This is a genomic window from Pontibacter mucosus, from assembly GCF_003054055.1.
Classification (GTDB): Bacteria; Bacteroidota; Bacteroidia; order Cytophagales; family Hymenobacteraceae; genus Pontibacter; species Pontibacter mucosus.
In genome coordinates, this window is sequence record NZ_QBKI01000014.1 from 55,878 (window position 1) to 113,044 (window position 57,167).

General features: G+C 53.9%; 49 protein-coding genes (1 of these 49 only partly in view). 28 read left to right on the forward strand and 21 right to left on the reverse strand.

The genetic code is table 11. The features are described 5' to 3' along the window. Positions 1-90, forward strand: the 3' portion of a protein-coding gene (locus C8N40_RS20885; RefSeq protein WP_108213754.1) for an alpha/beta fold hydrolase. 723 nt of this gene lie to the left of the window's left edge; only the last 90 of its 813 coding nucleotides appear in the window; the start codon falls outside the window, past its left edge; it ends in the stop codon at positions 88-90. Between the two features lie 96 nt (positions 91-186). Here the strand turns inward: C8N40_RS20885 and C8N40_RS20890 are convergent, their stop codons facing one another. Further along, positions 187-726 carry a hypothetical protein gene (locus C8N40_RS20890; RefSeq protein ID WP_108213755.1) on the reverse strand — a complete coding sequence of 180 codons (540 nt, stop codon included), beginning with the start codon at positions 724-726 and terminating at the stop codon, positions 187-189. A 104-nt stretch (positions 727-830) separates the two neighbouring features. On the opposite strand from C8N40_RS20890, the gene C8N40_RS20895 reads away from it, so the two are divergent. The 4 genes from C8N40_RS20895 (at position 831) to C8N40_RS20910 (ending at position 5,086) form a co-directional block, all read left to right on the forward strand. Then, positions 831-2,036 (forward strand): PQQ-dependent sugar dehydrogenase, encoded by a 1,206-nt coding sequence (locus tag C8N40_RS20895; protein WP_245905211.1) that lies wholly within the window; start codon positions 831-833, stop codon positions 2,034-2,036. 712 nt (positions 2,037-2,748) lie between these two features. Next, the gene (locus C8N40_RS20900; RefSeq protein WP_108213756.1) at positions 2,749-3,231 is read left to right on the forward strand and encodes an ATP-dependent zinc protease family protein; all 483 of its coding nucleotides are present in this window, start codon (positions 2,749-2,751) and stop codon (positions 3,229-3,231) included. A 9-nt stretch (positions 3,232-3,240) separates the two neighbouring features. Next, on the forward strand, positions 3,241-4,143 hold the full coding sequence (gene rimK, locus C8N40_RS20905; protein ID WP_092100000.1) for a 30S ribosomal protein S6--L-glutamate ligase: 903 nt from the start codon (positions 3,241-3,243) through the stop codon (positions 4,141-4,143). Between the two features lies 1 nt (position 4,144). Beyond that, positions 4,145-5,086, forward strand: a complete 942-nt coding sequence (locus tag C8N40_RS20910; protein ID WP_108213757.1) for a succinylglutamate desuccinylase/aspartoacylase family protein — start codon at positions 4,145-4,147, stop codon at positions 5,084-5,086. Between the two features lie 90 nt (positions 5,087-5,176). On the opposite strand, the gene C8N40_RS20915 is transcribed toward C8N40_RS20910, so the two are convergent. The 4 genes from C8N40_RS20915 to C8N40_RS20930 all read right to left on the reverse strand — a co-directional run bounded on the left by C8N40_RS20915 (position 5,177) and on the right by C8N40_RS20930 (position 7,432). Further along, positions 5,177-5,413 (reverse strand): hypothetical protein, encoded by a 237-nt coding sequence (locus C8N40_RS20915; protein WP_108213758.1) that lies wholly within the window; start codon positions 5,411-5,413, stop codon positions 5,177-5,179. Between the two features lie 174 nt (positions 5,414-5,587). Then, positions 5,588-6,382 (reverse strand): IS3 family transposase, encoded by a 795-nt coding sequence (locus tag C8N40_RS20920; RefSeq protein WP_108213759.1) that lies wholly within the window; start codon positions 6,380-6,382, stop codon positions 5,588-5,590. Between the two features lie 40 nt (positions 6,383-6,422). Then, positions 6,423-6,830: a hypothetical protein gene (locus C8N40_RS20925; protein ID WP_108213760.1), complete on the reverse strand. Its 408-nt coding sequence runs from the start codon at positions 6,828-6,830 to the stop codon at positions 6,423-6,425. A 113-nt stretch (positions 6,831-6,943) separates the two neighbouring features. Beyond that, positions 6,944-7,432, reverse strand: coding sequence for a hypothetical protein (locus C8N40_RS20930; protein WP_108213761.1), 489 nt, complete (start codon positions 7,430-7,432; stop codon positions 6,944-6,946). A 254-nt stretch (positions 7,433-7,686) separates the two neighbouring features. Here C8N40_RS20930 and C8N40_RS20935 point away from each other — a divergent pair, with 254 nt between their 5' ends. Continuing rightward, entirely contained in the window at positions 7,687-8,361 is a 675-nt protein-coding gene (locus C8N40_RS20935; RefSeq protein ID WP_108213762.1) for a hypothetical protein, read from the forward strand. 16 nt (positions 8,362-8,377) lie between these two features. On the opposite strand, the gene C8N40_RS20940 is transcribed toward C8N40_RS20935, so the two are convergent. From C8N40_RS20940 to C8N40_RS20965, 6 genes are all read right to left on the reverse strand, one after another. Beyond that, entirely contained in the window at positions 8,378-9,163 is a 786-nt protein-coding gene (locus C8N40_RS20940; RefSeq protein ID WP_108213763.1) for an SAM-dependent methyltransferase, read from the reverse strand. A 47-nt stretch (positions 9,164-9,210) separates the two neighbouring features. Further along, complete coding sequence (locus C8N40_RS20945; RefSeq protein WP_108213764.1) at positions 9,211-9,882, reverse strand: oxidoreductase; 672 nt, start codon at positions 9,880-9,882, stop codon at positions 9,211-9,213. A gap of 12 nt (positions 9,883-9,894) precedes the next feature. Next, on the reverse strand, positions 9,895-12,408 hold the full coding sequence (locus C8N40_RS20950; RefSeq protein ID WP_108213765.1) for a DUF5916 domain-containing protein: 2,514 nt from the start codon (positions 12,406-12,408) through the stop codon (positions 9,895-9,897). A gap of 101 nt (positions 12,409-12,509) precedes the next feature. Next, the gene (locus C8N40_RS20955) at positions 12,510-13,352 is read right to left on the reverse strand and encodes a CvfB family protein (protein WP_108213766.1); all 843 of its coding nucleotides are present in this window, start codon (positions 13,350-13,352) and stop codon (positions 12,510-12,512) included. Positions 13,353-14,205: 853 nt separating this feature from the next. Beyond that, on the reverse strand, positions 14,206-14,805 hold the full coding sequence (locus tag C8N40_RS20960; RefSeq protein WP_108213767.1) for a Dps family protein: 600 nt from the start codon (positions 14,803-14,805) through the stop codon (positions 14,206-14,208). 74 nt (positions 14,806-14,879) lie between these two features. Further along, the gene (locus C8N40_RS20965; protein WP_108213768.1) at positions 14,880-16,775 is read right to left on the reverse strand and encodes a hypothetical protein; all 1,896 of its coding nucleotides are present in this window, start codon (positions 16,773-16,775) and stop codon (positions 14,880-14,882) included. 254 nt (positions 16,776-17,029) lie between these two features. Here C8N40_RS20965 and C8N40_RS20970 point away from each other — a divergent pair, with 254 nt between their 5' ends. The 4 genes from C8N40_RS20970 to C8N40_RS20980 all read left to right on the forward strand — a co-directional run bounded on the left by C8N40_RS20970 (position 17,030) and on the right by C8N40_RS20980 (position 19,867). Continuing rightward, positions 17,030-18,295 (forward strand): putative DNA modification/repair radical SAM protein, encoded by a 1,266-nt coding sequence (locus tag C8N40_RS20970; RefSeq protein WP_108213769.1) that lies wholly within the window; start codon positions 17,030-17,032, stop codon positions 18,293-18,295. 90 nt (positions 18,296-18,385) lie between these two features. Further along, complete coding sequence (locus C8N40_RS23355) at positions 18,386-18,517, forward strand: hypothetical protein (protein WP_262502447.1); 132 nt, start codon at positions 18,386-18,388, stop codon at positions 18,515-18,517. Positions 18,518-18,544: 27 nt separating this feature from the next. After that, complete coding sequence (locus C8N40_RS20975) at positions 18,545-19,321, forward strand: TIGR03915 family putative DNA repair protein (protein WP_108213770.1); 777 nt, start codon at positions 18,545-18,547, stop codon at positions 19,319-19,321. Between the two features lie 177 nt (positions 19,322-19,498). After that, a complete protein-coding gene (locus tag C8N40_RS20980) occupies positions 19,499-19,867 on the forward strand; it encodes a hypothetical protein (protein WP_245756139.1) in 369 nt (122 codons plus the stop codon). Between the two features lie 66 nt (positions 19,868-19,933). On the opposite strand, the gene C8N40_RS20985 is transcribed toward C8N40_RS20980, so the two are convergent. After that, on the reverse strand, positions 19,934-20,629 hold the full coding sequence (locus C8N40_RS20985; RefSeq protein ID WP_146173617.1) for a hypothetical protein: 696 nt from the start codon (positions 20,627-20,629) through the stop codon (positions 19,934-19,936). Positions 20,630-20,901: 272 nt separating this feature from the next. Here C8N40_RS20985 and C8N40_RS20990 point away from each other — a divergent pair, with 272 nt between their 5' ends. The 7 genes from C8N40_RS20990 to sigZ all read left to right on the forward strand — a co-directional run bounded on the left by C8N40_RS20990 (position 20,902) and on the right by sigZ (position 27,984). Then, the gene (locus tag C8N40_RS20990; RefSeq protein WP_108213772.1) at positions 20,902-22,884 is read left to right on the forward strand and encodes a DUF3857 domain-containing protein; all 1,983 of its coding nucleotides are present in this window, start codon (positions 20,902-20,904) and stop codon (positions 22,882-22,884) included. A gap of 84 nt (positions 22,885-22,968) precedes the next feature. Continuing rightward, positions 22,969-24,885: a DUF3857 domain-containing protein gene (locus tag C8N40_RS20995; protein ID WP_108213773.1), complete on the forward strand. Its 1,917-nt coding sequence runs from the start codon at positions 22,969-22,971 to the stop codon at positions 24,883-24,885. A gap of 21 nt (positions 24,886-24,906) precedes the next feature. Then, positions 24,907-25,500: a hypothetical protein gene (locus C8N40_RS21000; protein WP_108213774.1), complete on the forward strand. Its 594-nt coding sequence runs from the start codon at positions 24,907-24,909 to the stop codon at positions 25,498-25,500. Between the two features lie 132 nt (positions 25,501-25,632). Next, complete coding sequence (locus C8N40_RS21005) at positions 25,633-26,127, forward strand: hypothetical protein (protein WP_146173618.1); 495 nt, start codon at positions 25,633-25,635, stop codon at positions 26,125-26,127. Positions 26,128-26,335: 208 nt separating this feature from the next. Further along, complete coding sequence (locus C8N40_RS21010) at positions 26,336-26,752, forward strand: ArsI/CadI family heavy metal resistance metalloenzyme (protein ID WP_108213803.1); 417 nt, start codon at positions 26,336-26,338, stop codon at positions 26,750-26,752. Positions 26,753-26,838: 86 nt separating this feature from the next. Further along, on the forward strand, positions 26,839-27,354 hold the full coding sequence (locus tag C8N40_RS21015) for a GNAT family N-acetyltransferase (protein WP_281259545.1): 516 nt from the start codon (positions 26,839-26,841) through the stop codon (positions 27,352-27,354). Positions 27,355-27,360: 6 nt separating this feature from the next. Continuing rightward, positions 27,361-27,984: an RNA polymerase sigma factor SigZ gene (gene sigZ / locus C8N40_RS21020; RefSeq protein WP_108213776.1), complete on the forward strand. Its 624-nt coding sequence runs from the start codon at positions 27,361-27,363 to the stop codon at positions 27,982-27,984. A gap of 742 nt (positions 27,985-28,726) precedes the next feature. Here sigZ and C8N40_RS21030 read toward each other — a convergent pair. Together C8N40_RS21030 and C8N40_RS21035 are read right to left on the reverse strand one after the other, a co-directional pair. Continuing rightward, positions 28,727-30,817, reverse strand: a complete 2,091-nt coding sequence (locus tag C8N40_RS21030) for a ComEA family DNA-binding protein (protein ID WP_108213778.1) — start codon at positions 30,815-30,817, stop codon at positions 28,727-28,729. 168 nt (positions 30,818-30,985) lie between these two features. Continuing rightward, complete coding sequence (locus tag C8N40_RS21035) at positions 30,986-31,816, reverse strand: PorV/PorQ family protein (RefSeq protein WP_108213779.1); 831 nt, start codon at positions 31,814-31,816, stop codon at positions 30,986-30,988. 304 nt (positions 31,817-32,120) lie between these two features. Here C8N40_RS21035 and C8N40_RS21040 point away from each other — a divergent pair, with 304 nt between their 5' ends. The 6 genes from C8N40_RS21040 to C8N40_RS21065 all read left to right on the forward strand — a co-directional run bounded on the left by C8N40_RS21040 (position 32,121) and on the right by C8N40_RS21065 (position 41,513). After that, on the forward strand, positions 32,121-35,261 hold the full coding sequence (locus C8N40_RS21040) for a SusC/RagA family TonB-linked outer membrane protein (protein ID WP_108213780.1): 3,141 nt from the start codon (positions 32,121-32,123) through the stop codon (positions 35,259-35,261). Between the two features lie 21 nt (positions 35,262-35,282). After that, entirely contained in the window at positions 35,283-36,764 is a 1,482-nt protein-coding gene (locus C8N40_RS21045; protein WP_108213781.1) for a SusD/RagB family nutrient-binding outer membrane lipoprotein, read from the forward strand. Between the two features lie 24 nt (positions 36,765-36,788). Then, positions 36,789-37,433: an immunoglobulin-like domain-containing protein gene (locus C8N40_RS21050; protein ID WP_245905212.1), complete on the forward strand. Its 645-nt coding sequence runs from the start codon at positions 36,789-36,791 to the stop codon at positions 37,431-37,433. A gap of 12 nt (positions 37,434-37,445) precedes the next feature. Further along, positions 37,446-37,958 (forward strand): lipid-binding protein, encoded by a 513-nt coding sequence (locus tag C8N40_RS21055; protein WP_108213782.1) that lies wholly within the window; start codon positions 37,446-37,448, stop codon positions 37,956-37,958. Positions 37,959-38,075: 117 nt separating this feature from the next. Beyond that, positions 38,076-40,460 carry a TonB-dependent receptor gene (locus C8N40_RS21060; protein ID WP_108213783.1) on the forward strand — a complete coding sequence of 795 codons (2,385 nt, stop codon included), beginning with the start codon at positions 38,076-38,078 and terminating at the stop codon, positions 40,458-40,460. A gap of 6 nt (positions 40,461-40,466) precedes the next feature. Next, positions 40,467-41,513: a DUF4249 domain-containing protein gene (locus C8N40_RS21065; RefSeq protein ID WP_108213784.1), complete on the forward strand. Its 1,047-nt coding sequence runs from the start codon at positions 40,467-40,469 to the stop codon at positions 41,511-41,513. Positions 41,514-41,602: 89 nt separating this feature from the next. Here C8N40_RS21065 and C8N40_RS21070 read toward each other — a convergent pair whose 3' ends face one another. The 3 genes from C8N40_RS21070 to C8N40_RS21080 form a co-directional block, all read right to left on the reverse strand. Further along, positions 41,603-43,939, reverse strand: a complete 2,337-nt coding sequence (locus C8N40_RS21070; protein WP_108213785.1) for a glycoside hydrolase family 20 protein — start codon at positions 43,937-43,939, stop codon at positions 41,603-41,605. A gap of 777 nt (positions 43,940-44,716) precedes the next feature. Continuing rightward, positions 44,717-44,851 carry a hypothetical protein gene (locus C8N40_RS23360; protein WP_281259548.1) on the reverse strand — a complete coding sequence of 45 codons (135 nt, stop codon included), beginning with the start codon at positions 44,849-44,851 and terminating at the stop codon, positions 44,717-44,719. A 101-nt stretch (positions 44,852-44,952) separates the two neighbouring features. Further along, entirely contained in the window at positions 44,953-47,286 is a 2,334-nt protein-coding gene (locus tag C8N40_RS21080; RefSeq protein ID WP_245905213.1) for a S46 family peptidase, read from the reverse strand. A gap of 94 nt (positions 47,287-47,380) precedes the next feature. On the opposite strand from C8N40_RS21080, the gene yidD reads away from it, so the two are divergent. The 3 genes from yidD to C8N40_RS21095 all read left to right on the forward strand — a co-directional run bounded on the left by yidD (position 47,381) and on the right by C8N40_RS21095 (position 50,571). Then, positions 47,381-47,602, forward strand: a complete 222-nt coding sequence (gene yidD, locus C8N40_RS21085; RefSeq protein ID WP_108213788.1) for a membrane protein insertion efficiency factor YidD — start codon at positions 47,381-47,383, stop codon at positions 47,600-47,602. 776 nt (positions 47,603-48,378) lie between these two features. Beyond that, positions 48,379-49,854 carry a DUF5687 family protein gene (locus C8N40_RS21090; RefSeq protein WP_108213789.1) on the forward strand — a complete coding sequence of 492 codons (1,476 nt, stop codon included), beginning with the start codon at positions 48,379-48,381 and terminating at the stop codon, positions 49,852-49,854. Between the two features lie 21 nt (positions 49,855-49,875). Beyond that, entirely contained in the window at positions 49,876-50,571 is a 696-nt protein-coding gene (locus C8N40_RS21095) for an ABC transporter ATP-binding protein (protein WP_108213790.1), read from the forward strand. A gap of 506 nt (positions 50,572-51,077) precedes the next feature. Here C8N40_RS21095 and C8N40_RS21100 read toward each other — a convergent pair. The 4 genes from C8N40_RS21100 to C8N40_RS21115 form a co-directional block, all read right to left on the reverse strand. After that, positions 51,078-51,641, reverse strand: a complete 564-nt coding sequence (locus C8N40_RS21100; protein WP_108213791.1) for a sugar O-acetyltransferase — start codon at positions 51,639-51,641, stop codon at positions 51,078-51,080. 133 nt (positions 51,642-51,774) lie between these two features. Then, positions 51,775-52,392, reverse strand: coding sequence for a hypothetical protein (locus C8N40_RS21105; protein WP_146173619.1), 618 nt, complete (start codon positions 52,390-52,392; stop codon positions 51,775-51,777). An 11-nt stretch (positions 52,393-52,403) separates the two neighbouring features. After that, positions 52,404-53,810 carry an alpha/beta hydrolase family protein gene (locus C8N40_RS21110; RefSeq protein WP_108213793.1) on the reverse strand — a complete coding sequence of 469 codons (1,407 nt, stop codon included), beginning with the start codon at positions 53,808-53,810 and terminating at the stop codon, positions 52,404-52,406. Positions 53,811-53,822: 12 nt separating this feature from the next. Further along, positions 53,823-54,209: a DUF6334 family protein gene (locus C8N40_RS21115; RefSeq protein WP_146173620.1), complete on the reverse strand. Its 387-nt coding sequence runs from the start codon at positions 54,207-54,209 to the stop codon at positions 53,823-53,825. A gap of 91 nt (positions 54,210-54,300) precedes the next feature. On the opposite strand from C8N40_RS21115, the gene C8N40_RS21120 reads away from it, so the two are divergent. Continuing rightward, positions 54,301-55,323: an AraC family transcriptional regulator gene (locus C8N40_RS21120; protein WP_108213795.1), complete on the forward strand. Its 1,023-nt coding sequence runs from the start codon at positions 54,301-54,303 to the stop codon at positions 55,321-55,323. Positions 55,324-55,940: 617 nt separating this feature from the next. Then, positions 55,941-56,879, forward strand: coding sequence for a DUF1684 domain-containing protein (locus tag C8N40_RS21125; protein WP_108213796.1), 939 nt, complete (start codon positions 55,941-55,943; stop codon positions 56,877-56,879). Positions 56,880-57,167 lie beyond the last annotated feature (288 nt).

Sequence of the window (57,167 nt, forward strand, 5' to 3'; positions counted from 1 at the left end):
GAGCTGGTTATACTTAAAACCGGCCACTCGCACCTGCTGCAGGAAGTAGCCGAATTGCTGCACCGCAAGCGCAGCTCCGAGAGAGACTGATGTATACTTTTATACTTCTGCCTATGGAATCAAGACGCAACGTATTGTGCCTCTACAACTCTTCACTTTTAACTCTCAACTCTCAACTCTTAGCTTTTAATACTGTTCTGTCAGGCGCAGGGGCGGCAGAAAATAGTAACGGCTATCGAGGCGGGCAACATTCACCTGCACCTGAAAAGACAAGCCTGAAGCAGAGCTTAGCTGCAGTTGTACCGGAAAAATAATGGCGTTTTCAGTAGGAGAGATGTCAGCAGTAAGCGACTCCTGGATGAAGGTGGTGGGCCAATCTACCTCCAGTGTTACCCCATCCTGAATCACCCGCCCAAAATCCCGCTGAAAGTCCTGCAGCATGTCGGTAGGGGAGTAGAGCAGGAGCGTTTCGCGCACAGAGGCCGTGCCGAGCTGCAGCATTTTATCATACACTTGCTTGTTTACCAGGTGCTGCCGAATGCTATCGAAATTGTTGTGTTGCAGCGCCTGGTGTAGCAGCAATGCCAGCGATTCCACGTTTTCCATACCTGGCTGCTGGTTAAGCGCCTGCCGCTGCACCGCCAGTGAATCCGGGTCCTGCGCCGCGGCGGGTGCAGCAGCGAGCGTCGCCAGCGTTATTACCCATATTACTTTATACTTTGCCATTTGCCAGCTGCTTAAACATTGTGCCCTCGCTTCAGTATACGTACCGTGAAAGCAGCATGGCTTGCCTACCAATAGCTTTATCATCCAAACTAAACCTACTATACATGAAAAAAACACTACGCTTACTTTGCCTGGCTTTTGCCGTCAGCGCCCTAAGTATGAGTTGCGACTCCGAGAGCGAGAACAAAGACACCGCCAAAACAGGACCTACCGAGAACGAACAGGCCGAAGATGAAGGGGGCGGCATTGGTTTGCCCACCGGACCGATAGACAAGGACTTGGAGCGGATAAAATTGCCCGAGGGCTTCCGGATAGACTTCTATGCCGAGGACGTGGAAAACGCCCGTTCCATGGCCATCAGCGAAACAGGTGTCTTGTTTGTGGGCACGCGCAGCAACGACAGAGTATACGCGGTGGTGGATACCAACAAAGATGGCAAAGCCGATGAGGTGGTGGAAGTGGCCTCAGGACTAAACTCTCCGAATGGGGTGGCGATGCACAACGGCGACCTTTACGTGGCCGAAATCAGCCGCATCCTCAAATTTCCCAACATCGAGCAGACATTCCGCAACAAACCCAAGTATGAGGTGGTGTACGACAAGTATCCTACCGAAACCCACCACGGCTGGAAGTACATTGCCTTTGGCCCGGACGGGAAACTGTATGTGCCGGTGGGAGCACCCTGTAACATCTGTAAAGAAAAAGACCCGGTTTATGCCAGCATCACGCGCCTGAACCCCGACGGTACCGGCATGGAAGTATACGCCGAGGGTGTGCGCAACACCGTGGGCTTCGACTGGCACCCGGAAACCAAGAATTTATACTTTACCGACAACGGCCGCGACATGATGGGCGATAACCTGCCACCCGACGAACTGAACCGCGCCACCGAGAAGGGCCAGCATTTCGGCTATCCCTACTGCCACGCAGGCACCATCTCCGACCCCGAGTTCGGTAATAAAGGTAACTGCCAGGATTTTGTGGCCCCCGTGCAGAACCTGACCCCGCATGGAGCGGCACTGGGCATGAAGTTCTATACCGGCAAGATGTTTCCGCAGGAGTATAAAAACCGCATTTTTATTGCCGAGCACGGCTCCTGGAACCGCTCCAAGAAAAGCGGTTATCGTCTAATGCAAGCCATTACCGACGGCAGCGGCAACATCACCAGCTACGAGCCTTTCGCCGAAGGCTGGCTGGAAGGCGAAAAAGACTGGGGACGCCCGGTGGATGTGCTGGTGATGAAAGACGGCTCCCTGCTCGTGTCGGACGACAAGAACAACGCTATTTACCGCATTACTTATGCGAAGTAACCCCACCCCAGCCCTCCCCTAAAAACAGGGGAGGGTGTTATACTCTGCCGGGTCCAACCACCCCTGGCCTTCAGAGGATGTTAAGTTCTACAGAAAACTGTCCCCTTGAGGGGACCATAGGGGTGTTCACTTTTGGCGAAGACTTTTACCTCTGGCTTTACACCCCTATTGAGCTTTGCTCGCAAGTTTCGAACTCCCGTTCTCACTTGTCCTCAGGGGACAGTCTATACTTGCTGCAAAGCAAAAGCTGTAGCTATCGAACTGATTCCCAGCCTTTGGGTTGAGCGCCTTGTAGATTTCTGGTGCCGCTGTGGCGGCATTGCGACCGAAGGGTAGCAAAAGAAATGTACACCGCGCGATGCCCTAAGGCGAGGCCTCCCGGCCTAGGAGGGAGCCAAAGCCAGAGATGAAACGATAGGTTGGTTAGGCTGGAGGATGAACTGAAGTTTGGCAAGTATAGCTTGTTTCAACTTGAAGGAAGCGGAGGCTTGGAAAGTATAAACCGGCAAGTATAAGAGTATGGCTCTGCTAGCCAGTTGAGTTGCAAACCCAAAATCATAAAAGGCACGAGTTACAAACTCGCGCCAGGAAAGTGGAAGTATAAAGTATAAAACACAAATATCCGTGAACCAAAAGCCCCATTTTATACTTTGATTAAATTCATAAACAGGTAGTGCATAATTCCTGATTATCGCCTTATCTTTAGCCGCTGATGAAGGAGAAAAAACTACACCAACCCAAGCCAGAGAAAAAGCTGATAGGGCGGCGCGAGCTGGTCTCTTTCCCGCTGCTCGACATTGAGGAAATAGAAGCCAAGGTGGACACCGGTGCGTTTACATCAGCCATCCACTGTTCCGACATACACGAGGAGGTGCGCCCGGACGGTACCAGGGTCATTGCCCTGGACCTGCTGGACCCTTCCCATCCGCAGTATAACCACAAAAAGCTGGAGTTCACCTCCTACGAGCTGCGCGAAATAAAAAGCTCCATCGGGGAGAAGCAGGAGCGCTACGTTATCCGTACAACCATCAAACTCTTCGACGAGGAGATAGAGGCCGAGTTCTCGCTCTCAGACCGCAGCGACATGAAGTACCCCGTCCTCATCGGGCGAAAGCTGCTCCGGGGCCGCTTTATAGTGGATGTGGCCAAAAAGAACCTGGCCCACAAGTATAAAATCAAACACCAACAGAAATAAAGGCATTTTATGAAGATTGCTATTCTCTCCCGCAACCCCAAGCTGTACTCTACCCGTCGGCTGGTGGAGGCGGCAGAGCAGCGGGGGCACGAGGCCGTTGTTCTTGACCACCTGCGCTGCGACCTCGTGATTGAGCAGGGCGACCCGCACATCCTCTACAAAGGCGAACGCCTGACCGACGTGGATGCGATTATCCCGCGTATCGGGGCATCGGTTACGTTTTACGGCACGGCCGTGGTACGCCAATTTGAGATGATGAAAGTGAAAAGCGCTGTAGACTCGCAGGCCATCGTGCGCTCGCGCGACAAGCTGCGCTCCATGCAGATACTCGGCCGCGCCGGGCTGGGGCTGCCCAAGACAGCTTTCACCAACTACTCCAAAGAAACCTCGGAACTGGTGAAGGAGGTAGGCGGTGCGCCGCTCGTGATAAAGCTTTTGGAAGGCACGCAAGGCCTGGGCGTGGTATTGGCCGAAACCCGCAAGGCGGCTGAGTCGGTAATCGAGGCGTTTCATAACCTGAAGGCGCGCATCATTGTGCAGGAGTTTATCTCCGAGGCCGGCGGCGCCGACATCCGGGCTTTTGTGGTGAACGGCGAGGTGGTGGGGGCCATGAAACGCCAGGGCAAGGAAGGGGAGTTCCGCTCTAACCTGCACCGCGGCGGCAAAGCGCAGCTCATCAAGCTGAGCCGTCAGGAAAAAGCTGCAGCGCTACTAGCCGCCAAATCGCTAGGGCTGGGTATTGCCGGCGTGGACCTGCTGCAATCCAAGCGCGGGCCGCTGATTTTAGAGGTGAATTCCTCGCCGGGGCTGGAGGGTATTGAGAAAGCCACTCAGAAGGATATCGCCGGAAAAATAATAGAGTACGTGGAAGGGCTAACCAAGAAAAAGCCCAAGAAGAAAGTAAACGAGTAGCATGCCCGAAACAATCGTTATCAACGGCCGGAGTATAGACCGTGGTGAAAAAGTACTGACCAAGCTGGTTATCAGCAAGCTGCCGAGCGGCACTGTTATCGAGATTCCTGTTTACGTTTTCCGCTCGGTGCACGACGGGCCGGTGGTGCTCCTGATGGCCGGCATGCACGGTGACGAGGTAAACGGCACGGAGATTATCCGGCGCATGATTTCCCGCAAAATGCTGTACCCGCTCAAAGGGACTATCATCGCCGTGCCCATTCTGAACATCTACGGCTTCCTCAACTTCTCCAGGGAGGTGCCCGACGGCAAGGACGTGAACCGCAGCTTCCCGGGTAACCGCGATGGCTCGCTGGCCAGCCGGGTGGCGCACCGCTTTATGAAGGAAGTTATGCCCTACATTGACTATGGGCTCGATTTCCATACCGGGGGCCGCAGCCGCGCCAACTACCCGCAGATCCGCTGCGTGCTCAGCGACTACCGGAACGCCGAGTTGGCTAATGCTTTTGCTCCGCCCTTTGTGATGAATGCATCTTACCGGCAGGGCTCGCTACGGAAAGAGGCGAGCAAACTGGGCAAATCTATACTTGTGTACGAGACAGGCGAGAGCCTGCGCTTCGATGAAAAAGGCATCAACATGGGGATTGAGGGCACTTGCCGCCTGCTGCACCATTTAGGTATGATGGCCAGCTGCGTGGAGCCCTCCGAGACGACCAAAGTCTGTATGAAGGATATGTGGCTACGGGCCAAGAACGCCGGCCTCTGGCGCACTTTCATCAGCATCGGCGACTATGTCAGGAAAGGCCAGCACATCGGCAGCATCACCGACCCTTACGGCGAAATGGAAGTGCGCCTGAACGCCCCGGCCAGCGGGCACGTGGTAGGACTCAACAACATGCCCGTGGTAAACCAGGGCGACGCGCTGCTGCATATTGCTTACTAGGGTAGCATTTATACTTTGAATAGCTGGTAAATCACAAAGGCCCTGCTATACTTTAGCAGGGCCTTTCTGTTTATACTTTATAAGCTAGGTTTATACCCATCGCTTTCGCTCGCTGAAGTGGTTGCAGCCAAACTGGGCACCGGTTATCATTTCGAATTGCTTAGGTTTGAGGTCGTTTGAGGCCTCGTGTACCAGTGGCAGTACATACGACGGCTCCAGTGCGTGCTGGCCAGTCAGTTCATCGCATACTCCAAAGTCCTTGCTCTGGAGCTGTACTTTATTTTGGTCCTGCTCCCAGTGGGTGCAGTTATTGCATATTGCTTCCATAGATTCGTCGTGTTGGTTTATAGTATAACTATACTTAGTAGGCGTGTGGGTGGTTTGCCCTTTGCCATAGTTTGTGAGAAATTTAGAATAAGACTAAACAAGCAAAGGGATAAGACTTTATAGGTCTACAGTAGGGGAGGCAGGTATGAATCGTCCTGAACTAAGTTGACAGATTTAACAATATCCCGGTTTGTTTAGGCAGGCCGGGATTTTTTCTTGATGTACCTGCTGCGGTGTTTTCATGTTGAGGGCTAAATGCGGCCTGTGGTTGTTATAAAGTTCTACGGCTTGGGCTAGTAAAAGCTTTACCTGCCCCAGGTTCTCAAGCGTGCCTCCCAGCCCGAACTCTTCTTTAAGCGTGCAGTTCATGCGCTCGGCCAGCGCGTTCTCGTACGGATCCGAGCTCTGGGTCATGCTCATGCGCAGACCTCTTTCTATAGCCAGGCCCACGTAGAGCCGGGAGCAGTACTGCAGTCCCCGGTCCGAGTGGTGGATCGTGCCGGCCGCGGTCTGTTTGGCGCTCAGGGCCATCACAAGGGCACGGCCCATGCTCACTGCCTCCATGTCTGCCGCTGCCGTGTAGCCCACGATCCGGCGGCTGAAGGCATCGGTGACCAGGTTCACATAGCAGGTGCCCTGCCGGGTTTTGACGTAGGTGATGTCGCTTGCCCACACTTGCTCGGGATGCGTCAGGGGCAGCCCCTTGACCGGGTTGGGGTATTTACGCAGGTGATGTCTGGAGAAGGTGGTCTGCACGTAGCGTTTTTTAGGGCCAATGAGCAGCCCAAACTCCTTCATCCAGGCAAAGAGTTTGTCTCTGCCCAGCTTGAGGCCCAGGTGTGTGAAGGTAGACCGCAGTCTAAAGTAGAGCTTTCTGGTGCCCAGGCGCGGCAGGAGCCTGCGCTGCTCACAGACTAGCTGCCTAACCTGCTGCTTGAGGGCCGTAGCCCTGCTCTCCTCTTTCCGCAGTTTGTAGAACCACCCGAAAGCAACTAGCCCAGAGCCTGGGCTAGTTGCTTTCGGGTGGTTCTACCTGCCCCTTTGGCCTGAAAGCTGCCTGCGAGAGGGGCAAATACTTTTTTCGGATGTTGGTGCCGAACTGCTCATCGGCAATGTCGATGGCCCGGTTGAGAATCATCTTCTCCTGCTCCAAACGCTTGATCCTGGCTTCCAGTTCCTGGAACTTGCTGCGGGGCGGCTGCTTGTCTTTCATGGCTTGCTTGCTTTTCCAGTCTAACTGCCCGTGTTTACGCAGCCATACCAAAACAGTCGAGCGCCCCTGGATGCCATACTTTACCTGGGCCTGCTTGTAGGTAAGCCGCCCTTTTTCTACCTGGTCTACAACTGACAGCTTGAAAGCCAGACTGTAGTCCTTTTGGCTCTTCCTTAAAAAGCCACCCTTACTCGTTCCTTGCATACAAGTCAACTTTGGTGTCAACTTATTTCAGGACGGTACATATGATAAAAAGCAAAAGGCCCCGCTATAGTGTAGCGAGGCCTTTTTTATACTTTGTAAGTATGGCTCAGCAATTAAAACACGTAACGCACGTGCAGGGCCGTATCCCAGAAGCCGCCGCCGCTCGGGATGTTGATGTACGGTTTGATGTCGGCGCCGATGGTGAACGGAATGTCGCGGATGTAATACTCCAGACCCAGGACACCGTCAATACCTACGCCCACTACGTCGTCGTGGTAGTGCTTGTGGTGACGGTCATAGTAGTGGCGGCCTTCCCAGAAGCCGATGTGGCCACCGATACCGTAGTACCACTGCAGGCCGGCAGCGTTAAAGGCCGGAGCATGCTTCTCGTACAACACGGTCAGCACGGTGCCTCTATACTTAAAGCTGGTGCTCAGGATACCCTCAATGGCGGCATCGCTCTTGATAAAGTGTTTTACGGTAAGGCCGGAAGCGGCGCCTCCTCTCAGGCCGATGCCTGTGGAGTAACTCTGTGCCTGTGCGCCGATAACAGCAAATAGCACAAACGCCAGAGCGAACGTTAGTTTCGTAATGGTTCTCATTTGCTAAAAGTTGAATGATTTTCGCGTAGCAGGGGGTACACACCTCCTGTCTGCCGCGAAATTACAACTTCTAACGAGTATAAAAACTGTTTTTGTATGCGGGGATTACTTTTTGCCTTTATGCAATTTGTTAAGTCAGCGGAAATTGATGCGCTTCTTAAGATTGGTATAGTAATATACTTCTAAAGCAGTATATTACTATACCAATCCAAATAGAGGGATACTCTCTTGCCTGGTTCTGTTTATATACCCTGATGAAAACAAACATTCAATTCTTTCTACAGCTGATAAAGATGTCCTGTGGCCTTATCTTCCTATTAAACAGCTGCATCCCATCTACAAATTATACTTCCTCTGTCGGAGGTTGTCCTAAGGTTTTCAGGTCAGGGGAGAAGATACTAATGGGAGAAATGACAGGCGTATCTCCTAACCAATCCTACGAATTTTACGAGCAGTTTGCTGAGCGGGTAAGTAAATCAGGCCTGAGGCCATACTATGCTGTGGAGCAGGAGATGGACCTACGGGTGCATGGCATCAAGCCTAACGAGGCTATAGACTTAAGTAGCCTTGTCATATTGCAGCGTTTGGGTTACGACTACTATATCAAAGTAAACATTGGAAGCACAAGCTCAGGAACAGGTTATTCTAGTGTAAGTGCTGCCGAGCAAAGGGAATTGCAGTCTGGTTATGGGACAAAGGAAGAAAACAACACCAAAGCCTCAGTGGTTTTCGAACTCTATTCCACGAGTAAAAAACAACTTATCTATACTTTGGCAGCCACAACTGCAATGGAGGCGGTAACAATTCCAAGCAAAGAAACGGAAAACGGTTATCGGGGCAGTAAAAGTATAAACCTATCCACTACCCCAATAGCAGTCAAGAAAGCATTCAATAAAGGTGTAGAAAGGCTTCTGCAAGCGTGTCAGTAATCTGTTATAGGAACCGCTACTTTTTGCCCTCTGATTTGTAATCCTGCAGGTAGGCGGTTTGCTTGGTGCGGCGCCCAATCAGTTTAAAGAAGGAGATAAAACCTTGCTGGTCAAGCTGGATGGCTCTGGCAAAAGCGTCCTCCTCATCAGAGCCTTCAAAGTCCTTAATATAATGCTCCCGCACCAGCGCCGCCTCGTCCAGTTCCTGGGCCGCTTCGATTTGTACCAGGCCCGTCTTTTCCCAGAGCTTGCGCCACCAGCCGATGGTATGGATAAAGTACCAGTAGCGCTGGTAGTCTTGGCGCAGGAAATCCGGTACCTGTTCCAGCGACTCCACCTCCCGGGTAAAGCACACGTCCACGATGGCGATGTAGCCGCCGGGCTTTACGAAGCGGGCAATGTAGGGCAGGTACTTCTCGTCGGTGCCAAAGTAAGTATAGGAGTCCACCACAATCACCGCGTCGAAATATTCCTCAGCAAAGGGCAAGGCGCGGGCGTCGGCCTCCATCGGAATCACCCGGTCCTGGCACTTCTCGTGGCAGATGCGCTGGTAGTTGTCGCTGGCCGATACGGCCTCATCCACGGCATACACCGTGACGCCAAATTCCCGGGCCAGAAAAATGGAGCTGATGGCCTTGCCGCAGCCCAGGTCCAGCACGCGCATACCCGGCTCCAGGTGCAGTGACTTGGTAAGGCTTTCGAGATTAAAAAGCACGTTCTCGCCCATGGAGTGGCGGCGCACCCAATCCGGGTCATAGCGCATTGCCTTCGGGAACACGTGTTGCAGTTTTTTATCGGCCATAGAAACTTAGAGAGTTTAGGAATTAGAGAGTGGAGAGAACCCACTAACTAACGCTCCCCAACCATACGGGAGATTTCGTCGGAGGGGTGGATATACTTGCCCGTTTTCTCGGTTTTGGCGGCGGCCAGCATGGCGCGTGCCACAGTCTCTCCCTCTATGGGTTTATACTTTTGTAGCGGGCCAATCATCAGGCCGCTCAGCGGTTTCATCACCTTGCTGGCCAGCTCCTCACCCGAGCGCTTTTCCTCGCGCTCGCCCAGCAATAAGGCAGGCCGGAAGATGTGGATACTGTCGAATGGCTGCTGCTGTACATCGCGCTCCATCTCGCCTTTTACCTTGTTGTAAAAGAACATCGAGCCCGCATCTGCCCCCATCGCCGACACCACCAGAAATTGCCTGGCGCCTTTTCGGGCTGTTATCTCGGCCAGTTGGGTAACATAGGTATGGTCTACTTTATAGAAATTCTCCTTGGAACCTGCCTTTTTAATGGTGGTGCCAAGGGTGCAAAAGATATCATCGGCCACCAGGTCGGCGGCATAGTCCTTCATCCGGTCAAAGTTGATTACCTGCTGGTCCAGTTTGGGGTGGATAAGGGGGAGTTCATGGCGTCCAACAGAAATTACCTGGCTGTAGCGATCGGATTTGAGCAGCAGGGAGAGCAGGTGCCCGCCCACCAAACCGCTGCCTCCGGCTATCAGTGCAGTTCTTACTTTTTGCATAAGGTTTCTGGCTTATGCAGAGAGTACGTTCCGGAGGGAAACATAGTCTATAAAGTATAGAAGTTTAACCGAGAAATTGTTGTGCTGCGGCACGGCAAAGGTGTTGGAGAGATTGTCGAAGTAGCGTTTCTCCACCTTATGACTCTGATCCTCCACAAAGTTTTTCCATACCACCCGCAGCTCGCTGCCCGGGGCAAAGCGCCAGCTGTACACCAGGTCCAGGGTAAAGGTGTTGTAGTTGATGTCGTCGATGCGGGAAGTATACACCTCCTGATCGGCGGTGGTTGGCTGCAGCAGGCCCTGTTTTGTCAGTTCGAAAAATTCCTTGTAGGCGGCCCTGGACCAATAGTGGCGCATGTTCAGGGTCAGGCCCGAACGCTCGTTAAAAATATAGGCGCTGGTGATGGTGGTGTTCAGGGTAGTGCGGGTGCGATCACCGAACAGGATGTGGGTTTGCTGCTGGGCATCCTCATACTTGCTGGCATAGCCGATGTTGCGCTTGTCTATACTATAGCTGTTGCCGTTGATGATGGAGAACTTGTCATTTACGCGGAAGCGCGGCGAGAAGGAGAGCGACCAGCTGTTCTGGTCGTAGCGGCGCGAGGCCCAGTAGTTGGCGGTGGCATCATAGGCAAAACGCTTGCGGTAGTCGGTGCTGTAGCCGATGTTGGCGTTGAAAGCCGGCGGCTGCACAAACACCTGCGGGAAAGCGCGCGCCTCGAAGTAGTCGTAGCGCTCGCCGGGGCGCACCGTTACGCCGCCCCACAGGCTGTTAAAATTGCGGAAGCGCACACTGGAGCTGGCGCTCATATCCAGCGCAATGAATTTACCCGGGTCGTAGAGCCTGCTGTGGGCCACGCTGATGCTGTTGTTCCACGACAAAAACTTCCAGACAGGCTGGTAGAAATTGTAGCTCACGCTGGCGCTGGTGCTAATCTCGTTGTTGTTGCTCAGAAAGCCCAAGTCGTTGATGTCGTAGGTGTCGGACTCCACGTTGTGGTTGATGCCGTAGCGCAGGTTGCCGCTGATCTTGCTCAGGTTCAGGGAGTACTGGTGGCCCAGGTCTACCCCGTTATTGTTGTCTTTGCCATATAACTGACTCAGGTTTCCGCCGGTGGTCAGGGCATACATGTTGCGCTTATCGGCAAAGCGCATGCTCAGGCCGGTCACGTTGGCGTCGTAGAAGCCGCTGGCGCGGGTAACGTTGGTGTTGGTGAAGGTAATATAGGAGTTGCGCGGCAGGGTCTGGTCCAGCACAAACACGTTGTAGTTGGTAAAGGGATTGGTCAGCACCTGGCGTGTGTTGCCCAGCGAGTCCTGCACGGTGGCGTGGGTGTTGCCGGTAATGGCGTTAAACAGGCCGATGCCCAGCCCGCGGCGCGTCCTGCCCGATACCTTGGCGGCGTTGAGGAGTTGTGTTTCGCCCGGGTTGCGGGTTATCTCCTCGCCCTCCTGCAGCTGATCTTGTACCCGGCCATGCCCCACCGGGCGGGAGCCGATGCGGCGGGAGTAGAAGAGGCCTGCTTTGTTAAAGAGTTCCGTGCCCTCGGTAAAGAACTGGCGGTTCTCGTTATACTTCACCTCGAAAGGGCCCAGGTTGAGTACCTGATCATCCGAGCGTGTCTGGCCAAAGTCGGGGATCAGGGTTACGTCCAGGGTAAAGGCGTCGTTGATGCCATACTTCACGTCCATGCCTCCGTTCACGGAGTGGGTAAAGTCTTTGGCTTTGCGCTCGCTGTCGGGGCTGGCGTAGTGGTTTACGTAACCGGAAATGTAGGGCATAAACTGCAGTCGCACCGGCGACTTCACCCCCTCAATGCCAATCACGCGTCCCGCCTGGTTAATCAGGCCGCTCACCGAGTTGTCCACGTGGCTCCAGTAAGATTTCTCGCGGTTGCGGCGGATAACGCGCATGTAGTTCACGCCCCAGGTCTGCACCTCGGCCTCCGGAAAGCGGATGGCTCCGTATGGAATGCGCATCTCCACCGTCCAGCCCTGCTCGTGGGTGCGCACGCTGCTTTCCCACACGGCATCCCAGTTCCAGTCCTCACGCCCCTGCGAGTGTTTGATGTCGGTTTGCACCCCGGCCGCTGATACCAGGAAGGCAAAGGCATTCTGTTTATCGTTGTAGGTATCCAGGTACACGCCAAACATATCGGCGTTGTTCTCGCCGGAGTCGCGCTGGCCCAGTTGGGTAAGTATAGAGTCGGGGGCGGTATCGTACAGCATGGCCCCGATGTAAATGGCCTCATCGTCATAGAGCATGTACACCTCCGTTTTTTGGGAGGAGGGCATGCCATTGAGCGGGTCGTAGCGGTAGAAGTCCCGGGCCGGGTTTACCTGCTGCCATACTTCGGGCTCCAGGTGGCCGTCCAGCACGGGAGCTGCCTGGGTGCGAATTACTTTAGAGGTCTTGCTGGTTTTGGTTCTTTCTGTTTCTGTGTCGTCGTATTTGCCGCTGTGCGCCTGTGCTCCTCCTACGCACAAGCCCATTACAAGCGTGAGAGGTATAAGTTTAGTAAGCATACGTCATGGCCGCCCCCCGTCAGGGTGCGGTAGGTTTTAAAGTGAGATCGTCAGGTAAAGTAAGTCGTATTGTAAACGTATGCGGGTAGCGGAGATGGGGCTTAGCCCTTTCGCAGCCGTATACTGTCTGGTTCTATGGTAATCTGGCCGGCTTTGTAGAGGCCACCGATGGCGCGCTTAAAGGTTTTCTTGCTCATGCCCAGCGTCTGGTAAATGTCTTCCGGCGTGCTGTTGTCGGAAATTGGTAGCCAGCCGCTGCCTTGCTGCAGCAGGCGCAGAATCTTGTCGGCGGCCTCGTCTTTCTCCTCTTTCTGGTTCACGCCCGGCTTGCGCAGCGTCACGTCAATCTTGTTGTCAGGGCGGATGAGCTTGATGTAGCCGGTGGTTTTATCGCCGATACGCAGGTCCTGGAATACTTCATTTTTGTAAAGGATGCCCATGTACTCGCTGTTGATGAGGACCTTGAGGCCGATGTCGGTGAGCCCGGCTACCAACAGTTGCACCTCCTCGCCTTCGCTTAACCGGATGTCTTCGTTGTGCAGGTATTTGCCCAGTTTAGAGGTGGCCACCACGCGGTCGGAGGTCTCGTCCAGGTAAATGTAGACGCAGTACTTGCGGCCCACCTGCATCTTGTTTTTCTGGTTATGCAGCGGCACGAGCAGGTCCTTCTCCAGTCCCCAATCCAGAAACGCGCCGAAAGGAGTCACGTCGGTGCAGGTAAGGCAGGCGAACTCGCCAACGGTAGCGTGCGGCTGCAGGGTAGTGGCAATCATGCGGTCCTCGGAGTCGCGGTACACAAACACGCGCAGCTTGTCGCCTACTTTAGCGCCTTCCGGCACATACTTGCCCGGCAGCAGGATGTCGCCATCCTCCGAGGTAAGGTACACGCCAAAATCTACTTCACGCGCTATTACGAGTTCATTATAATTACCAAGGTCTACCATGTTTCCTGCTTACGGGGTTTATAGTGCAGGGGCTGCACTCTTTTCACAAATCTACTAAAAAGCGGGCGCGGCTGAAAGTTGTAACAATAGATAATTAGGTATAAAGTATAGAGGTGCATAAAAGTATAAGTAGGAGGTACTGGGGTTGCAACCTGACTGGCCTGAAAAGTCATACTTATACTTTGGTTATACTTTCTAGCTCTGGTCTATACTTACCAATTTATACTTGAGCTATACTTTCACTGCAACTGCCTCCTGCAACCTGAACTAAGCAATCCTTGCTAGCTGCCGTTCACCCTCCAGGCTTAAATAAGCTACTGTTGCATTTCATACTTTGGTGCCCTCCCAGGCCGGGAGGCCTCGCCTTGGGGGTAGGGGCCCTCGATAAGGGCATCGCGCGGTGTGCCTGAAGCTGCCTCCGCGCTGCTCCGGCTGCCTCACTTCGTTCGGCACCGCAACATGCACAAGGCGCTCAACCCAAAGGCTGGGATAAGGTCGATAGCCGCCGCTGACGGAGCCCCAACCAAAGTCCCCCTTTGAAGGGGGTAGGGGGATGTAATCGCCTGCTGATAATTCCCCTCCACGGAGGGGCTAGGGGTGGGTTTATACTTTGTAGGGACAGTAGCTATGAAACTTATACTTCAACCCAAGTAACTACAGACTCCCCGCCTTAGACAAGGAGGGGCCAGGGGTGGTTGGATTCGGCACAGCTAAAAATATTCCTCCTGTTTAGATCAGGAAGCTCGGTAAAAGGAGAGGGCAGGAGGAGAGGTGAATGAAGCTACAAGTATAAAGTATAAACCCCGGCAGCCTACGCCACCGGGGTTTATACTTTATACTTTCTCCGACCGTATTAAGCCTTTACTTTCTTCTTGGCTTTTGATTTCGATTCCGCCTCGCCGTCTTCCATGATATCCTCTGGTCTGGCAATGAGGCCGATGGATAGACCGTCTTCACCCAGGAAGTGCTCGATGTGATGGCAGCGGTCCTCGGTCTTCAGCAGGATGCCCTCTAGCAATGACTTGGTGGCAAAATCCTCCAGCTCAAACGCCTTTTTGATAGACTTGCGCAGCTCTATGGCTATCGTCTTCTCGTCATCCATGTCCTTGTTGAGCATCTCACGGATACGGAACTCGCCTTCCTCCTCGTGCTCCAGGTAGGCAATCTTTAGCTGGTTGGCCGGGTGACAGGTAGGGCAGTAGCCCATCACGGTCAGGCGTTCGGCAATAGCGTCGTACTGCTCGTGTATCTCGTTGTAGTGCTCCTCAAAAAACAGGTGCAGGTCGCGGAACTGCGGGCCCTCCACCAGCCAGTGGTGCTTGTGGTATTGGTGGTATAGCACGATAAAGGAAGCCAGGTGACGGTCCAGTTCTTTGGCTATGGCCGTTGCCGTCTCTTTCGACAATCCTACCGGATTTCCTTCATACTCATTCTTCTCTCTTACCTTTTTCATAGTATCTTATGTGTATCTCAGTTTAAGGGTACCTGCCTATAAACAGGTAAAAGCGAGAAAAGGATACAGTCAGGTTAATGGAAATCGGCCACGCCGGGGCGGTCGAACTGGAAGTTTCGGAAGTCGTAGAAGGGTGCCGAGGACTCGTAAAGCCTTACCCCGCGCATGCTGGTGTTGGGGGGAAGTTGCGGGTAATAACTCAGCGTAACCTGTATAGTGCTGAACGACATAAACTCGTTGCGGAGCCTGAAGCCCAGCCCGAAACTGCTGTAAGGCTTCTCCTTGAAAGGGGAGCTTTGGTTGCCAAACGAAAGCCAGGCCAGGTCGGCATAAACAAAGGTAGCCAGGCGGAAGCCAACCAGGGAAAGCGGGGTATATAGGTTAGCCTCATAGTTGAAGGATGCCCGCCGCGTGCCCCGCACCATATCGGATCGGAAGCCGCGCACGCCGCTCTCGTTGTTGATAGAGAGCAGTTCTTCCGGATACCGGTTTATGCCGAAGGTGCCCCGGCCAAGCAGGTAGTGGCGCAGTTTCCAGTTGCCCCACTCGGCCAGCCGCGTAATATACATCGCCTCCACATCCAGCACCCCTTGTTCCCACTGGTCGTCGCGCAGAAAAGAGCCGTAGCCCACCCGGCTGTAGAGGTAGCCAAAGCTGGGAGCGTACCTGGCAAAGGAGAGGGAAGAGCCAAGGTAATGCCTGTCCCAGATGGCGCCGTCCTGGTAGCCGCCCGTCACGGAGAACAGGGTGCCCACCGGTATGTCCTCTGTCCTGCCAAAACCGAAGATGAAGCGATCCTTGTAATACTTCCGGATGCTGTAGCCCACGCTGCCCAGCATCAGTACGTTATCCTGAAAATTCTCGGTGGGGATGGTGTTATACTTGGTGTTGATGACGCGGGCGCCAAGAATGAACCTGCCGCGCGGCTCATACCCCAGGATGTAGGTCTTGGGTTTCAGCGTCCGGCCCAGCCACACGTCCTGCTGCGCGTAGCCCACATTCCCGTAACGGGCGGCCGTGTCCTCGGGGGCGGCAGGAAGTATGATGCGCTCGTCTATCCGGCTGATGCCTACAGCACCCGCATACTTGGTGTTCAGTGTATAAAAGTCGCGGTACAGGTAAAAGCTCTTCTCTTTGTAGTAGTTCTCGTCCACGTAGGCCAGGTCCGCGGAGATGTAGGTTCTGCCGATGTTTTCGATGGAGTAGAAGGCGGCGGCCTCCCAGGGGCGCGGGCGGTTGAGGTTGAACTTATAGGTGCCTTCTATCTGGTGGCCCTGGCCCAGAAAGTTAAGCTCGCGCAGCGTAATGCGCCCCCTGCCCGAGGAAGGGGAGTAGGAGCCGGAACCACCCAAACTGAAAATGTCGCGGGTGATGACAAACACATCCACGCTGTCGTTGGTAGTGGTCTCCTCGTTCACGATGATGCGGGCGTCGAGAATGTGGCGCGTCTGGCGCAGCAAACGCTCCGACTCCACCAGCGCCAGCGGCTCCAGCGGCTCCATCTTCCGGAAAAGCAGTTTGTTGCGCACTTCGCCGCGGCCGGTCTTTACGTGGAGCGAGTTTCCGGCCTTCTCAAAGAAGTTGCGCGGCGCCCGCGAGGTGTCGCTAATAGAGTAGCCGAACGGATCCAGGGACAGGATGTCGATATGGCGCACGATTTTATAGTTATGCAGCTCATACTCCTTCTGTATCAGCTCGGCATCCAGGCCGTATACTTCCTCCTCGTCGCGCTCAAAGTCCAGCAGCGCCTTCAGCAGCTTGCCCATAATTGTCTTCCGCTCCGACATCTGCTTCAGATTCTGAATCATGCGCTCGTTGAAAGTCTGGCGGATGGTATCCTGTGGGAGGGTGTCTTGCCGGGTAGTATCCTGCGGCTGCACCTGCGCCTGGCATACCCCACTACACAGCAACAGCATGCACAGCAGGCACACCAGCGGCAGCGGTTTACATATAGGGTGCAGGTAAGGCATAAAACGGTTCGTGCGAAGGGGCAAGGAACATTAACCTTCTAATATAACGGTTTATATGGGTATTAGTAGTTGCCGAAAGTATAAAATAGCTGCTGATAGGGGCAGAAACGCGTTTCTGAACATGAGGTTTGCTAATAAATTTAGTTTATCAACAGGTGTAGATAAGCTTGTGGATAAGTATTTGCTAATTATTTTGGTTTTATAAGTTTGGTGGGGCTATCTTTAACCCGTAGAAAGTACAGAAGCAGAGCCGGATGGAAAGCAGATTGATTGAAAAGCTAAGTATTTTAGCAGATGCTGCCAAGTATGATGTTTCCTGCTCCTCGAGCGGCGGTAAGCGCAGGAACGAGAACAAGGGACTGGGCAACGCCGAGGGAATGGGCATCTGCCACAGCTACACCGAAGACGGCCGCTGTGTGTCGCTGCTGAAGATACTGCTTACCAACCATTGCATCTACGACTGCGCCTACTGCGTGACCCGAAAGAGCAACGATGTGAAGCGCGCCGCTTTTACGGTGCAGGAGGTGGTGGACCTGACGATTAACTTCTACCGCCGCAACTACATCGAGGGGTTGTTTCTGAGCTCGGGCATTTTTAAGAATGCGGATTATACGATGGAGCGGCTGGTGCGGGTGGCCAAAAAGCTGCGGCAGGAGCACAAGTTCAACGGCTACATCCACCTGAAAACGATACCGGGCGCCAGCGAGGAGCTGATAAAAGAGGCGGGGCTGTATGCCGACAGGTTGAGCGTGAACATAGAGCTGCCTTCGGAAATGAGTCTGCAGCAACTGGCGCCGGAGAAAAGCTATAAAGAGGTGCTCGAGCCGATGGGCAGTATCAGGCAGCAACTGGCGCAGGCCAGCGAGGAGAAGAAGCTGTTTAAGTCGGCGCCAAGCTTTGCGCCGGCCGGGCAGAGCACGCAGCTGATTGTGGGGGCCTCGGCCGAGAACGACCACCAGATCCTGCAGCTATCGAGCCAGCTGTACAAAGACTACAGCCTGAAGCGCGTGTACTACTCCGGCTACGTGCCCATCAGCAGCGACAGCCGCCTGCCGATAATGGCCGATCCGCCCATCATCCGGGAGAACCGCATTTACCAGGCCGATTGGCTCATGCGCTTCTACGGGTTCGAGGCGAAGGAGATTGTGGATGAGCAGCATCCGCACCTGGACCTGGACATTGACCCGAAGCTGGGTTGGGCCTTGCGCCACCGGCACGTGTTTCCGGTGGAGGTGAACACGGCCGACTACGAGCTGCTGCTGCGGGTGCCAGGCATCGGTATCAAGAGTGCGCAGAAGATTGTGTCGGCCAGAAGGTTTGCTCAGCTCAACTTTGAGCACCTGCGGCAGATGGGCGTGGTACTGAAGCGGGCCAAGTACTTTATCACCTGCCAGACCAAAAGCCTGCAGCGCCAGGATGTGGAGTCGGAGCTGATAAGGCGGAAAATCCTGTTCGGAGAAGGCTCGGTGAGAAGTGCCCTGCTAAAGCAGCAGCTGGATTTGTTTAAACAGGTAGGTTAAGAGAGGGGGAACGGCATGACAGCGCGAAAAAAGAAATCATCTATACCAAGTTATACTTCCAAATCTATCCAATCTAAGAAAGTATTCGTCATGAGAAAGAACCAGAAAGTAGCCCGCGTATCGCTGTACTGCAAACTGAACATGCTGGTGCCGCAACTGCAGAGCCTTTCGGCGCGTGCCCAGTCCGATGTGGCCGATAAGAACCGCAACGCCGGCAAATAACAAAGCCCGCCGGGTTTATACTTGGTCATGCACTTTTATACTTACGACGGCTCGTTTGAAGGACTGCTGACGGTGGTGTTTGAGGCCTTTGAGCGCAAAGCCTGGCCCACCGGCATTGAGCCCGGGCACCTGGCCCAGCCCAGTATGTTTGGCGAGCACATTGCTGTGGTAACTGATGAGGAGAAAGCCGGGCGCGTGTGGCAGGGGTTGCAGAAAAAGCTAAGTATACATGCCCAGCAGGCACTCTACCATACCTACCTGTGGGAGCAGCCAGGTTTCGAGCAAACCATATTTGATTACATCAGGCTGGTCTTTAGCTCCACGCAAAGTATAGAGGGCCATTATACCGCGCCCTGTGTGCTGCAGGTGCAGCAGGCAGCCAAGCAGGTACACCGCGAAAAGCATCGGATGGAAGCCTTCGTGCGTTTTCAGAAAACAGCAGACGAGCTATACTACGCCACCATCTCCCCGGACTTTAACGTGCTGCCCCTTATCGTGCGCCACTTCGAAAAGCGCTACGCCAACCAGCGCTGGGTAATTTACGACACCAACCGCCGCTACGGCGCCTACTACGACTTAAGCCGGGTCTCGCTGGTGAACCTGGAGTTGCCGCCGCACCAGCGCATCATTCCACTGGCCCCCGAAGCCAGGGACGTGCAGGAAGACAGTTACCAGCAGCTCTGGCAAGTATACTTCAGCAGCGTCAACATTCCGGAGCGGAAGAACCCGAAACTGCACTTGCGGCACATGCCCAAACGCTACTGGAAGTACCTCTCTGAGAAGCAGCCCCGTGCACTACGGTAGTTATTGAGTTTCAGGCAAGTATAGCTGCTTACGGGCAAAACATCCCCTCCCATGCAACCTTTCTGGCCCAGAATACGTTATAAAGTATATATATATTATTTTTTCAAAGTATAGTGGGCGTGCCGGATTGTTTGCATTTTGGTTGGCTGCCCGCTTCATTCCCCATACCGTATTCCAATGAATTCACGCGTACGAAAGAAACTCATTCAAGTAGCTCGCGGCAGAGCGCATCTCATGTCCTACCAGAACCTTATCTATGAAGCCGAACTAGGCCTGAACCTGGAGAACCCCCACGAGAAGTCCATGTTGTCGGAGGTTATCAACGAGATTTCGGAGAGGGAGTATCGAGAGGGAAGACCGCTCCTTAGCTCGCTGGTGCAGGTAAAAGGACAGAAAAACCAGGGCGATAACTTCTTCAGGATGTGCGAGCGCCTGGGCTATGGCAACTGGAAAGAGCTGAAGAAGGACTCCAACTTTATAGAGCAGCAGCGCGAAGCATGCCGTGAGTTCTGGTCTGAGCAAGATAATTTCGACCAATACCTGTAAGTACAGGCATATATAAAAGTATAAACCTGGAGGCCGCTGTAAATTAACAGCGGCCTCCAGGTTTTTTTATTTGCGGAGTGTTACGTCTTTAAACTCTCCCACCGACGTTACCTCTCCCTCTACAACCATCTTGTACACCAGCGGAAAAACCACACCTAACCCAACAGGCTCGTAGGCTAGCTCATCGGCAAAGTAGGGGTAACGGCCTGTACTGTCGGGGCGGCTGGAGGTTAGCACCTGGCCGTTTTGCCGGTCGATGAACAGGTCTAAGGCCAGCGGATTCTGTGTGGTACGATCCTCCACCCGGACAATGTCCACCGGGCGGCCTTGGTAGGTATCGGCGCGCAGGAAAGTATACTGCAGCTGCCTGTTCTGCAGCATGGGTATAAAGTTGAAGAAGAAGGTGCGTTGCAGCGCCGCTGCCTCCTGCGCTGGTAGAGCCTCCCGCTTGCCGTTTATACTTTTCCAGTTGCCCGTGGCGTCTATACCTCTCACCTCGGTGCCGGAGGAAGTTTGGGTGCTGGTGCGGATGTGGCGTTTTGCCAGATCCAAAGTATAAAACGTGTGGCTGGTATCGCCGCTGGCCGTGGTGCGCACTAACGTATAGCTAAAGTGCCTTACCTGCCCAATGGCCTGCTCCCCGCCAAAGGCCTGCACCATGCGGGATCTGGCCACCTGGCCCCTTTGCAGGGCCTCAGCCGACTGCCCCAGCGCCAAGGTATAACATAAGGAGTACAGCAGGCAAAGTAAGGCTTTCTTCATAGTTTTCCGGTAGGTAGTTTATTGGGATAATGATAAATAGGGACGAGGCGCAAATATGCAAAATAGCTTTAGAAGCTGCTATAGTACTGGCCTGACTAAATTTTATGATTTCTTTTGATTATATATAGAAATATACTTTTCTTTATAGCAAATTTCAGTGAAAGGTATGGCTATGAGGCTGATCTGAAAAGTGTTACACTATTCTTTCTGAAGTTTTATGCGCTCTTTAAATTGTACACCAACTTATATTTCGTTCATTTTTATTATTGCCTATGAAAGCAATCTTTACAAAACTGTTCGCATTGGCGCTGGCCTTTGCATCCATTTCTCATTTTGCCTCTGCGCAGGCCGTTAAATTCGGGAAGGTAACCGAGGATGAGCTCAAAATGAGCTCCTACGACAAGGATACCTCCGCTGCCGCTGTAATACTTTCCGACTATGGCTTTGCCCGTTTTGAGTACATGGGCGAGCTGAAACTGGTAGTGGAGCGGCAAATGCGCATCAAGATCTTCAAGAAATCCGCCTACGACCTGGCCGACTTTGTGGTGCCTTACTACCAGCGGGGCTCCGGCAAAGAGCGCGTAAGCTCGGTGAAAGGCTTCACCTACAACCTCGAGAACGGCAAGATAAAGAAAGACAAACTGGAAGGCAGCAGCATTTTCGACGAGAAGACATCGGAGTACTGGTACGCCAAGAAGTTTACGATGCCGAACGTGAAGGAAGGCTCTGTGATAGACGTGTCCTATACCGTAACTTCCGACTTTATCTATGCCCTCCGCGACTGGGAGTTTCAGCACAAAGTACCTGTTGCCTGGAGCGAGTTCCGCGCCCGCATCCCGGAGTACTTCGACTACAAGTTCCTGGTGCAGGGCTACCACGGGCTGCACAAGAACGAGCAACTGAAGGAGACCGCCACCGGTTCGGCCAAATCCTCCCCCGATATGCTCAACAACGCCTATGTATGGATTATGAAGGATGTGCCGGCCCTGAAGGAGGAAAAGTACATCACCACCGTGCGCGACTACCAGTCTAAGATTGAGTTTGAGCTGCAGCGCGTGCAGTTCCCGGGCCAGACCGCCCGCATCATGACCGGCGACTGGGCCAAGGTAACCTCAGACCTGCTGACAGAGGATAGGTTTGGGGTGCAGCTAAACCGCAGCGCTTTCTTTAAAGAACAGCTGGCCGCTGTACAAGGCAAGTATAAAACGCAGCCGGAGCAGCTGGCCGCCATTTTCGACCTGGTGAAAAGCCGCATGAAGTGGAATGGCAACAACGGCTACTACGCCAACACCACCATCCGCAAAGCCTGGGACGAGCGTGCCGGTAACGCCGCCGACATCAACCTGCTGCTGACATCCATGCTGCTGGAGGCCGGCTTCGATGCGGCGCCTGTGCTGGTAAGCACGCGCAGCAACGGCCGTGTCAACCCCGCCATGTCGCCGATGATAACCAAGTTTAACTACGTGATAACGCATGTAAAGCTGGATGACAAGGAGTACCTGCTGGATGCCACCGACCCGCTAGTGCCGGTGGGCGTGCTGCCTGGTCGCTGCCTGAACGGGCAGGGCCGCCTGATAAAGAAGGGAGCCGACCGATGGGTGAACCTTAGCCCGGTAACAAACTACACCAAACTGGTAAGCGCTGACCTGTCCATGAACGCACAGGGCGAACTTGTAGGCACAGGCCGTGAATCGTTGGGCGGCTACGGGGCCATAAACATGCGCAGAACCATACTGGACGAGGGCGAGAGCAAGTATACCGAACGTCTGGCCAAGGAGGTTGGCGATTTTAAACTCACCAAGCCGGAAGTAAAAAACCTGGAGGACCTGAGCAGTACGCTGGACATCACCTACAACATCAATGTGAACGGCAGCGGCAGCAACAACAGCATCATTTACCTGAACCCGATGCTGGGCCGTGGTGAGAAGGAAAACCCGTTCAAGCTGGAGGAGCGCCTTTACCCCGTTGACTTCGGAACGCCAATCGACGAGACCTTTGTGTGCAGGCTGGCCATACCTGAAGGATACGAGATTGAGGAGATGCCGCAAAGTATAGCCGTTAACCTGCCGGAAAACGGAGGACGCTTTACGTACATGGTGCAGCAGGAGGGCAATACCCTGCAGGTGCTCAGCAGGCTGAACATCAACAAGCCGGTGTTCTACGCGCAGGAGTATGCTTACCTGAAGGAGTTCTACAACCGCATCATTGCCAAGCACGCCGAGCAAATTGTGTTAAAGAAGATAGCAGCTAAATAAGCTTTTAAGAAAGTATACCTGCCGGGCAGCGCTACTCTGGCGCTTGCCCGGCAGGTATTTCATTAAATTTTTAACCAATCGGCTATGCTACAAACAAACCCAACCTATAAATGGCTGTGCAGCCTGATGTGCCTGCTGCTGCTGGCCCCGCAGGTATTTGCGTCGGATATTACCTCACTGAGAGAGCTGAGCAAGGACGCAAACGCCATTATCCGTTCTGAAGAGACAGTTTTTACGGTAAACTCCATCAACAGCGGCACGCTCCGCTTTAAAACCACCATCACCATCCTCAACGAAAACGGGGACCACAAAGCTACGCTCTACGTGCCTTACAATAAAATGAGTAAGGTCACCAACATCTCCGGCACCTCCTATGACCGCTTCGGCAAGCGGATAAAGAAGCTCAAGAGCAGCGACATCAAGGACGTGAGCGCCATCAGCAGCATCTCCGTGTATGAAGACAGCCGTGTGAAAATAGCCAGCCTGGAGTATAGCGTATACCCTTATTCAGTGGAGTTCGAGTATGAGGTATCGGAGTCGAACATGATGTTTTATCCCCGCCTGTACCCGCAGGACGAGGAAAAGCTGGCCGTAGAGAAAGCCTCGCTGCAGGTGCTGGTGCCTCAGGGCTCCAAGCTGCGCTACCTGGAAAACAGCCACGCCCCGAAAGCAAAAGTAACGCAGACGGCCACCCACCAAGCTTATACCTGGGAGGTGAGCAACCTGAAGCCCGTAAGCCGTGAGCCCTATGGGCCCGCCTTTTCTGAAATGGTGCCCCAGGTGCTGACGGCCCCCAACGAGTTTGAGGTGGATGGCTACCGGGGGAGTATGGAAACCTGGAAAGACTTCGGCCTCTGGATAAACAAGCTGAACAACGGGCGCGACAAACTGCCTGCCGAAACGGTGGCCAAACTGCAGCAACTCACAGCCAACGCCAAAAGCACCGAGGAGAAAATCAGGCTGGTGTATGATTACATGCAGGGCAAGACGCGCTATGTGTCCATTCAGTTGGGCATTGGCAGCTGGCAGCCCTTTGAGGCCAGCTTCGTGGACAGCAAGGGCTACGGCGACTGCAAGGCCTTGTCTGTTTACACCCAGGCGATGCTGAAGGCAGTGGGCGTGGACTCCTACTACGCGCTTATCAGGGCCGGGGAGGGAACGCCGGACATTAAAACCGAATTCCCGAGCAGCCAGTTTAACCACGCCATACTTGGCGTGCCGATGGCGCAGGACACGATGTGGCTGGAGTGCACCAGCCAAACAGATGCCGCTGGCTACAACGGAAGCTTCACCGGCGACCGCCATGCATTGCTCATCACGCCGGAGGGCGGCAAGTTGGTAAAGACCACCGCCTACGGAGCCAACGATAACCTGCAAATCAGAAGTATAAGCGCGAAGGTAAATGAGGCCGGAGGCGCGGTTGCCAAGGTCAGCACCCGTTACACCGGCATCCAGCAGGAGTCCCGCGACCGGGTTATCTTGAACCGCAAACCCGAAGACCAGCGCAAGTGGCTTTACGAGAACACTTCGGCCCCTTCTTTCGAGATCGGCAAGTATAGCTTTACCCAGAAAAAAGACCGCATCCCCAGCGTTACCGAAGATCTGGAGCTAAGTCTGCGGCAGTGCGCCACCATTAGCGGCAAGCGCATGTTCATCAACCCAAACCTGATGAGCAAGTGGACGCATGTGCCCAACCAGAAGGAAAAGCGTCTGACCGATGTGGTGCGCACCCTGGCCTACCTGGATGTGGACACGGTAGAGATTGAGGTGCCTGTTGGCTATACCGTGGAATACCAGCCCCGCGACGTAGAGCATAAATCGGTGTTTGGGGAGTATAGCGCCACGGTAAAGGTAAACGGACAGCGCCTGACTTACGTGCGCCGCATGCAGATGAATAAAGGGCGCTTTGCTCCGGAGTCGTTCGCGCAGTTGGTCGAGTTCTACAACAAGATCATCAAATCGGACGCGGAGCAGGTAGTTTTTGTGAAGAACGTGCAGTAATGCGAAGTATAAGCCCAACCTATGAAAACGATGCGAAAGGTTATTTGGGGGCTGCTTCTGCTAGGCCTCTGCGCCAGCTGCATGCACCAGAACAGGCTAGGCGATCTGGCCGAAAAAAGCGGCAACCTGGAGCTGGCGGTACGCAACTTCAGCCAGGATTACCGGTTCGGGGACTGCTTTCTGTATCAGGAGGGCGATGAGCGCTTCATGCTGATTGTGACGGGCGTGTACCCGGGAGAGTATGCCACCTTTATGCCGGTGGCCGTGCCTGCCGTGGATAGTATAGATGAGTTTACCGTAGGCAAGTTCATGGTGAACTACTACTCCCGCGAGCCTAATATGCTCGATGCCTTGCTGGGTGGTGAGGCGCAACAGGGAGGCTTCGGCTTTTCGGTTTTTCCGGAGGATCTGACCTTGCTGCATCAAAGCCTTCATTACCTGTTCACAGTAAACCTAAACCCGGAAAAGGTGCAGGAGTATGGCGGCACCCCCCTCATCCCTGACCAGCCGCTGGGCTATACCATCCGGTTCTGCCTGGAGTTTGAGGCCATGCAGCGTCACGCTCCCGGTAAGCCTACGGTAGTAAAGCTCCCGCTGGAGAGCTTGTGCATGTGAATTGACCAAAAGGAGAGGGGGGAGCAGCTACATTTATACTTGCTAGCTGGAAGCTATGGCAAATGAGAATCAATGAAATTAGGAAATATTCTACTATTGCTGATTTTGATTTCATGCAATCCAACCGTGCATATGAAACAGAATGAAAATATAGGCGCTGCCAAACTCAATTTCTATACTTCACATAGACAGTTTTACATTATTGATAAGAATCCAACAGGCTCTACAAGTACTGATGACTTCTGGTCAGATGCAGCATCCATTAGGAGGCTGGCTGTAGAATCTGGAATATTAGGAGTAGGCACCGAATGCTATGGACCTGTAAAAGGAGAAATAGAGTTTCTTAACCACTCACAAAAAGCTGAAGACTTTGCTAAGTACGACCATGTAGTAGAAGGGGACCTCCAAGTGAATTCAGGAGTACTTCAAATAATTGACTGTCCTACAGGTGCCGTAGAATTTGAGAAAATAGTTAATCCAGGTAATTACAGGGTACGAATCTATTCAATGAACTTGGACAGTGTAAATGGCGAAGATGAAGGCGACGATTACTACAGAATAGAAGTTTGGCAGGGAGAGCCTGAAGGAGTAAAACTGTATAAAGAGTACAAAAATCAAATACCATAACCCAACACAGCTTTAACCCTTGCTGCGCTGCAGGCTTACGCTGTACAATCCGCTTACTATAGATCTTAACTCCGCCAGCGCAAACCTTTCTGCGCTGGCGGAGTTTTTTTATGAGGACAGAAAATATTTTCCTGAAAGCTGCGTCTTTCTAGAAGTGGCTCCGTCATCAGAGTGTAACAAGAACAAAACACCTGAAAAAGACAGAGCCATGAAAAGATTTCACGTAAACGTAAGGGTAAAAAACCTGGAGGAGTCCACCGCTTTTTATACTGCCCTCTTCGGAGCCGAGCCTACCGTGCTGAAGCCAGACTACGCCAAATGGATGCTGGAGGACCCGCGCGTCAACTTCGCCATCTCGCATCACCCGGAGAATGCCGGCATTGAGCACCTGGGCATACAGGCCGAGAGCGAGGAAGAACTGGGCCAAGTATATGGCCGTCTGAAAAAGGCCAAAGGCGCCATCCGGGAGGAAGGCAAGTGCACCTGCTGCTACGCCAAGTCCGAAAAGTCGTGGATTACAGACCCGCAGGGTGTGGATTGGGAAGCGTTTTATACGTTCGGGGAGTCCACCGTGTACGGAGAGCCTGCTACCAAGTGCTGCCCCGAAGCAACCGAAGCCATTTAGTACAGAATAGACTGAGAAAAACAAAATCAGCAGCAAGTATACTTGTATATTTGCTGCTGATTCACATTAATCCCTCACCTGAAACTATGGAAATCACCACCCAACACGCAGTGCGGCTAACTGAGATGCTGCCAGTGCACTATCCGCAGGTAAAAGAAATCTACGAACTGGGCATTGCCACAAACAACGCCACCCTGGAGACCCAAGCCCCGGACTGGGAGGAGTGGGACAGCAAGTATATGAAAAGCTGCCGGCTGGTCGCCCTGGCTGAAGACGGAACCGTGGCCGGCTGGGGGGCGTTGACGGCAGTGTCGGGCAGGTGCGTGTATAGTGGCGTGGCCGAGGACAGCGTGTACATCCACCCGACGTATAAAGGCAGAGGCATTGGCAAACTGCTGCTGCTGCAACTGGTACAGGAGTCGGAGCTGGAGGGCATCTGGACCCTTCAGGCGGGTATACTCAAGGAGAACGCGGCAAGTATAAAACTGCACGAGCAGTGCGGGTTCAGGATAGTGGGGCTGCGCGAGCGCCTGGGGCAACTGCACGGGCAGTGGCGCGACGTTTGCCTAATGGAAAGACGAAGCAAAATAGTTGGTATATAGTAAGTCATGGAAAACTGCTGCATCAACCCCGCCACCCATTTGCCGCAGGATAGCTGTGCGGCCGTGGCTCCTGCGTTTTTAGCATACGAGGCGCAATTGCGCGGCTTTGTGCTGAAACGCGTGCAGGATAAAGCGGAGGCCGACGACATTCTGCAGCAGCTTTACCTGAAGCTCTACAAGAACTGCGAGCAATTGCAGGGCGTGCACAACCTGAAGGCCTGGCTCTACCAGATTACCCGCAACACCGTGCATGACTTTTTCAGGGAGAGTGGCCGAAGACAGCCCCTGGAAGCTGGGGCAGAACTGCCCGATCCGGAGGATCTGACGGAACAGAACCGGCAGGAGGTGGAGGCGCTGGTAGAGCCCCTGATTAACCTGCTGCCCACCGAGTATGCCGAGGCCCTGCGCCTAAGCGAGCTGGAAGGCGTGAGCCAGAAGGAAATTGCCGAGCGGCTGGGGATATCTTACTCCGGCGCTAAATCCAGGGTACAGCGCGGGCGCGAGAAGCTCAAACAGCTTTTTCTGGAGTGCTGCCACCTCGAACTGAGCCATGATGGGCAGGTACAGGGCGCGGAGGTAAAAGCCAGTTGCGCAGCCTTGCAGGAGCCTGAGAGTTGCTGTGGAAAATAGCTTTGGCTAAGCTTGGGGTGAGTGCTTGGTTGGGGTTTGCTGGCACTGGTAAACTGTTAACTCACCCCAGCCTTCTTGAGGAGTATACTTCACCTCCCTGGTTTTTTTAAAGTATAAATGAGAACTATACTTTGCCGGGTCCAACCACCCCTAACCCTCCTTAGCCAAGAAGGGGAGCCTGTTGTTACTTAGGCCAAAGTATAAACTTCATTGCTTCTGTACTTGCGCGGACAGATTGCGACCTGCCCCTAAAAGTATAAACCCACCTCAGCTCCCCCGAGGAGGAGAGTCTCTGCAGACGATTACACCCCTATTGACCTTTGGTCGCAAGTTTCGACTCTCGTCTCACTTGTCCTCAAGGCGACAGTTTGTACTTGCCGCTCCACCTGTCATCTCGAGCAGGGCGAGAGATCTATCTGGAATTCTCTTCAGATCTCTCCCGAAGGTCGAGATGACAGCAGGGGCAGCGGCTATCGAATGTTTCCCAGCCTTTGGGTTGAGCGCCTCGAGAGGTTCCGGTGCCCGTGAGGGCATTGCGACGGCAGGAGCAAAGGAAGCGAAAGCAGCGCGATGCCCGAAGGCGAGCCCTCTCGGGCTTGAGAGCTCCAAAGCCAGAGATGAAACGAGACGCTTGTGCGAACTAGAGGAGGATCGGAAGCTAGTAAGGATAGCTTGTGTCAAGATGCGGGAAGCAGCGGCTAGAAATGTACAAGCTGGCAAGTATAAGCTAGCAACCAAGTAACTAAAACCTATACCTCACCTGCACCTTCACATCCGATCTTCTGGGTCCTTCAATCGTCTCCAGGCCGCTGCCTATACTTTGTTGGTCACGGTAATGTGTGAGGCCATACTTTAGCCATACATCCAGATCGCGGAGGGGGCGAAGTTGGAGCAACGTATAAAAGCGGGTGCCGCGGCCGCTGAAGGCTGGGATGGAGAAGGCATAGAGTACGTCGCGTTCGTAGGCGTACTGGCGGGTGTCGTAGCTGTCGGTGTCAAAGAGGGCGTAGCGGGTGCTGAGGCGGAGTTTGCTGAAGGTGAAGTTCACGTCCTGCGAGATGAAGTAGCCTGTCTGCTGCGGCGATTCCTGCGCATAAGTGCCAAACTGTACCCGCGACTTGAGGTTGAGCGTGCGGGTGGGCGAGGTTTCGAAGTATAACAGGTAGTTGCGCCGCTCTGCCTGCGCCACATAGTCCATGGCGGTAGTGTTGCCGCTCAGGTTACGGCCCTTGCTCTCGTGGCGCATCTGCGCATACAGGCTGCTCTGGCGGTTGGGTCGGAAGTATAAGCGCACCAAATACTCATCCCCATGCGAGGGGGCATCTACCAAATAGCGCAGCCACGGAAACCGGAACCTGTCGTAGTAGGCGGTAATCTCCCACTTCGGCAAGGGCTTTATCTTGATGCCGGTGTAAAAGCCCTGCTCGTTGATGTTGCGCGTGCCTTCGCCGAAAGCACTGCCATAAAAAGTATGGAAATCGCGGGCGTAGTAGCGGTACAGCATCGAGAGCTCCACGTTCCGGGCCAGGTTAGCGATGAGCCCGTTTATACTTCCCAGGCCGCCGCTTTTGCTCATAGCCGTTTCCCCGAACAAGTATACGTTCTGCCAAGTATGGCTGTAGTTGGTGCCCAGGTTATAGTTATGGGTGCCGCCAAACTCGAACCGCTGGTAAGGTGCCCCTGCTTTGCGGATGGTGGCATTATAGTGCGTGCCCAGCGCGGTAACACCTAAGGAAAGGGTTTTGTCTGCAGATCTATACTGGGCGCTGCCGCCGTATACCTGCTCCCGCACGGCGTCTTTGTTGGCCAGCTCGGTGGGTGTGCGGTGGAAACCTGAGGTTTGGATACCGGTAAAAAACTTCTCTTCTCTGTCCAGGGTATCGAGTTGGAATTGCAGGTTAGCGTCCACGCGCTTGTTCGAGTAGAACGCCGTTACATCCACCTTGCCCAACGTATACGTTACTGCCCCACCGCGCATAAAGGCATACTCCAGCACGGAGCTGTAGGGCCGAACGCCCAGGTTCGGTCTGCTGACGGTGGTAATCGTCTCGCCGCCCTTGCCCACACTATACCCCGAGGAGAGCAGCAAGCCCTGCCCGAACTGCAGTTGGTAATCGCCTAGGGCAATGGTTTTAAAGCGACCCTTGTTGTAGAGTTGCAGGTGCAAGGTATAAAAGTCGAAGCCGTAGCGGCGGGTGCTGGGGCTCCAGGTAAATTGCTCACCGGCATCCTTCTCAGCGGTAATGCCAAAACTATAGTCGCGGGCGTGGCTGATGCGGTAACGCAAGTATAACTTCTCCGGCGAGCCCAGGTAGCGGGTGGTGGAGCGGCTGGTGCTGTCTACGGAAGTATAACCACGGCGCTGTTGCAGCGTGCGCTCGTACCGAAGTATAAGTGCGTTGTTGTCCTCCCCCACCATGCGCTGCCAGAGCGGGCGCGCGTCGGACTGCAGGCCCGCGTCCGGCACCTGCACGAAAGGCAAGAGACGGTAAATGGTGGCCAGGTCGAAGCCCGGAACGGCCTGCAACTCGTAGATGCTCAGCAGTTCCCCGTTCTCCTGCAGGTAGTTAAAGAAGGCTACAATCTGCGGGCGCGACAGCAAGTATAGCGAGGCTAGTTCCTCCGGCGTGGTGCGGTTTAAGTTGACAGGGCGCTGGTAATACTGGAAAAGTGTTTCGTAGAGATCTTCATAGCTTATACTTTCGTCGTCCTGCTCAGCAAACAGCTCCTGCACCAGCAAGTCCAGGTCTATACTTTGGCGCGGGTAGTCCTGGGCCAGCAGCGGAGACAGGCTAGGCAGCATGCAGCAAAGTATAAAGAAGCCTCTTCTCATAAGCGCGATGGCAAACGACTATTAGACAAAGGACTGTTTGACAAAAGACAAAAGATGAAGTACAAAGTATAGCCCCCCACTTTCTAACTTTTTAACCTTCTAACTTCCTAACTACAACTCCTAACCTCTCTAACTCCTAAACTCCCCAACTCCTAAACTCCCAAACTCTCACGGTTCTCTCTTAAAAGTATAGCCCACCGATATATGGTGGCTGTTGCCGATGGGCGTGGTGGAGCCGAAGGCGTAATCTACCTGCAGCTGCCTGGCCACAAAGCCCGCCCCAAAGCTGAGGCTGCCGGTAAGGGTGCTGAAGCCGGAGCGAAGTATAAACCTGTCCTGCAGGAGCGCATACTCGGCCCCGGCCTTGAAATCGGCGTCATGGTCTATGTTTTTCTCTGTTTCGGCGGCCAGCAGCAGGCGGGAGGTGGGGCGGTAGGAGAGGCCGGCTTTCATGATGGTGGGCAGACGCTCATCCTCAAAAGAGGCCAGCCTGGCCTGGTTCAGGTTAAAGGCATAGGCGCCAAAGTATAAATCGGGCACCACCTCGCCCTGCACCCCCGCCGAGAAGGCCACTGCCTTTTGGCTGCCATACTCCTGCACCGCTACCTGCCACACATCGGCCTTGCCCCCCAGGCTGAACTGCCCCAGCTTGTGCGCCACGCCCAGCCCGGCGTGCTGCTGGCTGAAAAGCGCGTCGCCAAACCTGCTCAGGCTCAGGCCGTAGGTGCCGTACGTTTGGGTAGGATATACAGCCTGCAGGGCAACTGTGGTGAAGGCGCGCTCCCCAAACCTGTTCGCCGCATACACGCCCAGGGCCGGCGCCGTTAGACTGGCCATACCTGCGGCATTGTTTGCCACCACCCACACATCCGCCACCGCCACCGAGGTATAGCCCATGCCCGCCGAACGCGCCCCGAAATTGCACAATTCCTGAGCCTGTGCATACCGCAGCGTGGAGGTGAGAAGTATAAAAAGTATAGCAGTGTAATTGTGCTTCATTTCATCAGGAATAGCAGCAGGATTCTATCTTTATTAAGTGCTATAGTGTTCTATATAACTACTTGATATTGGATTATATAGATGCATACTTGTACGGAGCGGCTTCTTTAAATGATTTGTGGAAATTATGAAAGTGTCGGATTAGGATAGAATTACAGCGACTAAAGAAATTGGTGTGTTAACATCGTAATATTATTTATTGGTATTGATTTATTGTATAATTGTATTATTTAGATAGAGGCGCTGGAGGGGAAGTACGTAGAATTAAGCTGTAACAGTTTGTTAAACAGCTAAAAACGTGCTTATGAAAAAGGTTCTACTACTTAGTTTAATGCTGGCGTTGCTTTTGCCACTGTTAGGCTATACTCAAGGAGCCAGAACGGTGTCGGGACAGGTAACGGATCAGGAATCCGGTCAGCCTTTGCCTGGGGTGGCGGTGATTGTACAGGGCACAACGGTGGGCACTACAACGGGTGCCGGCGGGGAGTACACGCTTAATGTTCCCGCCAACGCCAACACGCTGGTTTTTCGCTTCTTAGGGTATGCCCAGGTGGTTCGGGAAATAGGAAATGCCACTACTATTAATGTAGCCATGGGGCTGGACTCCGAGCAGCTGCAGGAAGTGGTGGTAACCGCCCTTGGCCGCGAGGAAGAGGAAAGGACGCTGGGTTATGCCACGCAGCAGGTCGGCTCAGAACAGATAACCCAGGGCCGCGAGCGCAGTGTAGCCAATGCACTGCAGGGGAAGGTTGCCGGTGTAAACATTCAAAGCCAGGGCGGTGGCCCGGGTGCCTCTACGCGTGTGGTAATCCGTGGCGCCAAATCCATCTCCCAGAGCAACCAGGCCCTATTTGTGATAGATGGCATACCTGTGGATAACAGCGCCAGCGGAACAACTGACGCCCTGAATGCTGGGGTAGACGTGGGTAACCGCGCCAACGACATCAACCCGGATGATATCGAGTCTATCAACATCCTGAAAGGCCCGGCGGCAGCGGCACTATATGGTGCCCGTGCCGCCAACGGGGTAATCATGATTACAACCAAATCAGGCAGAGGGGCTACTAAAAAGGCGGAGATCACCTACTTGACCTCCTATACCGTAGAGGACATCCTCCGCTACCCGGAACTGCAGAACCGCTATGGCCAGGGCTTCTTCGGTGCACCGGACCTGCTGGAGAACACCAGCTGGGGCCCACGCTTTACAGGCGAGCTTTTGCCATGGGGCCAGATAATAGACGGGCAGCAGCGCGTGAAGCCATACTCCGCGCTGGAGGATAACATCAAGGAATTCTTTGACTATGGCTATAACTGGACCAATACGGTTTCGCTGTCTGGTGCTGCCGATAATGCCACCTACTATGCGTCTTATTCTACCACGCAGCAGGAAGGGGTGGTGCCTACCACCGAGTATAGCCGCCATTCTTTGGCCGTAAAGGGTAGCACCAAGCTGCTCAACAAGTTTAACTCCACTGTGTCTCTTACTTATACCAAGTCGGGTGGCGACTTTGCCTTAACCGGGCAGGGTAACTCGGTTTTTAACCAGATTATACAGACACCGCGCGATATTCCGGTACGTGAGCTGGAAGACCTGGAGAGTCCCTTTAACGATGAGGCGGGCTTTTACTCTCCTTATACCATTAACCCCTACTGGTCGCTGAGAAACCAAACCTACGAAAACGAGGTGGACCGCCTGTTTGGTAACATCACCCTGGGGTATGATATCATGGAGGGCCTTAACGTGACTTACAGAATCGGTACAGACTTCTATACCGACCGCCGCAAGCAGTTTATGGCCATCCGCAACGTGCAGGGGCAAAACGCCGCGAACAACGACAACGGTATGTACGCAGAGCGCCAGGTCTATTACAGGGAAGTAAACTCAGACCTTATCGTGAGCTACAACAGGGACTTATCCGACATCCTGACCCTGGATTTGCTGATCGGCAACAACATCAACCAGCGGGAAAACGACGACCTGACAGCCACTGCCGACGCGCTGGCAAACAACGAGTTCAGGTCTCTGAGCAACATTATCGGTACGCCGCTTACCGTTAGTTTCCGCGACAAGAGAAGGCTGGTAGGTATTTATGGCTCTGCCAAGCTGGGCTACCGAAACTTCCTTTGGCTGGAGGTGACTGGCCGTAACGACTGGTCTTCTACCTTGCCCATAGATGACAACAGCTTCTTCTATCCGTCTGTAAACCTGGCTTTTGATGCGGCGGAGGCCTTTGGTCTGGCTGAGACCACGCCAATCAACTTTGCCAAGATCAGGGCCAACTATGCCAACGTGGGTAACGATGCACTGCCCTACAGCACACGCTCGGTGTTTATCTCGGGCAATATCAGCGACGGTTTTGCGGGCACGGACCTGAACTTCCCGTTTGCCGGCTTGCCTGGTTTCGAGGTGAGCAACGTCATTGGCAACGCTAACCTGGAGCCGGAGAACACGAGTTCCTGGGAGGTGGGAGCCGATTTGCGCTTCTTTAACGAGCGCCTGCGCGTGGACGCCGCCTACTATAACTCTAAGTCGACAGACCAAATCATCAACGTGCCGCTTTCATTCGCAACCGGCTTCGGATCTGCCTTCCTTAACGCAGCCACCATCCGGAACGAGGGCGTAGAGCTGTTGGTAGGAGGTATCCCGATTGAGATAGGAGACTTTAGCTGGGACATCAGTGTGAACTTCACCAAGAACGAAAACACTGTAGAGGACGTGGCTGGTGATAACGAGATTTCCTTAGGAGGTCTGTCCTCAGCGGCCCTGGTTATCTCAGAAGGAAGGCCCTATGGTACATTCCTGGCTGAGGACTTCCTGCGCGACCCGCAGGGGCGTATCGTGGTGAACCCTTCGACCGGACGGCCCCGCCTGGCGACCGAACAAACCTACCAGGGCAGCATTCAGCCAGACTGGCAGGGCGGCCTGGTGAATACCTTCCGCTATAAAGGCCTGCGCATGTCGGTGGTGTTCGATACACGGCAGGGGGGCAAGATTTACTCCAGAACACGGGGTACCCAACGCTTTGCCGGTACTGCCCCTGAAACGCTCTTCAACGACCGTCAGCCATACATCATCCCTAACTCTGTGGTGCAGGTAGGCAACAGCGATGAGTATATCGAAAATACCACACCGCTCACCAACTCCAACCTATACGAATACTGGGGTAACCTGCCGGAAGGCACCAACATCATTGATGCCTCATTTACCAAGCTAAGGGAGGTAAGTATCTCTTACAGCCTGCCCAGGGCCATTACAGAAAAAACCTTCTTCGGTAACATAGAGGTAGGCCTTTCTGGCCGCAACCTGGTGCTGTGGACGCCGGATGAGAACACTTACATAGACCCTGAGGTGAACAGTTTTGGCAACGGCAACTTGCAGGGCTATGAGTTCAGCAGTTACCCAAGCACCCGCTCCTGGGGCGCCAACCTCAGAGTTACTTTCTAAAGAACCGAAGACGAGAAAATCATGAAAAAGCAATTTATAAAAGGGCTTGCTGTACTATTGGCCTTGTCTCTCGGCTTTACAGCTTGCGACGACTACCTCGACATAAACGTGGACCCCAACAACCCGCCAACCTCTACGCCGGCATTGACCCTGCCAGCGGCACAAGGGGAACTGGCCTATGTGCTGGGCAACCAGTTTCAGTTTTTGGGCAACTTCTTCGCCCAACACTGGACCCAGGCCGGCGCCGCCAACCAGTACTGTGACCTGGAACTCTATGAGATAACCTCCTCAGACTACGATGCCCGTGTGTGGGGTGAGTTGTATGCCGGTGCCCTACAGGACTTCCGGTTTGTGAGCGACCAGGCCAGGGAGGATGGCGACCGAAACGCGGAAGCGATTGGCCGCATCATGGAAGTATACACGATGCAGGTGATTACCGATGCCTGGGGCGATGTACCTTACACCACAGCATTGACCGGTTTGGATGACCCAAACCCAGCCTACCAGGCACAACAGGAAATATACGATCTGTTTATCGTGCAACTGGATTCGGCCCTGGCGCTGATCGATGAGGGAGCTGACACGGAGGTAGGTAGTGCTGACCTGGTGTATGGCGGAGACATGGGGCTTTGGCGCAGGTTCGGCAACACACTCAAACTCAAGATCTACCTGCGCCAGGCCTACGTTCGGCCAGATGTTGCCCAAAGCGGAATTCAGGCTATGTATGCCAGTGGGGCGGAGTTTCTGCAGATAGGGGAAACCGGCGACGTTGAGTTTGCCGACCAGACCCAGAACCGGAACCCCTTCTACCAAACGCAGGTGGTGTTCCGGGGCGGGGTGGACGTGGTAGCCAGCAATACCTCCCTGGAATTCCTGCAGGAGACCAATGACCCCCGGCTCGACGACTTTTACGCTCCGGCAGAAACGGGCGCGGCAGCAGGAAGCTTTGTTGGTGTAGACCAGGGCGTGGAGTGTACCCCTGAAAGGACTGGTAACCAATCCAACTCTGTGTCGAAGCCTGGACCGGCAGTGGCCAGCCCTACTACCGCCATTCCCTTTATAACCGCCGCCGAGAGCTTTTTCCTGCAGGCTGAGGCAGTGGCACGTGGCTGGACTGGTGGTGCTGGTGGCGATGCAGCCGAACTGTACGCCCAGGGCATCAGGGCCTCCTTTGAGTACCTGGGAGAAGATGTGGCGCAGGTAGATCAGCTGCTGCAACAGCCAGGAGTAGCCTACCCAGCTGGGGCCGATGTAGAGGCGCAGGTGGAGCAAATCATCACGCAGAAGTGGGTTTCCTTCAACGGAGTTCAAGGTTTTGAGTCCTGGACGGAGTATAGGAGAACGGGATATCCAGGCTTTATAGATCCTTCAGCGGCATCTAACCTGGCTGCCGGGATAATACCCAAGCGCCTGGTGTACCCCAATACAGAATCGATCCGAAACCAGAATTACCCAGGGCTGGTCGAAATCAGCATACCAGTATGGTGGGACGTGAAGGACTAATGTGAAACATAAACTTGAGAAAAGATGAAAAGCATCAATAAAACCTTCATGGCAGCCATGCTCTCGGTGATGGCCTTCCTTCTGCTTGGCTGCGAGAAAGATGATGAAACGGCAAATGTTTCGTTTGTAACTACTTATCCTGTCGTCACGCTGCTGGGAGACCAGTGGGAGGTGCTGCAGGTCGGGGAAACCTTCACGGATGCGGGGGCAGAGGCTTTTGAAGGCGAAACAGCCATCGATTTTACCACCTCTGGCTCTGTCGATACGAGCGTGCCCGGCGTTTATGTGCTCACGTATACCGCTGTCAATCAGGATGGATTCTCCACATTGGAAAGAAGGTATGTGGGTGTAATCACTCCAGAGGCCGCCGCCATCGATTTAAGCGGGCAGTACCAGCGCACCGTAGGCGACCGGGGGATCTCTACCGTGACACAGATTGAACCCGGCTTGTTTGAAACGAATAATGTCGGGGGTGTTGCTGCTCCGGGGCCTGCCACTACGGTCAGGTTTTACCACTACGATGTTGGCATGCTCGGGGTGCCTCCGCAAGATGTGCAAGGCAGCGAATTCGCCGCTGTTGATGCCACCGTTATTCCAGGAGTAAGTTACAGCTGGATAGTCATAAACCCTGGCTATGGTACCGCTCTTCGCACGTTTGTTAAACTATAAAACCGAATCCATATGAAGCTGAAATATACTTTATTACTGACCCTGTTTCTGTCGCTGGGCGTGTTTACTGCCTGCGACGATGATGACGATGATGACATAGACTACACGGCAACCTACCCCATCTCAGGAACCTGGAGTGTTACCTTTAATATAGAGACAGCTCCTGGGCAGTTCGAGCCGCTTACGGATCCAACCGAAGTGCTGATTTACAACACGGCCGCCAATGTGCCTACAGAAGTATGGGTAGACGATGAGGGGCACTTCTGGGAGTTTAAGGTTAAAACGCCCATCAATATCAGCAATCTTACCTTTAGCGGGGAGAACCTGGCAAACGATTATTACCCCTCACAGGTAACCATTACCGACGGGCAGGTTTTCCTCAATGCCGTGGAAGTGAATAACGTGTTGCGCGATAGCATTTACTTCAGGGTATCGTTCAATGACGATGAGGACGCCGAAGGCAATCCTGATCCTTTTGGCACCATCTATCACGTGTACGGCCACCGCAGCTCCGGATTTGAATAAAGGTTTGTGCAGTTGGCAAAAGGAAAGGCAGATTCTGAAAAGTCTGCCTTTCTTATTAACCTGAAAGTATAAGCAGTTCGGTCTGTTCCCTGTTACTTCCATCAACCTGACTTGTATATGCGGCTGCTCGCGGTTTGGCTTACTGTGGCTATGCTGATGCTCTGCGAGCCTCTGTTGCTGTATGCTTATGCCTTGCCACAGAAGGGTGGCTTCACCGTACGCGGCACTGTGCGGGATGCGCAGACAGGAGAGGCCATTGCCGGTGCCGCTGTACTAGCTGAAGGCAGTAGTACGGGTACTACCACGGATGCGACTGGTGCCTTTAGTTTATACTTGCCTACCGGGAGTAGCACGTTAGTTATTTCATACCTGGGCTACGAGCGGGCCACTGTGCGTGTGAACAGTGGCAACACTACGCTGAAGGTGCCGTTGGCGCGGTCGTCGGTACAGCTGTCGGAGGTGGGGGTAGTGGGGCAGAAGCCGGTGCACGATAACATCCGCAGTGTGCAGAGCGGTATCACGAGCCTCAACATCAACACTATCAAATCGGTGCCGGCCTTTCTGGGCGAGGTGGACGTAGTGAAAAGTATAAAACTGCTGCCTGGTGTAAGTTCAGTGGGCGAGGCAGCGACGGGCTTTAACGTGCGCGGTGGAAGCGTGGACCAAAACCTTATCCTACTGGATGACGCGCCGCTGTTTAACAGTGCCCATTTATTTGGCTTCTTCTCGGTTTTTAACCCCGATGCCGTGGAGGATGTGACGCTGTACCGGGGCGGCGTGCCGGCGCAGTATGGCGGGCGCATCTCCTCGGTGCTGGATGTACGGATGCGGGAGGGCGACAGGGAGAAGTTCGCGCTCAGCGGTGGCGTGGGACTTGTCTCGGCCAGGCTAGCCGTGGAAGGGCCCATCATCAGAGACAAAACCTCCTTTCTGGTGGCCGGCCGCAGCTCCTACTCCGACTGGCTGCTGCGCAAGATGCCCAACGCCAACATCCGCAACAGCCATGCAGCCTTTTACGATGCCTCCGCCAAGATCAGCCATACGTTTAATGAGCGCAACAAACTCGCCATCTCCGGCTACCGCAGCTTCGATGAATTTGGCTTCTCGGGCGACACGCTCTACAACTGGACGACTAACGCCGCCACGGCTACCTACACGCGCCGCTTCAGTTCCAGCCTTTCCATGAGCCTCAGCGGGGTATACACGGATTATACTTTCAAAGTGAAGACCAAGCAGCGTGTGAATTCCTCGGAGTACAGCAACGGCATTGAGCAGAAAAGTATAAAAGCGGACTTTGCCCTGGCCACTGGCAAGCACACGATCCACTTCGGTGCAGCGGCCCTGGATTATACTTTTGAGCAGGGCAAACTAACGCCAACTTCGGCCGAGTCGCAGGTGCTGCCGGTGCAGCTGCAGCCGGAGCAGGCGCTGGAGAGTGCCCTGTACTGGAACGATGAGGTGCGGCTCTCGTCCAAGCTCTCCCTCATGTATGGCCTGCGCTACTCGTTTTACGCCAACTACGGGGCGGGGCAAGTATACCGTTATCAGCCGGGCGTGCCCAAGCAGGAGCGCACCATTACGGATACTTTAAGCTATGGCCGCGGGGAAGTGATCGAGAGCTACCATGGCGCTGAACCACGCTTTTCGGTGAATTATACTTTCAGCGAGCGCAGCGCCATCAAACTCGGGTATAACCGCCACCGGCAGTACCTCCACCTCATCTCCAACACCACCACCATCTCGCCCACCGATATCTGGAAAACCAGCAATACCCACATCAAGCCTCAGGTCGGGGATCAGGTGAGCCTGGGCTACTTCCGAAACTTCAGGAAAAATATGATGGAGGCTTCGGTAGAGGGATATTACAAGCGGATGGAGCACATGCCGGACTATAAAAACGGAGCGGATTTATACCTGAACCCAACCCTGGAGGCGGATTTATTGGCAGGCGAAGGCAGGGCCTATGGCGTGGAGGCGAGCATCAGCAAGGTAAGCGGCAGGCTGACCGGTTGGCTTAACTATACCTATGCCCGCACCGAGATAGCTGTACAAGGCGCCACGGCAGAGGAAACTGTGAACAAAGGAGAGTATTACCCGGCCAGCTACGACAAACCGCATACTTTAAACCTGGTCGCCAGCTACGGAATGGGCAAACGCTGGCAGCTGGGCGCTACCTTTACCTATAGCACCGGCCGTCCTATCACCGCGCCGCTCGCGCACTACGTTGTCGGCGATTTTATCGTGCCCCACTTCGGAAACCGCAACCAGCAGCGCATCCCCGACTACCACCGGCTGGATCTGTCGCTCTCGCTCTTGCCAGACAAAGCCAGGAGCAAGCGCTGGGAGGGCACCTGGAACCTCTCGCTCTACAACGTGTATGGGCGCAAAAACCCGTACTCGGTTTTCTTCCGGCAAGTATACGGCTCTCCGCCCCGGGCCTACCGGCTGGCGGTGGTGGGCGTGCCGCTGCCCTCTATCTCCTATGATTTCAAGTTCAGGTAACGCGACATGAAAAAAGCAGTCATCCTAAGTATAATCTTGCTGCTGGCAGGCAGCTGTATCGACCCGCTGGACCTGGACATTGACGACCAGGCCGAGATGTTGGTGGTGGACGGCATGATCACCAACGAGCCGGGGCCATATAGCGTGCGCCTGAGCCGCAGCAAACCTTACGACACCTACGCCGACAGCTGGAGCGCGGTGGAAACAGGGGCCACCGTTATACTTTCAGATGACCAGGGAAATCAGGAAACACTAGCGGAAACAGCTCCAGGGCTCTACCAGACCAGCGAAGGAGGCATGCAGGGACAGCTAGGCTCCACCTACACGTTGAGCATCCGCACCAAAAGCGGGCAGACCTATACTTCTCTCCCCGAAACGCTCCGGCCCGTGCCGCCCATCGACAGTTTATACTTTGAGGTACGCCCACAGCAGATTCTCAACGAGGCGGATGTGGAAGAAACCATTTACATGGCGGATGTATTGGTGGATGCCCCTGACCCGGCCCAGGAAAAGAACTACTACCTGTGGCAATGGCAGAGCACCTTTCAGGTAAACACCCAGCCCTGGGATTATGCTGAGAAAATAAGGGGCGTGCGGGTACCCATGCCCAAAGCCTGCTGCGAAGTATGCTGGATTACCAGCCCCACCGGCAGCGTAAACGTGCAGGACGACAGGCTGATAGACGGCGGCACCCTGAGCCGGCATGTAGTAACCAGCATCCCCGTGACAGAACAGGCCTTTGGCACCAAGTACCACCTGGAAGTAAAGCAGCTCTCCGTTTCAGAAGCCGCCTACGATTACTGGCGCATCCTGAAAGCCCAGATTGAGAACGGCGGAAGTATACAGGACCCGCCGCCGGCTACCATCACCGGTAACATCACCAACACAGCCACAGGAGAGCCGGCGCTGGGCTTTTTCGGGGCTTCGGCGGTAACAAGGCGCAGCCTGGATGTCCGGCGGGAGGATTTGGGCGTGCGGGTGGGCCAATACATTTTTCCGGATGACTGCCGGGTAATTGCCAACAGCACCACAGAGCGGCCGGCATTCTGGTGAAAGTGTAAATAGTTTGTACTAGCTAAAACGAGAAGAGGGGCTACAGTAAACGGCAGCCCCTCTTTTATACTTGGTTTATACTTTATAACCTACTCTACGCTAAGCTCATCCACCAGCAGCCAGGTTTCGCGGCCGCGTACCGTATACTGGTCAGGGGCTACGCCTACGTTGCGGGCAATTACCTTTACATAGCGCGCCTTGGTAGCCGGGAACTCCGCGGCAATGGTTTTGCGCATCATGCCTTCTTCCTTGCCGGCGTTGCTGATCACCTTCACGGTTTTAAAGTTTTTGCCATCCTCCGACACGGCATACTCCACCTGCGTGGGCAGGAACACACGGTAGCCAATGTGCTGCACGTAAGAGCTGCTGATTTTAGAGATAGACTGCACCTGCTCCAAGTCGATCACGGCTTCCAGGTCATCCTTCAGGTAGCCCAGCCAGTGGCCATCGTAGTGGTCGGTGGTGCCGTAGAGGCCGTTTACCAGGGCAGCCGTGCCCGGCGAGAAGCTGCGGTGCGGTTCCTTGGCCAGCGTTACCTTGCGGTTAAGGGCTTTATGTGCATCAAATACCCTGGTGGTGGCCTGGCCTATCAGCTTGCCATCCTGAAAAGAGCCTGCCTTTATCACGGCAGCTTTAGTCAGTTCAAATGGGCCGGTATACTTCTGGGATTTGGCTGTTGGCTCAGAGCCGTCCAAAGTATAATAAATGTCCGTGCCGGCGGCATCGGTGGTAAAGGTAACTTTGGCGGCCTTGCGCTCCGGGTTTACCTGCAGTTGCTGCTTCACCTGGAAGGCGCTTTTGGCGTAGTTAATGCCCATGGCATCGTAGCGAAGGTATTGCTGCTGCATGCGCGTTTTAAAGTCTTCCCAGTTTTTCAGGTTTACCGGCGTCCAGAGCACTTCCGACAGGGCCGCGATGCGCGGGAAGGCCATGTACTCTACATGCTTGGTATTGGGAATATACTCGGTCCAGACGTTGGCCTGGGCGCCCAGGATATACTTTTGCTCTTCTTTGGAGAGCTCTGCCGGCGTAGGGTTGTAAGAGTAGACCCTTGCAAGCGGGTTGTTGCCATGGATGGTCACAGGCTCCAGCTCACGGTCGCCCTGGTAGTGGTCGAAGTATACGTAGTTACCGGGCGTCATCACCACATAATGCTTCTGCTTGGCTGCCTCGATGCCGCCTTTCTCGCCTCTCCAGCTCATCACGAGTGCGTTCGGGGCCAGTCCGCCCTCCAGTATCTCGTCCCAACCGATGATAGTGCGGCCTTTGGCGTTCAGGAACTTCTCCATGCGCTGAACAAAGTAGCTCTGCAGTTCGTGCTCGTCTTTTAAGCCTTCGTCTTTGATGCGCTTCTGGCACTTAGGGCATACTTTCCAGCGGGTTTTAGGGGCCTCGTCGCCGCCGATGTGCACGATCTGGCTCGGGAACAGGGCCAGCACCTCGGTCATCACGTCTTCCAGAAAGGCGAAGGTCTGCTCGTTTCCGGCGCAGAAAATATCATCAAAAATGCCCCACTTGCCTTCTACTTTGAATGGGCCGCCGGTGCAGGAGAGCTCCGGGTAAGCCGCCAGTGCCGCCACCGCATGGCCCGGCATCTCAATCTCCGGCACTACCGTGATGTAACGCTTCTGCGCGTACTTCACCACTTCTTTTACCTGCTCCTGGGTGTAGAAACCGCCGTGGCGTTTGTTGTCATAGGTCTGGGGTAGATCCCAATAGTGGCCAATCAGGGTGCTGTCGCGCCAGGCGCTGATTTCGGTGAGCTTCGGGTGCTTTTTGATCTCGATGCGCCAGCCCTGGTCGTCGGTCAGGTGCCAGTGGAAGGTGTTGAGCTTGTGCATGGCCAGGTAATCGATGTACTGCTTGACGAACTCCACCGGCATAAAATGACGCGTCACGTCCAGATGCATGCCGCGCCACTCGTAGCGGGGCTTATCGGCTATGCGCACTGCCGGTATCGTTACGGGCGCCTTGGCAGGCTGAGGCGGCAGCAGCTGCTTTATACTTTGCATACCGATGAAAAGGCCGTTTGGCTGGTTGGCGGCAAGTATAATTTGGTCAGGGGTTACATCCAAGGTATAGCCTTCTTTGCCCAAGGTATCCGTGGCGGCAGCAAGGCTGAGCTGGATAATGTTCTTAGCTTTTTTCTTTGGGTCTTTTTGTATGACCTGCGGCTGCACACCGGTAGCGGTTTTTATACTTTGGGCCAGCTGGTCGGCTATACTTTTCAGCTCCTCGGTTTTGGCCGGCACATGGATTTTGGTGTCGGCGTTGAGGGTAAACTGGCCGCTCTGGGGTGTCAGGTGCTGAGGTTTCGGGATAAGGGAGATAACCGGACTAGCCGATTGGTTTTGGGCCTGAGTATTACTAAGCCCCAGCAATAGGGCCAGGCTAAGCAACAGGGGAAACGTTTTATTCAATCTCATGAAAGGTTAAAGTAGTGTTAGAACATCAAGAATAAGGAATATTTGATAGAAATACCAGCGGGGGGAGAGGTTGGGAGTTTAGGAGTTTAGGAGTTAGAGAGTTGTGGAGACGCAATACCTTGCGTCTTTGTAGTTAGAAAGTTAGAAGGTTAAAAAGTGGGGGGCTATACTTTATACTTTGTCTGAATCAGGATTTGCAGGATTTAGGGATGAGCAGGATTGCAATACCGGGTCCAACCACCCCCGGCCCCTCCTTGTCCAAGGAGGGGAGTCTTGTAGCTGCTGGGGCTAAAGTATAAGCTTTATAGTTGCTGGTATGGGGCGGACAGGTCGCGACCTGTCCCTACAAAGTATAAACCCACCCCTATGAGCTGCGCTCGCTAGCTCAAAACTCCCGTTTTGGCAAGTCCAGAGGAGGGAAATTTATACTTACTCCTTTCCCTGTCATCTCGAGTACTCTCAAGGCGGGAGCCGAAGAGAGCCAGCGTAGCTGTGAGAGATCTATCTTGAATTCTAAAGAGATCTCTCCCGAAGGTCGAGATGACAGTAAGGGCAGCGGCTATCGACCTTATCCCAGCCTTTGGGTTGAGCGCCTCGAGAGGTTCCGGTGACGAGCTGAAGGCGAGGCAGCCCGAGGCACGAGGGCAGGAAGCGAAAGCAGCGCGATGCCCGAAGGCGAGCCCTCTCGGGCTTGAGAGCTCCAAAACTAGAGGTGCAACGTTAGGTTTATGCGAACTAGAGGATGAACGGAATCTAGTAAGTATAGCTTGGATCCAGTTACGGGAAGCGGCGGCTAGGAAAGTATAAACTGGCAAGTATAAATGTATAGCCAAAGTATAAACTCCTGTTCATCCATTCATCCTGAAAATCCTGATTCAGACAAGTATAGCCAAAGTATAAAGTATGGCTCAAATAGTAAGGACCGCAGACTGACGCTATGACACAACCATAAAAACAACAGCGGCGCTGAGGATGCCCCAGCGCCGCTGCTTACACTCTATCAGGAAAGGTCCTTAGTCCTTCACCTGCAGTTTCACTCTGGCTTTGCCTTGCTTCTTATCAACCTTAAACTCGGTTTTGCCTTGCTTCAGGTTTTGCTGTGCCTCTTCTACCACAGCGTTCAGCAGCTCGGCCTGTGGAGAGGCTGCCTCCTCTACTTTGGCTGTCGCAGCTTCGCTTGGGCCGGGGTTCTCACCGTCCACAATCGTCATCTCGTTGATTAGGTTCGTGGCGCCCGCATACTTTTCGATCAGGAAGAGCACGTAGCGCGAGTCCACGTTAATGCAGCGCTTGTAGTCCGGGTCGTACACCAGGTCGCCGGTCATGGCTTCCCAGTTGCCGTCGAAGGCCAGGCCGATGAGCTCGCCTTTGCCGTTGATTACCGGAGAACCGGAGTTACCGCCCGTGATGTCGTTGTCGGTGATGAAGTTAACCACCAGCTCGCCTTTGGAGTTGGCAAAACGGCCGTAGTCCTTGGCCTCATACAGCTGCTTGAGTTTGGCCGGGATGATGAACTCCTCGTTGTTCGGATCTTCCTTGGCCATCGTACCTTCCAGCGTAGTATAGTAGTTGTACAGCACACCATCCTGCGGGCTATAGTCTTTTACAGAACCGTAGCTCAGGCGGATGGTAGAGTTGGCGTCCGCGTAGTATACTTTGTCCGGGTTCATCAGGCGCAGGCCAGCTACGTACAGGCGGTTGGCTTTGGCCAGTTTGGCCTCGCTTTCGGCCACTTTCGGCGCGATGTTGCTTCTGTAATTATCTACAATCGCGTTCACGATCTGGAAAGCCGGGTCGTTGTCGAGCGCCTTCTGCGTTGGGTTCTGCAGGAAGCTGTTGAGTTTCTGCTCGTTCACTACCATCGAGTTGCTGTACACGTGGTCGGCCAGTTTTTCAAAGTTGCCTTTATACTTTTGCACCAGTTTCTTGAAGGACTCCGGTTGCTGGTCTTTGGCGATGTCGTCGTAGTAGGCCTTCAACAGGGCCGCAAATACTTTCTTGTCGGCTGGCAGGTAGTAGTCTTTGAAGAAAGCATCTACGCGTGGCTTCACGTCCTCGGCAGCTTTCTTGGCAGCAGCCGCGTTGCCTGATTTCAGGGCAGTGTAAACCGGCGTGAGGCGGTAAGCCATCAGCAGCGCTTCGGTGCCCAGCACGGCCTCGTTCAGGTATACAGAGCCCAGGTTATACTTTTCGATGGTGGCATAAGCGTCGGCAATATCGCTCATCACGTTGCCATAGGTAGCTTTGCGCTCGGCGTCGGCATTTGCCCAGGACTGGAACTTGTCCTCGTCGGCAATTTTACCTTCGATAGTGCGCATGCGCTTGATGCCCTCGTTCTGGCCGATAGAGTACTTGTAGTAGTTAGAAGTAGAGGCATACTTGGAGGCATACTTGATGCGTGTGTCGTCGCTCTTATCCATCTCATTCTTCCAGATATCCAGCTTCTGCTCGCGCAGCTTAATGCGGGAGTTGTTGAGTTGGTTCAATTCCAGTTTCAGGCCGTGCGAGGTCATGAAACGCTTGGTGCGGCCCGGGAAACCGAAAACCATGGCAAAGTCGCCCGGGTCTTTCTCTCCGATGTTGATGGGCAGGTGGTGGGCTGGCTTGTAAGGCACGTTGCTCTTGCTGTAAGTAGCAGGAGACCCGTCCGGAGCCATGTACACGCGGAACATCGCGAAGTCACCGGTGTGGCGCGGCCACATCCAGTTGTCGGTATCGCCACCGAATTTACCAACAGAAGATGGCGGGGCACCTACCAGGCGCACGTCGGTGTAGCGGTTGTAGACGAACAGGTAAAACTCGTTGCCGTTGAAGAAATCGCGCACGTAGGTGATGTACTTGCCGTTCTCAGAGGCTTCTTTGGCAAGTGCCTGCGTACGCTGGGCAATCAGCTGGGCGCGCTGCTCCTCCGGCGTATTGTTGTCGATACCTTCGAGCACTTTGACGGTCACGTCGTCCATGTAGTGCAGGATGTCTACAAACAGACCTTCGTTTGGCAGCTCCTGGTCTTTAGAAGTAGCCCAGAAACCGTTGGTCAGGTAGTCGTTTTGCGGGGTGGAGTGCGATTGGATCTGACCGTAACCGCAGTGGTGGTTGGTCAGCAGCAGGCCCTCTGGCGAAATGAACTCGCCGGTACAGAAACCACCGAACTGTACGATGGCATCCTTCAGGCTCGAGTTGTTTACAGAGTAGATTTCTTCTGCCGTCAGCTGAAGTCCCTGCTTCTGCATATCCGTATGGTTCAGACGCTTGATGAGCATCGGCAACCACATACCTTCGTCTGCCTTGGCCGCAAACGGTATGCTCAGCGAGACTAAAAGAAGGAGTGAAAGGATTCTTTTTAACATGGAAATTTGTTTAGATTAGTTTAACCGTGGCAAATTTAGCAAAAGTTGCTGCCTTTTGCTGTAAATCATACGCGGTGCTTGCCGCAAAGTAGATATGACCTGGATATTTAAAAAACTGGTACTGGCGCTGGTGTGGGTGTACCAGCACATGATTTCGCCGCTCACGCCGGCTTCCTGCCGCTATACGCCTACCTGCTCGCAGTACGCCGTGGACGCCGTGAATAAGTACGGCCCTTTTAAAGGCGGCTGGATGGCGATGAAGCGGATCGGCCGTTGCCATCCCTGGGGCGGGAGTGGGTATGATCCGGTGAAGTAGTATAACAGCGTTATTTATTCTGGTGCGAGTTTGCAACTCGTGTCTACTATAGTGTTGGGTTTGCAGCCCAACTGGCTCTCAGAGCCATACTTTATACTTTGGCTATACTTTTATACTTGTCAAGTTATACTTCCACAGCCACTGCTTCCCGCAACTTGACACAAGCTATCCTTGCTAGCTTCCGTTCATCCTATAGTTCCCACAAACCTAACGTTGCATCTCTGACTATGGAGCTCTCAAGCCCGAGAGGGCTCGCCTTCGGGCATCGCGCGGTGTGCCTGAAGCTGCCTCCGCTCTGCTCCGGCTGCCTCACTTCGTTCGGCACCGCAACATGCACAAGGCGCTCAACCCAAAGGCTGGAAATCATTCGATAGCTACGGCTGACGAAGCTTGAACCAAGTCCCCCTTTGAAGGGGGTAGGGGGATGAAATCGGCTGCAGATGATTCCCCTCCTCGGAGGGGCTGGGGTGGGTTTATACTTTTGCTGATAAAACAGAAGCTATAAAGCTTATACTTTAGAACTGGCAATTACAGATTCCCCGCCTTAGCCAAGGAGGGGCAAGGGGTGGTTGGGCCCGGGATCACAAACGTTAATCTGAATAAGTTGCTCTCAGAATGGACCTAACCCGAAGACCCAACACCAAAACTCCGTTTCATCGAAACCACGGCCTTGTAAGTATAAAATATCCTTGGGTTTGTCTAAATAGGGCGGGCGGCATTAGAGGCTTTCGCCGTTTTTGAAGTATATTTAAAAAACGCTATCCTACATCCCGCCTATGCTTTTAACCTTACTCACACACCAATGGAAAGCCGATGTCCGTTCTTCCGTTTTCCAGAAGGGCCTGGCGCTCAACATTATCATGGGGCTGCTGATTTTATACTTTGGCGGCATCTTCCTGTTCCTGGGCTTTCATATTGATGATATCCTGCTGAAAGTATTCCCGAGCCAGGATCCGGTGGCGGTGTTTAACGGCGGCATGCTGTACTACTTCCTGATGGACCTGTTCTTCCGGTTTATGCTGCAGGAGATGCCTGTTTTGGCCGTACAGCCTTACCTGCACCTGCCGGTCGGCAAAAACAAGCTGGTGCACTTTGTGCTGGTTAAGTCTGTTTTCAGCTTCCTGAACGTGCTGCCGCTGCTGTTTATGGTGCCCTTCATGGTATCGGCGGTAGTGCCGGCGTATGGCGTGGGGATAGCTTTGGTGTGGCTGCTGGCGCTGGTGGCGCTCACGCTGTGCAACAACTTTGTGCTGCTATACTTTAAGCGGCAGTTGGCGGCCAAGCCGCTGTACACGCTGGCCTTTGGCGTAGTGGTTTCGGCGCTGATGCTGCTCGATTACTTCGACCTGCTCTCGCTGAACGTGGCCTCCCGTGCGGCGTTCGGGCAGTTGCTGCTGCAGCCTTGGCTGGTAGCGGTGCCTTTGCTGCTGGTGGCCGTAGCTTATACATTCAATTTCCGCTTTCTGAAGGAGCATACCTACCCCGAGGAACTGCAGGTGCGCAAGGCTACCAAGGTATCGGGCAGCAACATTGCTTTCCTGAGCCGCTTTGGCGAAATCGGGAAGCTGATAGAGCTGGAACTGAAGCTGATCTGGCGCAACAAACGCCCGAAGTCTACCCTCTTCACGGCAGCTTTTATACTTTTCTACGGCATGCTTTTCTACAAAGAACCTTACATGGACGGCTATGCCATGCTGATTTTTGTGGGCCTGATGATGACGGGCATGGCCATGTTCAGCTATGGGCAGTTTGTGCCCGGCTGGCAAAGCACCCACTTCGACGCCCTGCTGACGCAACGCATTTCAATCTACCAGTTCCTGAAAGCCAAGTACTGGATGTTTTTGGCTGTTACCCTGTTCGCCTACCTGGTTACGCTGCCCTACGGCCTGCTAGGCTATAAGATTCTCATCATCAACACGGTGGCACTGCTCTACAACATCGGGGTGAATGTGTTTATCATCTTCTATTTTTCTGCCTACAACACCTCTCGTCTGGACCTGAGCCGTGGTTCAGCCTTCAACTGGCAGGGGGTGGGAGCCTCCAAGTTCGTGATGATGCTGCCGCTCATCATTATCCCGCTGCTCATCTACATGCCCTTTGGTCTGATGGATGTGCCTTATGTGGGATTGGCGACCATAGGAGGGCTAGGCTTGCTGGGGCTGATCTTCCAGAAGCAGCTGTTGCAGTGGTCGGCCAGGTGGTTTAGGAAGCACAAGTATAAACTGGCCACGGGTTTCCGCCAGTCTGAGTAAGAACGTTTTAAAACAAAAGATATGCTAACGGTTAAAGATTTACAGAAAGTATACAATGGCACGGTGGTGGTCAACATCCCCGAGCTGACGATACAAGCCGGTGAGGCGATTGGTTTGGTGGGTAACAACGGCGCCGGTAAAACCACGCTGTTCCGCCTGATCCTGGACCTCATCCGCCCAACCAAGGGCGAAGTGTACGCCAAGGACGTGAACGTGGCCAAAAGCGAGGACTGGAAAGCCTACACCGGCTCTCACTTGGACGAGGGTTTTCTGATCGACTACCTCACGGCTGAGGAGTACTTCAAGTTCATCGGCGACCTGCACGGCCTTTCGGATGGCGATATTACCGAGCGCCTGCTGCCGTTTATGGACTTGTTTAACGATGAGATCCTGAACCAGCGCAAGTACATCCGCGACTTCTCGAAAGGTAACCAGAAGAAGATAGGCATTGCCGCTGCTGCGCTCTCCAATCCGGAACTACTGATCCTGGACGAACCTTTCGCCAACCTCGACCCCAGCTCCCAAATCCGCCTGAAGAACTTGCTGCGCCACCTGCGTGACCAGAAACGCATGACCATGCTCATCTCCAGCCACGACCTGAGCCACGTGATTGAAGTATGCGAGCGCATCCTGATTCTGGAAAAAGGTCAGCTGGTGCAAGACATGCAGACAAACGAAAACACCCTACGCGAGCTGGAGACATACTTTACTGTATAATTTGGCTGAGTTTATACTTTACACAAGAGCCGGTGTGGGACTAAAACCTGCACCGGCTCTTGTTTTTATACTTTAGGTGAAGCGACCTCGGCTGTAAACAACACATGGCGCGAGCGTCCTCGCTCGTGACCAGCTATAGGCTGGGCCTCCGGCTCAGTCGATTCAGACACTAGACATCATCGCAGAGAGCAGGCTGTGATTTGACTGGGCAGGGCTATTTCATTCTTTGTTTTTGTCATCCTGAAAGGATCTTGTGGGAAGGGAGGGGAAGCCGAAGCTACTGGTAAAGTATAGATTTCATCGTTACTGTGGTCCAACCACCCCTAACCCCTCCTTGTCTAAGGAGGGGAGCCTAATATTACTCATGCTGAAGTATAAGTGCTATAGTCTAAGTATAAACATCCCTGTTTTGCGATGCTCGCAATCTTTGAACTCGCGTTCTCGCTTCTCTTCAAGGGGACAGTTCCCATATTGTACCTGTATCGATTAAGAATACTTAAGCGACTTTAATCCTCCTTCAAATGCCTGATGACCCTACAGGGATTACCGGCGGCAAACACATCATTCGGAATATCGCGGGTGACCACGCTGCCTGCCCCGATAACCGAGCGGTGGCCTATACTTACGCCGGGGCAAATCACTACACTGCCGCCTACCCATACATCCTCGCCAATGGAAATAGGTTTGGCATACTCCACGCCTGAAGCGCGCTCCACATGGTTAATGGGATGGGTGGCGGTATAAACCTGTACGTTAGGTCCGAACATCGTTCTGCTGCCGATGGTGACCTGCGCCACATCCAGCACCACGCAGTTGAAGTTAAAGAACACCCGCTCGCCGACAACCATGTTATAGCCATAGTCGCAGTAGAAGGGCGGCTGCAGCCACAGCCCCGCCTGTGCGTTCGGAATCAGCTCTTTCAGGATGCGGGTGCGCTCTTCTATCTCGTCCTCGCGGCTGTCGTTCAGTTCTTTAATCAGCAGCCTAGTGCGTAGCCTGTCATCAACTAATTCCTGGTCCAGCGGGTCGTACAGCTCACCGGCGAGCATTTTTTCTTTTTCAGTCTTCATGGGAGAGGTGATTGGGGAGAGTACCTGAAATGGTTTCAAGCAGGTACGGTTTATGTGCTCAACGGTTTAGCTGGTGCGGACTCGTGATGTATACTTCCAGTTTCACGCTTATATGATAAAGTAAGTTAGCACACTAATCTCTCCAGTTCCAATCTACTACCGTATGTTGCGCTTGCCTGATGTGCTCGCTGCCTTGCTGTACTCCGGCGAGCTTTAAGTTCTGTTCAATTCTGGGGTGAAGCGTCTTAACGAGCTCCCATACTTCCTTGTTCTTCTCCTCATCATCAAATTGCAAAACTCTATAGCTTGACCAGGTAGTGCCTCTAATAAAAAAGAACCCGAACCGCTCATTCCAGTAATGTTCCGTTCCCCCGTCTATCATTCCGTCGGCCGTTGAAAACTGATACACCATAAAATCCTTGCCACCTACAACAGGTACCGCGTGTTTACTGACGAAATAGAACAGACTGTCGGTGTAGGAGGGGGAAAGAAGGCTGGCTCGTTCAGGATGCTTTATACTTATTTTGTAGGTTGAGGTATCAAAAGGAGTTTGATAGGTGAGTGCTAGGCTGGTGTCCTCGTCAGCTTTTGCGAGTTTTAAAGGTAGGTAGTACACCTCTTGGTACGTGCCTCTCAGAAAGTACCAATAAAGCTCATGTGGCCAATTAGCCTCTTCATTTTGTTGCTCTTTTTGCCTGCAAGATGCCAGGCAAAAAGAAAGTATAAGTAGTGCTGTAAACGTTTTATACATGAGCAATTTACTTACTTCACTACCCCCTTCATCCAATCTCCAACCACCTGCAGGGCTGCCGGGGCAAAGGTTTCCTCCAGCTGGCCATACTCTGCCGGGGAGCCGGTTTTGGCTGTCTGGAAGAGGTGGTTGAGGTTGGGCATCTCCTGGATGGTATACTTTTTATTGCCGGCGGCTTTCAGGGCCTTTTCGGTGGCAGGGAGGTTTTGCTGATGGGGCACCTGCAGGTCTTTTGTCCCGTTCAGGGCCAGTACAGGCATCTTTAGTTTTCGGAGTGCTGGGGCCGGGTCGTAGGCCAGGTAGTAGCGCATCCAGGGGGAGCTGAGTTGGGCCACTACCGTCTGCTCGGCTCTGTCAGTGAGGCCGAGTTGTAGCTGTTCCTGTGGTGTAAGTTTGGCTTTTGCCTCCTGCTCCAGCTGCCGTATCTGCGCGGCGGCTTTGGCTACGTCTTTTTCGGTAGCGGCTACCTTAAACTGGGCCTCGCGCAGCTGCAGGTATTTCTGCAGTTGTTCCTCCGGAAGTTGTTTCTCAAACAAAGCTTTGTTCTGCGCCACCAACAGCTCCGTGCCTGGCACGGCATTGCCCGCCAGCAGCACCACAAAGGCTGTCTCCGGGTACTTGGCTGCCACTTTGGCCGCTAGTAATGCTCCTTCACTATGGCCAAGCAGGCCAACTTTTTTCTTGTTTATACTTGGCTGGTTCTTCAGGTAGTTGAAGGCAGCCTCGGCATCAGAGGCAAAATCTGCAGTAGTGGCAGTCGCAAAGTCGCCGCCCGATTTACCGGTGCCTCGGTCGTCGAGGCGCAGCACGGCAAAACCCTGGCGGGTGAGGTAATCAGCCAGAACCAGAAACGGTTTATGCCCCAGTATCGTCTGGTCGCGGTCCTGCGGGCCGGAGCCGGTAAGCAGCAGCACGGCCGGGTGCGGACCCTTGCCCTGCGGAACGGTAAGCGTGCCAGCCAGCGAAATACCCGCTGCTTTGTTCTCTACCACTACTTCTGTTTCCTGGTAAGGGTATGGTTTGGTGGGCTCCTGCGGACGACGCATCGCCTCGGCGGCTCCGCCTTTCTTCAGTTGCAGCGCAAAGCTTTGGCCACCCTGCTTCCACTGCCCGTCGATGGCTCCAGGGCCAGTCAGCTTGCCCACATAGGCCGCGCCAATGTTTTTCAGGTCGAGGTAGAGGCTGTCCTGCACCTGCCGTACCTGCTGCACGGGTATGCCGGTGGCGCCTTGTTTGGGGCTGTCCATGGTGGCAGAGAGGCTGCCATCTTCGGCCAGGCTGATGTGGAAGATAAGCGGCAGCTCGGTGCCCATGACTTTCAGAGAACCGTTCCAGTCGCCGGTGAGGGGAGCGGGTTGCTGGGCCATGGTGGTAAAACTAACTAACAGTAGCAGGAAGGAGAGAAGGTGCTTGCACATCGTTTTATAGGTTTAGCGGTATCTCTGAAAAATGGTAAGTTTTAACTGCGATGCCTCCGCCAGCAGCTGCACGTTCGTCCCCTCCTCATCGTCAAAAGCCAGCTGAAAACCATCCTCATAGCCGTACTGGTTCGTCATCCGCCAGAGCCAGCCAATGGTTTTGCGCTGGTTGGCAATTTGGGTGAAGCTGTACTGCTGCTCCATCGCCCTTACGTCCAGCTCCGGGAGTATGGAAAGTATAATTTCGTCGGTGTCCTCGTTTACCCCAACCACCAGCCATACTTCCTCCAGCCGGAACACCACCTGCTGCAACCAGCCAAACTCCAGTTCGTGCAGGGCGAAGGCCTCCAGCACCACTTCACCAGGGAGCAATTCAAGATCTATGGGATTGTATTCCACGGTATTCAAAGGTACAAATTATACTTTACCAAAGTATGGCTGCATCTGAGCAAGAGTTTGATTAATTTTACTTTCTCAATACTTTGCGCTCATGAACCAGCAAGACCACTCGCTCGCGGCGCCCTCGGTGGGGCTGCTTTTACATGTGCTGCGCCAACAGGGGCAGGACGTGGAGGCCATATGCCACCAGGCGGGGCTGGACCAGCGGCTGGTGCAGGATGTGAACGCCCGCATTCCGGTAAGTACGGTGCAGGACCTGTGGAACGCCGCCATTGCCGCCACCCAAGACCCGGACCTGGCCCTGCACGTAGCTGAAAGTATAAACCCGACCTCCATGGGCACAATTGCCTACGTGATGATGAACGCGGCCACGCTGCACGAGTCGCTGCTGAAGCTGTGCAAGTATCAGGATATTATCTGCGGCGCCATCCGTACGAGCCTGGAAGTGCAGGGCCGCCAGGCGCTCGTAAAGCTGCAGGCGGACAGTCCGGCGCTCCAGAACCCGCGCAACGCCCTGGACTCCGAGCTGGTAATTTACAAGAACGCCTTTTCGGCGCTGGTGGGGCAGGAGCTGAAGTATAAACAGGTGCTTTTTGTGTATCCCAAGCCGGAAAGTATACAGGAGCACGAGCGGATTTTTGCAGGGGCCGAGCTGGTGTTCTCTGCCAAGTATAGCGGGCTCGTTTTTGAGGCGGAGTATTTGAGATTGCCTATAGTAACGGCCAACCCCGAGTTGAATCAGTTCTTCGAGAAGTATGCCGAGGAGTACCTGCAGAAGCTGCGCGAGCCGAAAACGGTGCGGGAGCGGGTACTTCGCGAGATTGCGCACCAGTTGAAGGGGGAGGAGCCAAGTATAAACACCGTAGCCCGCAGCCTGGCCATGAGCGTGCGCAGCCTGCAGGGCAAACTCCGGGAGGAAGGCACGACCTACCAGGCCCTGCTCGACGAAGTACGCAAGCAAATCGCCGTCAAGCACCTGCAGGACAACCACAGTACCATCACCGACATTGCCTACCTGCTCGGCTACTCCGAGCCCAGCGTATTCTCCCGCTCCTTCAAGAAATGGACCGGTCTGCCGCCCGCTGCTTACCGCCAGCAAATGGCTGTGGCGTAGTTGTTGGCGTTTGTTCTAAAAGAATCTTCCAGGTAGCATAAACCTACTCCTACTCCCAGAAAAGGCTGCGCCATACTATTTTGTTGTCATCCTGTAAGGATCTTGTGGGCGGAGTAATGTAGGCTTAACCTCTCTGCTACCAAGTTGCTTTCCAGAATGACAAAAGTTTTGATGCCAGTATAGGTTGCCCTCGCTCGCCTCTGGCGAGTGCGCGCTATAGGGCGGCCCCTGGCCGCTTTGAGCTTTCGGTATAAGTATAAGTATAAGTATAAGTATAAGTATAAGTATAAGTATAAGTGGCGGGACACCACCGGATAACGCACACTCGCCGGAGGCGAGCGAGGGTAAATAGGACCTATCGTGCCTAATAAATTCACTTCAGGAGGGCAGGGTTGCTTACTTTTAGTGAAGTCTTTTGCCACTGGCTTTACACCCCTGTTGAGCGCTGCTCGCAAGTTTCAAACTCACGTTCTCACTTGTCCTCAAGGGGGCAGTTTTTGATAGAGCCGAGAGTCCCTGGCTCTTCGAGGTAGGGGCAAGGGCTGTTAGAAGAATAAATCCCGTCATAAGTTCCTACCTTTGCGTCCGCATTCGATTTACTCATAGCATCCATCACCATGAAGAAGTACTTGATTGTCGCCGCATTGGCCGGTTTTATACTTTCCTCCTGCTCCCAAACCAACACCGAGGCAGAAGTACAAAGTATAAATGCGGCACCGGAGGCTGACTCAGCCTATGTGGCCAGTATAGACGCCTGGCATGCCACGCGGGTTCAGAACCTGCAGAAAGAGGACGGCTGGCTAGCCTTGGCCGGTTTGTACTGGCTGGAGCCGGGCAGCAACAGCTTTGGCAGCGCCGAGAGCAATAAAATCGTGTTCCCGAAGACTAAAATAGCGGCACAGGCAGGCAGTTTTATACTGGATGGCGAGGTGGTGAAGCTGCACGCTGGCAAAACTGCCGACATTACCGTTGACGGCGATCCAGCGCAGCAGGAGGCGGTGGTGTATACTGCTGCGATGGAGCAACCTGCCGAGATGCGCCACGGCTCGCTGAAGTGGGTGGTGATAAAGCGCGGCGACAAGTATGGCGTGAGGCTGTGGGATGCGGAGAGTGAGGGGCTTCGTACGTTTAAGGGCCTGGAGCGCTACCCGGTTCAGCCGGAGTGGAGACTGGAGGCCAGGCTGGAGCAGCCTCCGCTGCCTAAGCAGATTGCCATCACAAACGTGTTGGGACAAACTTCGCAGGAGCCTTCGCCGGGAGCGGTGGTGTTTACCGTAAACGGCCAGGAGTACCGCCTCGATGCGCTGGAGGAGGGAGAGGAGCTATTCATCATCTTCGCTGACAAAACCAATGGCACCGACACGTATGGCGCCGGTCGTTACCTCTACATGCCCAAGCCGGACGCCAGCGGCAAAACCTACATCGACTTTAACAAGGCTTATACACCGCCCTGCGCCTTCACCGGCTACGCTACCTGCCCGCTGCCACCCAAGCAAAACTTCCTGCCCATCGCAGTACCCGCCGGCGAGAAAAGCGGTGGGAGTTTAGGAAGTTAGAAAGTTAGAAAGTTAAAAAGTCAGGGAATGACTCCTTTAAGTATAAAGCGTGAGCGGCTGGCATTTTCAAAGTGTCAGCCGCTCATACTTTATACTTTACCGCTTCCTGCCGCATGTTTAGCGACAGCGTAACTTGTGGCTGTGCTTGAGGCAAGTTTGTAACTTGCTTTCTGCAGAGCAGAAAAGTAGGGGTTAGAAGCTATCTCAAAAATAGGAATTAGGTTTTAGATTCTCTTGTTAGTTGCTCATGGAGCTAACCAATGAGCAGTGGGAAAGGATACAGGATCT

Excerpts from the sequence above, each read along its gene's own strand:
- C8N40_RS21100 (WP_108213791.1), bottom strand. The coding sequence starts at position 51,641 with ATGAAGACTGAAAAAGAAAAAATGCTCGCCGGTGAGCTGTACGACCCG.
- C8N40_RS20910 (WP_108213757.1), top strand. The coding sequence starts at position 4,145 with ATGCCCGAAACAATCGTTATCAACGGCCGGAGTATAGACCGTGGTGAA.
- sigZ (WP_108213776.1), top strand. The coding sequence starts at position 27,361 with ATGGAAAACTGCTGCATCAACCCCGCCACCCATTTGCCGCAGGATAGC.
- C8N40_RS20975 (WP_108213770.1), top strand. The coding sequence starts at position 18,545 with ATGCACTTTTATACTTACGACGGCTCGTTTGAAGGACTGCTGACGGTG.
- C8N40_RS21110 (WP_108213793.1), bottom strand. The coding sequence starts at position 53,810 with ATGTGCAAGCACCTTCTCTCCTTCCTGCTACTGTTAGTTAGTTTTACC.
- C8N40_RS20960 (WP_108213767.1), bottom strand. The coding sequence starts at position 14,805 with ATGAAAAAGGTAAGAGAGAAGAATGAGTATGAAGGAAATCCGGTAGGA.
- C8N40_RS21065 (WP_108213784.1), top strand. The coding sequence starts at position 40,467 with ATGAAAAAAGCAGTCATCCTAAGTATAATCTTGCTGCTGGCAGGCAGC.
- C8N40_RS21055 (WP_108213782.1), top strand. The coding sequence starts at position 37,446 with ATGAAGCTGAAATATACTTTATTACTGACCCTGTTTCTGTCGCTGGGC.
- C8N40_RS21050 (WP_245905212.1), top strand. The coding sequence starts at position 36,789 with ATGAAAAGCATCAATAAAACCTTCATGGCAGCCATGCTCTCGGTGATG.
- C8N40_RS20945 (WP_108213764.1), bottom strand. The coding sequence starts at position 9,882 with ATGCAAAAAGTAAGAACTGCACTGATAGCCGGAGGCAGCGGTTTGGTG.
- C8N40_RS21060 (WP_108213783.1), top strand. The coding sequence starts at position 38,076 with ATGCGGCTGCTCGCGGTTTGGCTTACTGTGGCTATGCTGATGCTCTGC.
- C8N40_RS20985 (WP_146173617.1), bottom strand. The coding sequence starts at position 20,629 with ATGAAGAAAGCCTTACTTTGCCTGCTGTACTCCTTATGTTATACCTTG.
- C8N40_RS20915 (WP_108213758.1), bottom strand. The coding sequence starts at position 5,413 with ATGGAAGCAATATGCAATAACTGCACCCACTGGGAGCAGGACCAAAAT.
- C8N40_RS20890 (WP_108213755.1), bottom strand. The coding sequence starts at position 726 with ATGGCAAAGTATAAAGTAATATGGGTAATAACGCTGGCGACGCTCGCT.
- C8N40_RS21105 (WP_146173619.1), bottom strand. The coding sequence starts at position 52,392 with ATGTATAAAACGTTTACAGCACTACTTATACTTTCTTTTTGCCTGGCA.
- C8N40_RS21030 (WP_108213778.1), bottom strand. The coding sequence starts at position 30,817 with ATGAGAAGAGGCTTCTTTATACTTTGCTGCATGCTGCCTAGCCTGTCT.
- C8N40_RS20940 (WP_108213763.1), bottom strand. The coding sequence starts at position 9,163 with ATGGCCGATAAAAAACTGCAACACGTGTTCCCGAAGGCAATGCGCTAT.
- C8N40_RS21095 (WP_108213790.1), top strand. The coding sequence starts at position 49,876 with ATGCTAACGGTTAAAGATTTACAGAAAGTATACAATGGCACGGTGGTG.
- C8N40_RS21080 (WP_245905213.1), bottom strand. The coding sequence starts at position 47,286 with ATGTTAAAAAGAATCCTTTCACTCCTTCTTTTAGTCTCGCTGAGCATA.
- C8N40_RS21040 (WP_108213780.1), top strand. The coding sequence starts at position 32,121 with ATGAAAAAGGTTCTACTACTTAGTTTAATGCTGGCGTTGCTTTTGCCA.
- C8N40_RS20965 (WP_108213768.1), bottom strand. The coding sequence starts at position 16,775 with ATGCCTTACCTGCACCCTATATGTAAACCGCTGCCGCTGGTGTGCCTG.
- C8N40_RS21015 (WP_281259545.1), top strand. The coding sequence starts at position 26,839 with ATGGAAATCACCACCCAACACGCAGTGCGGCTAACTGAGATGCTGCCA.
- C8N40_RS20980 (WP_245756139.1), top strand. The coding sequence starts at position 19,499 with ATGAATTCACGCGTACGAAAGAAACTCATTCAAGTAGCTCGCGGCAGA.
- C8N40_RS20955 (WP_108213766.1), bottom strand. The coding sequence starts at position 13,352 with ATGGTAGACCTTGGTAATTATAATGAACTCGTAATAGCGCGTGAAGTA.
- C8N40_RS21070 (WP_108213785.1), bottom strand. The coding sequence starts at position 43,939 with ATGAGATTGAATAAAACGTTTCCCCTGTTGCTTAGCCTGGCCCTATTG.
- C8N40_RS20900 (WP_108213756.1), top strand. The coding sequence starts at position 2,749 with ATGAAGGAGAAAAAACTACACCAACCCAAGCCAGAGAAAAAGCTGATA.
- C8N40_RS20990 (WP_108213772.1), top strand. The coding sequence starts at position 20,902 with ATGAAAGCAATCTTTACAAAACTGTTCGCATTGGCGCTGGCCTTTGCA.
- C8N40_RS21045 (WP_108213781.1), top strand. The coding sequence starts at position 35,283 with ATGAAAAAGCAATTTATAAAAGGGCTTGCTGTACTATTGGCCTTGTCT.
- C8N40_RS21035 (WP_108213779.1), bottom strand. The coding sequence starts at position 31,816 with ATGAAGCACAATTACACTGCTATACTTTTTATACTTCTCACCTCCACG.
- C8N40_RS20925 (WP_108213760.1), bottom strand. The coding sequence starts at position 6,830 with ATGCAAGGAACGAGTAAGGGTGGCTTTTTAAGGAAGAGCCAAAAGGAC.
- C8N40_RS20895 (WP_245905211.1), top strand. The coding sequence starts at position 831 with ATGAAAAAAACACTACGCTTACTTTGCCTGGCTTTTGCCGTCAGCGCC.
- C8N40_RS21125 (WP_108213796.1), top strand. The coding sequence starts at position 55,941 with ATGAAGAAGTACTTGATTGTCGCCGCATTGGCCGGTTTTATACTTTCC.
- yidD (WP_108213788.1), top strand. The coding sequence starts at position 47,381 with ATGACCTGGATATTTAAAAAACTGGTACTGGCGCTGGTGTGGGTGTAC.
- C8N40_RS21120 (WP_108213795.1), top strand. The coding sequence starts at position 54,301 with ATGAACCAGCAAGACCACTCGCTCGCGGCGCCCTCGGTGGGGCTGCTT.
- C8N40_RS20970 (WP_108213769.1), top strand. The coding sequence starts at position 17,030 with ATGGAAAGCAGATTGATTGAAAAGCTAAGTATTTTAGCAGATGCTGCC.
- C8N40_RS20930 (WP_108213761.1), bottom strand. The coding sequence starts at position 7,432 with ATGAGAACCATTACGAAACTAACGTTCGCTCTGGCGTTTGTGCTATTT.
- C8N40_RS21005 (WP_146173618.1), top strand. The coding sequence starts at position 25,633 with ATGAAACAGAATGAAAATATAGGCGCTGCCAAACTCAATTTCTATACT.
- C8N40_RS20935 (WP_108213762.1), top strand. The coding sequence starts at position 7,687 with ATGAAAACAAACATTCAATTCTTTCTACAGCTGATAAAGATGTCCTGT.
- C8N40_RS21010 (WP_108213803.1), top strand. The coding sequence starts at position 26,336 with ATGAAAAGATTTCACGTAAACGTAAGGGTAAAAAACCTGGAGGAGTCC.
- rimK (WP_092100000.1), top strand. The coding sequence starts at position 3,241 with ATGAAGATTGCTATTCTCTCCCGCAACCCCAAGCTGTACTCTACCCGT.
- C8N40_RS20995 (WP_108213773.1), top strand. The coding sequence starts at position 22,969 with ATGCTACAAACAAACCCAACCTATAAATGGCTGTGCAGCCTGATGTGC.
- C8N40_RS21000 (WP_108213774.1), top strand. The coding sequence starts at position 24,907 with ATGAAAACGATGCGAAAGGTTATTTGGGGGCTGCTTCTGCTAGGCCTC.
- C8N40_RS23355 (WP_262502447.1), top strand. The coding sequence starts at position 18,386 with ATGAGAAAGAACCAGAAAGTAGCCCGCGTATCGCTGTACTGCAAACTG.
- C8N40_RS21090 (WP_108213789.1), top strand. The coding sequence starts at position 48,379 with ATGCTTTTAACCTTACTCACACACCAATGGAAAGCCGATGTCCGTTCT.
- C8N40_RS20950 (WP_108213765.1), bottom strand. The coding sequence starts at position 12,408 with ATGCTTACTAAACTTATACCTCTCACGCTTGTAATGGGCTTGTGCGTA.